At 57.3% G+C, this 56,742-nt stretch carries 59 protein-coding genes (2 of these 59 only partly in view); 33 read left to right on the top strand and 26 right to left on the bottom strand.

The genetic code is table 11. From position 1 onward, the window contains the following. The 5 genes in view from PG871_RS12620 to PG871_RS12600 are tightly spaced (at most 57 nt apart) and all read right to left on the bottom strand, a layout consistent with a single transcriptional unit that may run on beyond the window. Positions 1-549 carry the 5' end (the start) of a glutamine synthetase family protein gene (locus tag PG871_RS12620; RefSeq protein WP_270729788.1) on the bottom strand. It extends 816 nt beyond the left edge of the window, so the window shows 549 of its 1,365 coding nt (coding positions 1-549); the start codon lies at positions 547-549; the stop codon falls past the left edge of the window. A 57-nt stretch (positions 550-606) separates the two neighbouring features. Next, positions 607-1,638 (bottom strand): TRAP transporter substrate-binding protein, encoded by a 1,032-nt coding sequence (locus PG871_RS12615; protein WP_270729786.1) that lies wholly within the window; start codon positions 1,636-1,638, stop codon positions 607-609. Positions 1,639-1,683: 45 nt separating this feature from the next. Further along, positions 1,684-3,012 (bottom strand): TRAP transporter large permease, encoded by a 1,329-nt coding sequence (locus tag PG871_RS12610; RefSeq protein WP_270729784.1) that lies wholly within the window; start codon positions 3,010-3,012, stop codon positions 1,684-1,686. Next, complete coding sequence (locus PG871_RS12605) at positions 3,012-3,581, bottom strand: TRAP transporter small permease subunit (RefSeq protein ID WP_270729783.1); 570 nt, start codon at positions 3,579-3,581, stop codon at positions 3,012-3,014. The genes PG871_RS12610 and PG871_RS12605 overlap by 1 nt, the downstream gene beginning before the upstream one ends. Beyond that, positions 3,569-4,360, bottom strand: a complete 792-nt coding sequence (locus PG871_RS12600) for an N-formylglutamate amidohydrolase (RefSeq protein ID WP_270729782.1) — start codon at positions 4,358-4,360, stop codon at positions 3,569-3,571. Before PG871_RS12600 ends, PG871_RS12605 begins: the two co-directional genes overlap by 13 nt. A gap of 119 nt (positions 4,361-4,479) precedes the next feature. On the opposite strand from PG871_RS12600, the gene PG871_RS12595 reads away from it, so the two are divergent. Next, positions 4,480-5,352, top strand: a complete 873-nt coding sequence (locus PG871_RS12595) for a MurR/RpiR family transcriptional regulator (protein WP_270729779.1) — start codon at positions 4,480-4,482, stop codon at positions 5,350-5,352. A gap of 829 nt (positions 5,353-6,181) precedes the next feature. Here the strand turns inward: PG871_RS12595 and PG871_RS12590 are convergent. Further along, positions 6,182-6,844 (bottom strand): hypothetical protein, encoded by a 663-nt coding sequence (locus tag PG871_RS12590; protein WP_270729778.1) that lies wholly within the window; start codon positions 6,842-6,844, stop codon positions 6,182-6,184. Between the two features lie 200 nt (positions 6,845-7,044). Here PG871_RS12590 and infC point away from each other — a divergent pair, with 200 nt between their 5' ends. The 3 genes from infC (at position 7,045) to PG871_RS12575 (ending at position 8,880) form a co-directional block, all read left to right on the top strand. Continuing rightward, positions 7,045-7,590, top strand: coding sequence for a translation initiation factor IF-3 (infC, locus tag PG871_RS12585; protein WP_443020504.1), 546 nt, complete (start codon positions 7,045-7,047; stop codon positions 7,588-7,590). Positions 7,591-7,657: 67 nt separating this feature from the next. Next, entirely contained in the window at positions 7,658-8,260 is a 603-nt protein-coding gene (locus PG871_RS12580; RefSeq protein WP_270729777.1) for an SAM-dependent methyltransferase, read from the top strand. Next, on the top strand, positions 8,257-8,880 hold the full coding sequence (locus tag PG871_RS12575; protein WP_270729776.1) for a hypothetical protein: 624 nt from the start codon (positions 8,257-8,259) through the stop codon (positions 8,878-8,880). Before PG871_RS12580 ends, PG871_RS12575 begins: the two co-directional genes overlap by 4 nt. Positions 8,881-8,913: 33 nt before the next feature. Here the strand turns inward: PG871_RS12575 and PG871_RS12570 are convergent, their stop codons facing one another. After that, positions 8,914-9,252: a hypothetical protein gene (locus PG871_RS12570; RefSeq protein WP_270729775.1), complete on the bottom strand. Its 339-nt coding sequence runs from the start codon at positions 9,250-9,252 to the stop codon at positions 8,914-8,916. A 198-nt stretch (positions 9,253-9,450) separates the two neighbouring features. Here PG871_RS12570 and PG871_RS12565 point away from each other — a divergent pair, with 198 nt between their 5' ends. After that, entirely contained in the window at positions 9,451-9,981 is a 531-nt protein-coding gene (locus PG871_RS12565; RefSeq protein WP_270729773.1) for a hypothetical protein, read from the top strand. 106 nt (positions 9,982-10,087) lie between these two features. Here PG871_RS12565 and PG871_RS12560 read toward each other — a convergent pair whose 3' ends face one another. From PG871_RS12560 to PG871_RS12530, 7 genes are all read right to left on the bottom strand, one after another. Continuing rightward, complete coding sequence (locus tag PG871_RS12560) at positions 10,088-10,873, bottom strand: FAD binding domain-containing protein (protein WP_270729771.1); 786 nt, start codon at positions 10,871-10,873, stop codon at positions 10,088-10,090. A 13-nt stretch (positions 10,874-10,886) separates the two neighbouring features. Then, on the bottom strand, positions 10,887-13,250 hold the full coding sequence (locus PG871_RS12555; protein ID WP_270729769.1) for a xanthine dehydrogenase family protein molybdopterin-binding subunit: 2,364 nt from the start codon (positions 13,248-13,250) through the stop codon (positions 10,887-10,889). Positions 13,251-13,361: 111 nt separating this feature from the next. Beyond that, on the bottom strand, positions 13,362-13,847 hold the full coding sequence (locus PG871_RS12550; RefSeq protein WP_270729767.1) for a (2Fe-2S)-binding protein: 486 nt from the start codon (positions 13,845-13,847) through the stop codon (positions 13,362-13,364). A 146-nt stretch (positions 13,848-13,993) separates the two neighbouring features. Beyond that, entirely contained in the window at positions 13,994-14,980 is a 987-nt protein-coding gene (locus tag PG871_RS12545; protein ID WP_270729765.1) for a molybdopterin-binding protein, read from the bottom strand. After that, on the bottom strand, positions 14,977-15,945 hold the full coding sequence (locus PG871_RS12540) for an XdhC family protein (protein WP_270729763.1): 969 nt from the start codon (positions 15,943-15,945) through the stop codon (positions 14,977-14,979). Before PG871_RS12540 ends, PG871_RS12545 begins: the two co-directional genes overlap by 4 nt. Before the next feature lie 61 nt (positions 15,946-16,006). After that, positions 16,007-17,266 carry a vWA domain-containing protein gene (locus tag PG871_RS12535; protein WP_270729762.1) on the bottom strand — a complete coding sequence of 420 codons (1,260 nt, stop codon included), beginning with the start codon at positions 17,264-17,266 and terminating at the stop codon, positions 16,007-16,009. Positions 17,267-17,326: 60 nt separating this feature from the next. Further along, positions 17,327-18,235 carry an AAA family ATPase gene (locus tag PG871_RS12530; protein WP_270729760.1) on the bottom strand — a complete coding sequence of 303 codons (909 nt, stop codon included), beginning with the start codon at positions 18,233-18,235 and terminating at the stop codon, positions 17,327-17,329. Between the two features lie 188 nt (positions 18,236-18,423). Here PG871_RS12530 and PG871_RS12525 point away from each other — a divergent pair, with 188 nt between their 5' ends. From PG871_RS12525 to PG871_RS12420, 22 genes are all read left to right on the top strand, one after another. Then, positions 18,424-19,368, top strand: coding sequence for a phosphoadenosine phosphosulfate reductase (locus tag PG871_RS12525; protein ID WP_270729759.1), 945 nt, complete (start codon positions 18,424-18,426; stop codon positions 19,366-19,368). Between the two features lie 70 nt (positions 19,369-19,438). Beyond that, a complete protein-coding gene (gene pyrC, locus PG871_RS12520) occupies positions 19,439-20,482 on the top strand; it encodes a dihydroorotase (protein WP_270729758.1) in 1,044 nt (347 codons plus the stop codon). Positions 20,483-20,514: 32 nt separating this feature from the next. After that, the gene (locus PG871_RS12515; protein WP_270729755.1) at positions 20,515-21,195 is read left to right on the top strand and encodes an orotate phosphoribosyltransferase; all 681 of its coding nucleotides are present in this window, start codon (positions 20,515-20,517) and stop codon (positions 21,193-21,195) included. Between the two features lie 239 nt (positions 21,196-21,434). Next, on the top strand, positions 21,435-22,928 hold the full coding sequence (locus tag PG871_RS12510) for a replicative DNA helicase (protein ID WP_270729753.1): 1,494 nt from the start codon (positions 21,435-21,437) through the stop codon (positions 22,926-22,928). 75 nt (positions 22,929-23,003) lie between these two features. Next, positions 23,004-24,041, top strand: a complete 1,038-nt coding sequence (alr, locus tag PG871_RS12505) for an alanine racemase (protein ID WP_270729752.1) — start codon at positions 23,004-23,006, stop codon at positions 24,039-24,041. Further along, positions 24,038-24,823 carry an MlaE family ABC transporter permease gene (locus PG871_RS12500; RefSeq protein WP_054001715.1) on the top strand — a complete coding sequence of 262 codons (786 nt, stop codon included), beginning with the start codon at positions 24,038-24,040 and terminating at the stop codon, positions 24,821-24,823. Before alr ends, PG871_RS12500 begins: the two co-directional genes overlap by 4 nt. After that, the gene (locus PG871_RS12495) at positions 24,820-25,566 is read left to right on the top strand and encodes an ABC transporter ATP-binding protein (RefSeq protein ID WP_270729749.1); all 747 of its coding nucleotides are present in this window, start codon (positions 24,820-24,822) and stop codon (positions 25,564-25,566) included. The genes PG871_RS12500 and PG871_RS12495 overlap by 4 nt, the downstream gene beginning before the upstream one ends. Beyond that, a complete protein-coding gene (locus PG871_RS12490) occupies positions 25,566-25,961 on the top strand; it encodes a hypothetical protein (RefSeq protein WP_270729748.1) in 396 nt (131 codons plus the stop codon). The genes PG871_RS12495 and PG871_RS12490 overlap by 1 nt, the downstream gene beginning before the upstream one ends. A gap of 122 nt (positions 25,962-26,083) precedes the next feature. Then, positions 26,084-26,449, top strand: coding sequence for an ADP-ribosylation/crystallin J1 (locus tag PG871_RS12485; RefSeq protein ID WP_270729746.1), 366 nt, complete (start codon positions 26,084-26,086; stop codon positions 26,447-26,449). A 25-nt stretch (positions 26,450-26,474) separates the two neighbouring features. After that, positions 26,475-26,864 (top strand): hypothetical protein, encoded by a 390-nt coding sequence (locus PG871_RS12480; RefSeq protein WP_270729743.1) that lies wholly within the window; start codon positions 26,475-26,477, stop codon positions 26,862-26,864. Positions 26,865-27,041: 177 nt separating this feature from the next. Next, positions 27,042-27,476 carry a paraquat-inducible protein A gene (locus PG871_RS12475; protein ID WP_270729742.1) on the top strand — a complete coding sequence of 145 codons (435 nt, stop codon included), beginning with the start codon at positions 27,042-27,044 and terminating at the stop codon, positions 27,474-27,476. A gap of 17 nt (positions 27,477-27,493) precedes the next feature. Beyond that, entirely contained in the window at positions 27,494-28,876 is a 1,383-nt protein-coding gene (gene radA, locus PG871_RS12470) for a DNA repair protein RadA (RefSeq protein ID WP_270729741.1), read from the top strand. A gap of 31 nt (positions 28,877-28,907) precedes the next feature. Continuing rightward, complete coding sequence (locus PG871_RS12465) at positions 28,908-29,462, top strand: CvpA family protein (RefSeq protein ID WP_270729740.1); 555 nt, start codon at positions 28,908-28,910, stop codon at positions 29,460-29,462. A 129-nt stretch (positions 29,463-29,591) separates the two neighbouring features. Next, entirely contained in the window at positions 29,592-30,866 is a 1,275-nt protein-coding gene (locus tag PG871_RS12460) for a TAXI family TRAP transporter solute-binding subunit (protein WP_270729739.1), read from the top strand. Positions 30,867-30,889: 23 nt separating this feature from the next. Further along, the gene (locus PG871_RS12455) at positions 30,890-31,165 is read left to right on the top strand and encodes a GlsB/YeaQ/YmgE family stress response membrane protein (RefSeq protein ID WP_270729738.1); all 276 of its coding nucleotides are present in this window, start codon (positions 30,890-30,892) and stop codon (positions 31,163-31,165) included. 390 nt (positions 31,166-31,555) lie between these two features. Further along, positions 31,556-33,085: an amidophosphoribosyltransferase gene (purF, locus tag PG871_RS12450; RefSeq protein ID WP_270729737.1), complete on the top strand. Its 1,530-nt coding sequence runs from the start codon at positions 31,556-31,558 to the stop codon at positions 33,083-33,085. Between the two features lie 12 nt (positions 33,086-33,097). Continuing rightward, positions 33,098-33,661 carry a DUF2199 domain-containing protein gene (locus PG871_RS12445; RefSeq protein WP_270729736.1) on the top strand — a complete coding sequence of 188 codons (564 nt, stop codon included), beginning with the start codon at positions 33,098-33,100 and terminating at the stop codon, positions 33,659-33,661. Positions 33,662-33,785: 124 nt separating this feature from the next. Beyond that, positions 33,786-34,043 (top strand): pilus assembly protein PilZ, encoded by a 258-nt coding sequence (locus tag PG871_RS12440; RefSeq protein ID WP_270729735.1) that lies wholly within the window; start codon positions 33,786-33,788, stop codon positions 34,041-34,043. Positions 34,044-34,111: 68 nt separating this feature from the next. Beyond that, positions 34,112-34,756: an SDR family NAD(P)-dependent oxidoreductase gene (locus PG871_RS12435; RefSeq protein ID WP_270729734.1), complete on the top strand. Its 645-nt coding sequence runs from the start codon at positions 34,112-34,114 to the stop codon at positions 34,754-34,756. 134 nt (positions 34,757-34,890) lie between these two features. Further along, positions 34,891-35,673 (top strand): 5'/3'-nucleotidase SurE, encoded by a 783-nt coding sequence (gene surE, locus PG871_RS12430; protein WP_270729733.1) that lies wholly within the window; start codon positions 34,891-34,893, stop codon positions 35,671-35,673. Continuing rightward, entirely contained in the window at positions 35,670-36,326 is a 657-nt protein-coding gene (locus PG871_RS12425) for a protein-L-isoaspartate(D-aspartate) O-methyltransferase (RefSeq protein ID WP_270729732.1), read from the top strand. The genes surE and PG871_RS12425 overlap by 4 nt, the downstream gene beginning before the upstream one ends. 136 nt (positions 36,327-36,462) lie before the next feature. Next, positions 36,463-37,641 carry a M23 family metallopeptidase gene (locus tag PG871_RS12420; RefSeq protein ID WP_270729731.1) on the top strand — a complete coding sequence of 393 codons (1,179 nt, stop codon included), beginning with the start codon at positions 36,463-36,465 and terminating at the stop codon, positions 37,639-37,641. A 1-nt stretch (position 37,642) separates the two neighbouring features. Here the strand turns inward: PG871_RS12420 and PG871_RS12415 are convergent, their stop codons facing one another. From PG871_RS12415 to PG871_RS12400, 4 genes are all read right to left on the bottom strand, one after another. Then, on the bottom strand, positions 37,643-38,488 hold the full coding sequence (locus PG871_RS12415) for an ATP-binding protein (RefSeq protein ID WP_270729730.1): 846 nt from the start codon (positions 38,486-38,488) through the stop codon (positions 37,643-37,645). Positions 38,489-38,610: 122 nt separating this feature from the next. Further along, on the bottom strand, positions 38,611-39,552 hold the full coding sequence (gene tatC, locus PG871_RS12410) for a twin-arginine translocase subunit TatC (protein ID WP_270729728.1): 942 nt from the start codon (positions 39,550-39,552) through the stop codon (positions 38,611-38,613). Then, the gene (gene tatB, locus PG871_RS12405) at positions 39,549-40,052 is read right to left on the bottom strand and encodes a Sec-independent protein translocase protein TatB (RefSeq protein WP_270729727.1); all 504 of its coding nucleotides are present in this window, start codon (positions 40,050-40,052) and stop codon (positions 39,549-39,551) included. Before tatB ends, tatC begins: the two co-directional genes overlap by 4 nt. A gap of 16 nt (positions 40,053-40,068) precedes the next feature. After that, entirely contained in the window at positions 40,069-40,287 is a 219-nt protein-coding gene (locus tag PG871_RS12400; protein ID WP_270729725.1) for a twin-arginine translocase TatA/TatE family subunit, read from the bottom strand. Between the two features lie 164 nt (positions 40,288-40,451). Here PG871_RS12400 and PG871_RS12395 point away from each other — a divergent pair, with 164 nt between their 5' ends. Continuing rightward, positions 40,452-41,144, top strand: a complete 693-nt coding sequence (locus PG871_RS12395; RefSeq protein ID WP_333559673.1) for a helix-turn-helix transcriptional regulator — start codon at positions 40,452-40,454, stop codon at positions 41,142-41,144. 2 nt (positions 41,145-41,146) lie between these two features. On the opposite strand, the gene PG871_RS12390 is transcribed toward PG871_RS12395, so the two are convergent. The 4 genes from PG871_RS12390 to PG871_RS12375 all read right to left on the bottom strand — a co-directional run bounded on the left by PG871_RS12390 (position 41,147) and on the right by PG871_RS12375 (position 45,721). After that, positions 41,147-42,226 carry an ABC transporter ATP-binding protein gene (locus PG871_RS12390; protein ID WP_270730889.1) on the bottom strand — a complete coding sequence of 360 codons (1,080 nt, stop codon included), beginning with the start codon at positions 42,224-42,226 and terminating at the stop codon, positions 41,147-41,149. Positions 42,227-42,295: 69 nt separating this feature from the next. Next, entirely contained in the window at positions 42,296-43,681 is a 1,386-nt protein-coding gene (locus PG871_RS12385) for a sodium:proline symporter (RefSeq protein WP_270729723.1), read from the bottom strand. Positions 43,682-43,776: 95 nt separating this feature from the next. Continuing rightward, positions 43,777-44,895: a hypothetical protein gene (locus tag PG871_RS12380; RefSeq protein WP_270729720.1), complete on the bottom strand. Its 1,119-nt coding sequence runs from the start codon at positions 44,893-44,895 to the stop codon at positions 43,777-43,779. Positions 44,896-44,941: 46 nt separating this feature from the next. Further along, positions 44,942-45,721 carry an SDR family oxidoreductase gene (locus PG871_RS12375; RefSeq protein WP_270729719.1) on the bottom strand — a complete coding sequence of 260 codons (780 nt, stop codon included), beginning with the start codon at positions 45,719-45,721 and terminating at the stop codon, positions 44,942-44,944. Between the two features lie 162 nt (positions 45,722-45,883). Here PG871_RS12375 and PG871_RS12370 point away from each other — a divergent pair, with 162 nt between their 5' ends. The 5 genes from PG871_RS12370 (at position 45,884) to PG871_RS12350 (ending at position 51,913) form a co-directional block, all read left to right on the top strand. Next, positions 45,884-46,906, top strand: a complete 1,023-nt coding sequence (locus tag PG871_RS12370) for a Hint domain-containing protein (protein ID WP_270729718.1) — start codon at positions 45,884-45,886, stop codon at positions 46,904-46,906. Positions 46,907-46,954: 48 nt separating this feature from the next. Next, positions 46,955-48,562, top strand: coding sequence for a peptide chain release factor 3 (locus PG871_RS12365; RefSeq protein WP_270729717.1), 1,608 nt, complete (start codon positions 46,955-46,957; stop codon positions 48,560-48,562). Positions 48,563-48,610: 48 nt separating this feature from the next. After that, positions 48,611-49,366, top strand: a complete 756-nt coding sequence (locus tag PG871_RS12360) for a hypothetical protein (RefSeq protein WP_270729715.1) — start codon at positions 48,611-48,613, stop codon at positions 49,364-49,366. Then, positions 49,363-50,316 carry a glycosyltransferase family 2 protein gene (locus PG871_RS12355; protein ID WP_270729714.1) on the top strand — a complete coding sequence of 318 codons (954 nt, stop codon included), beginning with the start codon at positions 49,363-49,365 and terminating at the stop codon, positions 50,314-50,316. Before PG871_RS12360 ends, PG871_RS12355 begins: the two co-directional genes overlap by 4 nt. 172 nt (positions 50,317-50,488) lie before the next feature. Then, entirely contained in the window at positions 50,489-51,913 is a 1,425-nt protein-coding gene (locus tag PG871_RS12350; RefSeq protein ID WP_270729713.1) for a DEAD/DEAH box helicase, read from the top strand. 81 nt (positions 51,914-51,994) lie between these two features. On the opposite strand, the gene PG871_RS12345 is transcribed toward PG871_RS12350, so the two are convergent. From PG871_RS12345 to nuoN, 4 genes are all read right to left on the bottom strand, one after another. Next, a complete protein-coding gene (locus PG871_RS12345) occupies positions 51,995-53,659 on the bottom strand; it encodes a ribonuclease J (RefSeq protein WP_270729712.1) in 1,665 nt (554 codons plus the stop codon). Then, on the bottom strand, positions 53,656-54,432 hold the full coding sequence (locus PG871_RS12340) for a type III pantothenate kinase (protein ID WP_270729710.1): 777 nt from the start codon (positions 54,430-54,432) through the stop codon (positions 53,656-53,658). The genes PG871_RS12345 and PG871_RS12340 overlap by 4 nt, the downstream gene beginning before the upstream one ends. A 24-nt stretch (positions 54,433-54,456) precedes the next feature. After that, a complete protein-coding gene (locus PG871_RS12335; protein WP_270729708.1) occupies positions 54,457-55,209 on the bottom strand; it encodes a biotin--[acetyl-CoA-carboxylase] ligase in 753 nt (250 codons plus the stop codon). Positions 55,210-55,417: 208 nt separating this feature from the next. Then, on the bottom strand, positions 55,418-56,742 hold the 3' portion of the coding sequence (nuoN, locus tag PG871_RS12330) for an NADH-quinone oxidoreductase subunit NuoN (protein WP_270729707.1). The gene runs 115 nt beyond the window's last position; 1,325 of the gene's 1,440 nt are visible here — the last part of the coding sequence; its start codon lies off the right edge, out of view; its stop codon occupies positions 55,418-55,420.

The raw sequence follows: 56,742 nt of genomic DNA, 5'->3' as shown, positions 1-56,742 counted from the left end.
CTCTTCTTTGGTGGTCTGCAGAATGTGGTAATCTTCATTGTAACCGCTGATCGGCTCCAGATCTCGGAAGCCCTCTTTGCGGATCTGGTCAAAGCTCTTCTCAAACAAAAAGAACTCCAACTCGGTCGCCATCATCACGTCCAGCCCCATCGCTTCGGCTCGCGCGATCTGCTTTTTCAACACCGCGCGTGGCGAGTGTGGCACGGGTTCATGCGTGTGATGATCGATCACATCACACAACACCATTGCAGTCCCTTCGAGCCATGGAATCAAACGGATCGTTCCCAGATCCGGCTTCATCACATAGTCGCCATAGCCAGCTTGCCAGCTGGTCGAGGCATAGCCATCCGGCGTGGCCATCTCCAAATCAGTTGCCAGCAGATAATTGCAGCAATGCGTTTCTTTGTAGGAGCTCTCAACGAAATTGACCGCATGGAAACGTTTGCCCATCAAACGCCCCTGCATGTCGATAAGACACACCAGAACCGTATCAATAGTGCCATCCGTGACACGGGATTTCAGATCGTCAAAAGAGAGTGTGCCGGGCATGTCGTATCCACTTGCTGAGAGGTTTGGGGGCGGCGTGACGCCGCCCCCAGAAGGGGTTTAAGAGTAGCGGTACGGACGGCCAGCTTTGACCATGTCCGCGTTGTATTTCTTGATGATGTCCACAACCCGACGCTTGGTGTCGGATTCTGCGGCAATCTCTTCCCAGAATTCGAAAGCTTTGGCTTCGACTGTGGCCCATTCGTCGTCTGGGATCGAGGTCAATTCCATTTTTGGCCCGTTGACGCGCAGGTTGGCTTCTCCGCCCCAATACCACCACTGGCGATAATAGTGCGACTGATCACAGCACACGCGGAACAGCGTTTGCAGATCTTCAGGCAGCTCGTTCCAACGCTCCATGTTGGCAAAGAAAGAGCCAGCCCAAGCGCCGGAAATGTTGTTGGTAAGGAAGTAGTTGGTCACATCCGCCCAGCCAACTGTGTAGTCTTCGGTGATGCCCGACCATGCGATGCCATCCAACTCGCCGGTTTGCATAGCGACTTCGATGTCCTCCCAAGGCAGGTTGACCGGAATGACGCCGAACTGGCTTAGGAAACGGCCTGCGGTCGGGAAGGTAAAGACACGTTTGCCTTTAAGGTCTTCAAGACTGCGGATCGGATCCTTGGTGGCAAAGTGGCATGGATCCCACGCACCGGCGCTGATGTGCTTGACGCCAACAGCGGAATACTCTTCGTCCCAGATCTCGTTCAGGCCGTACTGATTGAACAACACCGGCACATCCAGCGAATAGCGCGACGCAAAAGGGAAGTACCCGCCAAACACCGTGACGTCGGTTGGCGACGCCATCGAGTCGTCGTCAGACTGCACAGCGTCGATGGTGCCACGCTGCATAGCCTGAAACAGCTCACCAGTTGGCACGAGCTGGTCTGCAAAAAACAACTCGATCTGCATGCGATCGCCGGCGATTTTGTTGAACATCTCAACCGCTGGCACCAGAACGTGTTCTGCCAAAGCAGCGCCCGCATAGGTTTGCATGCGCCACTTGATTGTGCTCTGCGCCAAAGCCGGTGTGGCCAGCGCCGCTGGAGCCGCCACTGCGGCCCCCTGAATAAACTTACGTCTTGTCGTCATTGTCATTCTCCTTTGTTGGAAATACGGCCACTTTTTGCGGCTCTTCTAGGGCTTGTTGTAAATGTATTCGGGCAACCAAGTCGCGAGACCTGGAAAGACCATTACGAGGATCAGGGCCAGCACCATGACCAGCACAAACGGCGTGATCGAACTGTAGATATCGCGCAGCGAAATCTCCGGTGGCGCCATGGCCCGCATCAGGAAGAGGTTGTAACCAAACGGCGGCGTCATATAGGCAATCTGCGTCGTGATCGTATAAAGAATGCCATACCAGATGAGGTCAAAACCAAGGGCATCGACCAAAGGCACATACAGTGGCGCCACGATGACAAGCATGGCTGTGTCATCCAAGAACGTCCCCATCAGGATGAAGCTCAGCTGCATCAGGATCAGGATCATCCAAGGGCTTAGGCTTAGCCGGTCGGTAAACAGCGTTTCGATTGCCTTTACCGCGCCAAGCCCATCAAAAACTGCCCCAAATGCCAGCGCCGCCAGAATAATCCACATGAACATGCAGGTGATGCCAAGCGTGTTGCGAACAGAGTTCTCAAAGACCTCTCGCGTCATCCGGCCTTTCAGAACCGCCGCCAAAAAGGCGGTGAGCGCGCCAATTGCAGAGCTCTCCACCAACGACGTCCATCCGTTGACAAAGGGCACCATCATCGTCGCAAAAATCACAACCGGCAGCAAACCAGACCGCAGCAGGCGAAGTTTTTCGGCCCGCGGCATGTCGCGTTCCTCCGACCGCAAAACAGGCCCCAAAGCTGGGTTTATCCGGCACCGCACGACGATGTAGAGGATGAACAATCCGGCCATCATCAGCCCCGGAACCACCCCCGCCAACCACAATTGGCCAACAGGCTGGCGCGCAATCATTGCGTAAAGCACCAACACCACCGAAGGCGGCACCAGAATGCCAAGGCTTGATCCCGCCTGAATGACACCCGTGACCATGCGTTTGTCGTAGCCCCGCTTCAGAAGTTCAGGCAGCGCAATTGTTGAGCCGATGGCCATGCCAGCCACGCTAAGACCGTTCATCGCCGAAATCAGCACCATCAAACCGATTGTGCCGATGGCCAATCCACCGCGCAATCCGCCCATCCAAACATGGAACATCTTGTAAAGATCATCGGCAATTTTGCTCTCCGAGAGCACATACCCCATGAAGATAAACATCGGCAGCGTCAGAAGCGGATACCATTTCATCAGCTTCATCGCCGCCGAAAAGCCAAGGTCAAAGCCGCCCCGATCACCCCAAAGCAGCAGGGCCGCGACGACCGCCACAAACCCAATGGCCCCGAACACCCGCTGCCCCGTAAGAAGCATCAGCATCAGGGTCGAAAACATCAGAGTTGCGATCAATTCATACGACATCAGCAGTCCTCACCCGTCAGACGCAGGACGTCCTTCAAGAATTCCGAAAAACACTGAAGGATCATTAGGATCATGCCAAAAATCATCACGACTTTGATCGGCCAGATATAGGGGCGCCACGCGGTAGGAGACCGTTCTAGCCGCCCTACTTCTTCGGTTCCGAAAACGACACCAGCCAAAAAGGACACTGGCTCGGAGCCCCAATACCCAAGCGAATAGGCCGTGGAACTGACGGCTCCGTAAAGCAGCACACAGAGGTAGAAGATCAACAAAAGCACGGTGGCCAAATCGAACCAGGCCTTCCGACGCAGGTTCCACTCGCCATAGAGCAAGTCCATCCGCACATTTGACCCCATCTGGATCGAATATGGACCACCAAGGATATAGTAGCCGACCATCACAAACTGAGCCATTTCAAGCGTCCAGAGTGACGGTAGAAAAAACGTCTTGCTTATGGACGACCAAAGCAGAATGCCCATTAGGACAAAAATCCCATACATCACGAACCGCCCTATTCGGCGGTTCACCGCATCGACGGTGCTGATGTAGCCGCGCATCACGCCTTGCATTGCACCAACCCCTCGGCTCCAGCGACTGCGCATGCTTCAGCCACCCAAGCAGCCAGCTGTGTAGCGATGTCGGACTGTTGTGATTGGCTCTCGATCAGATCGTTGCGAATTTCCAACATGACATTCAGATGGCCTGCTGGGATCGCATGTTCCTTCAAGGTGTGTGTGACGCCATTTTCGGGACCATAAGGCTGATTTCGTTGGGTGTTCGCCTGCGTGTACTTCGGCGCGAGAGTCAGCATTGCATCTGCCAAACGGCCGTCAGTGTCGTGCAGAATGCCGATCTCAACAGATCTCCGCGCGCCGTTGTAAACCGGTGTAAAGCTGTGGATCGTGACGATGACCGGAGCCTTCACACCAGCAACCGCATGCTGCAGGCTTTCTTTGAACGGCGCATATATCGCTTCCACGCGTCTTTCTCTGTCCGCTGTGCTCAGATCTGCATTCCCTGAAATGTCAAAAACTTCGCTGTGCTCGGGCATCGCGTCAGGCGCGTGTGGCGGCCGATTGCAGTCGTAAATCAACCGAGACACCTTGCCAGCCACAAGCGTGGCATCCAACAAAGTCGCCATACGCTCCGCCACGGCCAAAGCTCCGGGATCCCAGGCCACGTGGCTTTGCCGGGCGGCGTCATCTAGGCCGAGCGTTCCGAATTCAGCAGGGATAAAACGCGAGGCATGTTCGCACACAAGCACCACCGACGAGCCTCCGGGAATGGTCTCGACAGACGAGAAGTCTTTTGAAGGACCTGCTTGGTCCTTTGGCTGCGCTTTGGTCATTTTTCCGTCCCTCACGGCAACAAACTGCTGCTCAGCGGTAGATTCTGTCAATCAAATTCTGTAAAGTTTTTCTCACAACACGTGACTTTGTTATTTTATCGATCAAATTGAGAGCAGAGATGTCGGAACCCACAAGTACAATTTCGGATCGCATCCACGAGAAGCTGGACGATCTGACGAGGGCTGAACGCCAACTTGCTGATTCTATTCTTGAAAATTATCCCGCCTCAGGTCTGGGCCCACTTGCAGCGCTGGCGACAGAAGCAGAGGTTTCGGTGCCAACCGTGGCCCGAATGGTGCAGAAACTGGGATTCAAAGGCTATCCCGAATTCCAGGCAGAGCTGCGAGAAGAGCTAAAAGCTGCCGCACGTGGGCCCGTTGCGAAACATGACGCGTGGGCCGAAGGCGCGCCCTCTGGCCACATGCTCAACCGCTTTACAGACGCGGTCATAGACAACATCCGCAACACACTTGGCCAGATTGACCCTGCCCTGTTTGATGAGGCCTGCGAGATGGTGGCCGCCCCCAAGGGACGCCTTTATATCGTTGGCGGCCGGATCACCCACACGTTGGCGGAATACCTCTTTTTACACATGCAAATGATCCGCCCCGAGGTTGTCCATATTCAATCGACCTCAAACGCGTGGCCGCACTATCTGCTCGACGTAAAGGAAGGCGATGTTTTTGTAATCTTTGACATGCGTAGATACGAAAACAACACGCTAAAGCTCGCTGAAATTGCACACCAAAAGGGGGCCAAACTCATTCTGTTTACAGACCAATGGCGCTCACCTGTGCATCGGTTGGCCAACATCAGCTTCAGCAGTCGTATCGTTGTTCCCTCGGCTTGGGATAGTATCAGCGCCACGCTTCTGCTGACCGAAGCAATGGTTTCAACCGTGCAGAACCTCTGCTGGGGAGACACAAAAGACCGCGCCGAAGAACTGGAAGAGATGTTTGACAACACGCGCTTGTTTCGGAAATTCACGTAACATCGCAATTGAGGTTGTCCGAGCAAAGTTTTTCGAAAACTGGAAGGCTTTATGATGGTATCGGATGTTTTCGCGTGCGGTGCACCCGCCACTTTGATGGCGCGGCGCATTTACCGCGACGCGTTGGAGGACAAACGGAAAAGACAGCAGAGAAGCCCCCCTGTCGTCCTTCGTTTTTAGCTAAGTTTGTTTAAGCGCTGAGTTGAGTATGCGCAGTAAGCAACACCCCAATAATCACTACTTCGACAACAAGAGGTGGACCCACAGCCTTGTCGAAGCCGTCCGTCACAATGCCAACGAACCTATGGTTTCATAGCCCATTTGCCGGGCTATACCTTATGCGTGTTTGTTTCATTACGTTACGCGTCAATGGGTCCAAAACCAAAACAAATCAGCCTGTTCCCTCTCGTGACTTCGCGGTCGATTGGATTGGAGACGTGCCGCACGTCAGAATAACCAGTGTGTTCTTGGTTTTTTCCTGCGCCATCTGTGTTTGCTTCGATTTGGCTCCATTCGGCCCCGTTTTGCAGTCAGTGCTTCGGAATGTAGCACCGGCGTGGCCGAGTAGCACCCTAATGCAGGTGAATTCCAGAGCGTCACGGTGCGGCCTGAGTGGCTTGTGGTGAGCTGCCGTGGTATCAGCCCATTTCGCCCGGTCTCAACCTGTTTTTGAATCAAACCAAAACCACCGCTTTTGGGAGAATCTACACCCCACTTTGCGGAGCGCAGCACCTGAATCCGGAATAGCCGGCGGCCGTAAACTTGCCTTCAAAACAAAAAACGCCCCCAACCTGTCGGTCAGGGGCGTCAAACTCGTCGGCTACAGATCTTACAGACCCAAAGCGCCTTTGATTTGATCCAAAACCTGGGTCAGCAGTTCAGGATTGTCCTTGGCATTTTCCAGAGCGGCCTTCAGTGCTGTTTTCTTCATCACGTCAAGCTCGGAGCCGTCCACCATTTCGGTGACCTTGTCGAAATCAAACCCTTCAGGAGACAACAGGTCCAGCATGCTGCCGGTACCTTCTGTTGCCGCTTCGCCAGCTTCTTCAGCTACAGTCTCGGTTGCGGCCTCAGTTGCCTCGGTGGCAGTTTCCGTCGCGGCCTCGGTGGCGTCGGTCGCCGCATCTGTCACGGCATCCGCAGCATCACTTGCGCCTTCAACCGCACCGCTTACGGCGTCAGTTGCGGCATCAGTGGCGTCTTCTACGGCCTCATCCACCGCGTCTGTCACAGCCTCGGTGGCCCCTTCAACCGCATCAGTTGCCGCGTCCGTCGCACTTTCAACGGCGTCCGACACAGCGTCGGCTGCTTCCTCGGCCAAATCTGTTGCAGTCTCAACCGCTTCTTCGACTTCTTCTGTGACCGCTTCGACAGCTGGCACAGTTTCAGTTTCGGTCATCGGCGCCGCTTCTTCAGCACCTTTTGGAGACAAAACAAAATACGCAACGGCCGCAGCCGCCACCAACACAATCACTGCAATAAGATTCTTCATGAGCAAAAACTCCCTTGTCTCACACCCCGATCACAACCGTCCGGGCCTTCAGTTTCATGAGTTGCCTGCCCTTTCGTCCAGCCTCAAGGGGGAAACTGGCGGTAAATGGCTCAATCTCGCGCAATTCGGCTGTTGTAACGGCGGTAAACCGCGAATACCTTAGCGCCCCATAAGCACTCCGCTATTGAAGGAACAAAACCATAGCCCGCAGACCCCATAACGCACCGCCCCAGCGCGATACCGGCCCTCGTGTAAACGACCGTATCCGCTCTCCGGAAATCCGGCTTATCGGTGCAGAAGGCGAAAACGTCGGCGTCGTCACCCCCGCTCAGGCCATGACCATGGCTGCTGAGGCAGGACTCGACCTCGTAGAGATCTCTCCGAATGCCAACCCGCCCGTGTGCAAAATCATGGACTTCGGCAAGTTCAAATATGAACAGCAGAAACGCGAGTCCGAGGCACGCAAAAAGCAAAAGACGATCGAGGTCAAAGAGGTCAAATTCCGTCCCAACACGGACACCCACGACTACGAAGTCAAAATGCGCAACGTCTACAAGTTCCTGGAAAACGGCGACAAGGTCAAAGTCACCCTACGCTTCCGCGGTCGTGAAATGGCCCACCAGAACTTGGGACGCGAACTTTTGGAACGTGTCGCAGTCGACATCAAGGAATTGGGCAAGGTCGAAAACATGCCCAAGATGGAAGGCCGCCAGATGATCATGATGATCGGCCCGCTTCCTAAATAAGTTATTTCAACCCCCGCCCATATCGGAGCGGGGGTTTTTCTTTGCCTTGAGTGATTTGAGATACCCCATGTGGGAAGAACGTTATTCCGGCTCCGACGATTACGTCTTTGGCACCACCCCCGCCCAATTCCTGCGCGATCACAACCAATACCTGACCGCTGGCCGCACGGCGCTTGCGGTGGCCGACGGCGAAGGCCGCAACTCGGTCTACATGGCGCAAAAGGGCCTTGAAGTCACCGCGCTCGAGTTCGCCCCCACCGCCATCGCCCGCGCCCATGATTTGGCCACAGCCAAAGGCGTGACGCTCGACATCCGCCAAACCGACATCCTGCGCGATACGTGGCCCGCGGAGACCTACGACCTTGTCGCCGGCATCTTCATTCAGTTCGTCGGCCCTGACGGCCGCCGGATCCAGTTTCAGCGTATGAAAGAGGCCACAAAACCCGGCGGTCTCGTGATGCTGCACGGCTACACGCCCAAACAGCTGGAGTTTGGCACCGGCGGCCCGCCGTTTCGCGAAAACATGTACACCGACGTCATCTTGCGCGCCGCCTTTGTCGGCTGGGAGATCCTTGAGTGCCGCGAATATGAACGTGAGGTCCAAGAAGGCCGCGGCCACTCCGGCATGTCAGCGCTGATTGATTTTGTGGCAAGGAAGCCCACCGAATGAAGCCTATTTTCGCCGCATTGGCCGCCGTATTGTTTCAGGCACTGCCGGCAAACGCCACGTCTTGTCCCGGCATCCACTTCTATCCGCCAGAGTGGCCGCAGGAGAAAAAGGATCAGCAAGCGGCCTATTGGTTGTTCTATGCCGACCCTTTGAAAGATCCCAACACACTGCTGGTTTACGGCTCCTTTGCACAAACCAGTTCCGGCCCTAGGCAACACGACGTTGACCTGCGTTCAAAGCGTGATCAAAACAACACGTCGAACACCGCTGAAACATCCGCCGTCTATGCCGAATTCACTTATGTCAACGCGCTCACATTCACTGGTGTTCACCTCACGGAGGGCGAAGCAGTTCCGATCAACATCGCGGAAACCACAATCACCGTTCCAATCGACTACAATTACTACATCGGCCATCTCCCGCGCGTTGGCGAGGAGTTGGTCGGCTTTTTGACCAAAGAACAAGCCATCCAATTGGACGACGACACCCCCTACACCTATCGTGTCACCTCAGCCGCCTGCCCGGCTTATTTCTCCGCCTCGCCGAGCCTGATTGAACTGCTGAAGTCCTGCACCGCGCCCCAGAACACTTGCCGAGAACTTTTGTACGGCGGGAAATAGGCCTTCGCCCTTTACGACCCGCAAGCACGCTGTTCAGATAATCGCGCGGTCCCCTTTGGCCCACTTGACCGCTTCAAGCCCGTCAAACGCCAGCGACGCGACATCCACCACCAGCAACACCAGCAAAAGCGTCGCATAGCACCCGCTCACCCCGTCAAACATCGCAGGCCGCAGGATCAGCACCACAACCAACGGCAGCCAAAACACCAAATGCGGAAAGGCCAGCGCGGCAGAAAATCCGCGTGCCCGCATCAGGATCGGCATGTTGAACGCCAGTCCTGCCACGCTCAGCCAAGCCACCCAAATCGCCGACGGATGTGCCCCCAGAAAGAACATTGGCGAGAAATTGACCGGCGCCAGAATAACCACCATCCAAATCCTCACCCAAAGTGGAAGTCTTTGAAAGCTGCCCCAAATCTCACCGACCATCTGCCACTCCTGTTCCGACGCGATACCCGAGCTGACAATAGACTAATCTCTGCGGCTGCCATACCCTGACGTATAGACCACCAACGTCACAGCCGATCAAAGAGGTCGGGCAACAGGCATTTACGGAGGGACTTCAAACCAATGAATAAATTTAAAGCATTTCATACTCTTATCGCCGGTGCAGCCAGCATTTTGCTGTGCACAGCCTCACTGAGTCACGCGTCAGAAGACGTCTTGCCGACCAAAGGCGACAGCATCGAGACTTTTTGGAAGGCCAAGTACTGGACGATCTTCAAAAATTCCACGCGGCAATCCTGTTTCATTGAATGGCGCAGTGAACACAGCGTTGTTCAGGCCGGTTTGACGCAATCTCGGAATTTCGCCTACCTCGGGGCCTTCGTGACAAATTACGAACCTGCCGAAGGCGAGCATCCCATCGCTATAACCCTGAACGGCAATATTTACGTCGGAAGCTCCACAACCGTTTCGCGGACGTTGTCCGGAGGGCTCAAGGGCGGCTACATCGTTTTTGACGATCCACGCTTCATTGACGACCTTGTCGAAGCGCGTGAGTTTTTTGCCTTTAGCAACACCGCGAGCTCGGTGACGGTGAAGCTCAAAACGCCCCAGAACGCGATCAACAGGGCGCAGGATTGCATGGACACTTTCTAGGTCACCAACACTCCGGCTCCACACTACAAAAATGGGGCGGTGCCAAAAGCGCCGCCCTTTTTCTTTCGCATGGTTGCGACAGCCCCGCAAAGGGCGGTCGCTCCATTCAGCCAGCCGCAGCCACGGCGCGCTTGGTCAGCACGGCCACCAGATGCGCACGATATGCCGCTGTGCCATGCAGGTCGGCAATCATGCCATCCGCACCTGGCGCCGCAGGCACCGCATCCGCGGAGAAATTCGCCGACAGCGCTTCTTCGGCGGCGGTCCAGCGATGCACGCCTTCCTCGGACGCGCCTGTTACTGCAACGCGCACACCGTCCGAGAATTTGGCAACAAACACACCCACCAGCGCAAAGCGCGACGCGGGTTGTTCGAACTTTTGATAGTTCGACGCCTCAGGTACGGGGAAGCGCACCTCGGTGATGATCTCACCTTCGTTGAGCGCCGTGGTGAACATTCCTTGGAAATAGTCATCCGCGGCAATCTCACGCGCATTGGTGACGATGGTCGCGCCACTGCCCAGCGCAGCCGCCGGATAACAGGCCGCGGGATCGTTGTTGGCCAACGAGCCGCCAATGGTGCCACGGGCACGCACAGCCGGATCACCAATGCCACCGGCCAAGGCCGCAAGACCTGGATAGGCCGACGCACCCGCCGCCACAGCAGCGTGATTTGTCGCGCCGCCAATGCACAGCGCGCCGTCATCACCGGTGCAGATGCCCTGCATCTCGGAAATACCCAGCAGGCTCACAACCTTTGTGGGGCTCGCCAAGCGCTGTTTCATTGTGGGCAGCAATGTCTGCCCCCCACCCAGCGCTGTGGCATCCTCATCGCCCAGCGCGGCAACCGCGTCGGCAATGCTCGAGGGTTTCTCAAACTCGAAGTTATACATAGCTAATCCTCCCTCAGCCGTTCATGGCCTGCCAGACGCGCGACGGCGACACTGGCATATCGATATGATGAATGTCGTGACCACCAGAGCGTAGCGCGTTCACGACCGCATTCACAACCGCTGGCGGCGACCCAATCGCTCCGGCCTCGCCGCAGCCTTTCACGCCCAACGGGTTGTGTGTGCATGGCGTCTGACACGAGTGATCAACGCCATAGAATGGCACGTCACTGGCCCGCGGCATCGCATAGTCCATATAGGACGCGCTCAGCAGCTGACCGTTCTCGTCATAAGCGGCATTTTCCAACAGCGCCTGACCAATGCCCTGCCCGATACCACCGTGAACTTGTCCGTCCACAATCATCGGGTTCACAACATTGCCAAAGTCATCTGCAGCATTGAATGCCTCGATGGTGACTTTGCCGGTGTCCGGATCAACTTCGACCTCACAGGCATAGGCGCCTGATGGATAGGTAAAGTTGGCGGGATCATAAAACGCAGTCTCTTCCAGACCGGGTTCAATGTCCTCAAGCGGATAGTTGTGCGGCACATAAGCGGCCAGCGTCACATCACCCCAAGCCACGGACTTATCCGTACCCGCAACCGAGAATGTGCCGTCCTTAAGCTCGATGTCTGCCTCAGCGGCTTCCATCAAGTGCGCAGCGATCTTCTTGGTCTTGGCGATGATCTTCTCGGTCGCGCGCACCATGGCGGAGCCACCAACAGCCAGCGAACGCGAGCCATAGGTGCCCATGCCCATTGGTGCTTTGTCAGTGTCACCATGCTCGATCTCGACCATGCTTTCGTCGATCCCGATCATTTCTGCAATCACCTGTGGAAAGGCTGTCTCATGCCCCTGCCCGTGACTGTGCGAACCGGTCATCACGACAAGACCACCCGTGGCGTTCACGCGCACTGTGGCACTTTCATAAAGACCCGCACGTGCACCCAGCTGCCCTACAAGGTTAGACGGCGCAATACCGCAAGCCTCGATATAGCAGTTGATGCCAAGACCGCGCAGCTTACCGCGGGCTTCGCTTTCCTTGCGGCGCGCTTCAAAGCCGGACAGATCTGCCATCTTCTCAAGCACATCCATCGTGGCGTGATAGTCACCGGTGTCATATTCCACCGCCACAGGCGTGGCATATGGGAATTCGGTGATGAAGTTCTGACGACGCAACGCAATTGGATCAACACCCAACTCCATTGCGGCTTTGTCCACCACGCGCTCCAGCTGATACGTCGCCTCAGGGCGCCCAGCGCCGCGATATGCGTCTACCGGTACCGTGTTGGTAAAGACCGCTTTCACGTTCACATAGATCAGCGGCGTCTTATAGTTACCCGCCATCAATGTGCCATGCAGCCACGTGGGAACGGACGGCGCAAAGGTCGACAGATACGCGCCCATGTTGGCCATCGTGTCTGTGCGCAGCGCGGTAAAGTTGTTGTCCGCATCCAGCGCCAACTGAATGGTTGTCACGTGGTCACGCCCATGCGCGTCCGAGATAAACGCCTCAGAGCGGGTCGAGGTCCACTTGACCGCACGGTTCAGAGCCTTGGCCGCAAAGGTGCAGAAGGCTTCTTCGGCATAGTGGAAAATCTTGGTGCCAAAGCCTCCGCCCACATCAGGTGCCACAACGCGCAGCTTGTGCTCAGGGATCCCCAGAACAAACGCACCCATCAAAAGACGGATCACATGCGGGTTCTGGCTTGTTGTAAACAGGGTTGAGTTGCCGCTGGCACGCTCAAAGTCGCCAATCGCCACGCGTGGCTCCATCGGGTTTGCCACCAGACGGTTGTTGCGCAGCTCAAGCGTGGTCACATGCGCCGCTTCTGCAAACGCGGCTTCTACCGCAGGCTTGTTCTCCTCAACAAAGCCCCAGTCGTAACAAAGGTTGCTTGTCAGATCGTCGTGCACCTTGGTGGAGCCATCCACCAAAGCAGAAGCCATATCAACAACGGCGGGCAGCTCTTCGATGTCAACTTCGATCGCCTCGGCGGCGTCACGCGCTTGCTCGACGCTTTCGGCCACAACAGCTGCGATCTGATCGCCCACATAGCGTACCTTGCCTTGGGCCAGCACGGGGTGCGCGGGCTCTTGCATGGCGTTGCCGTGTTTGTCTGTCACTTCCCATCCACAGGGAATGCCACCCACGCCTTCGAAATCAGCGCCGGTAAAAATCTTGACCACCCCGGGCATCGCGCTTGCAGCATCCAGATTGATCGATTTGATCCGACCATGCGCCACGTCAGAGCGCAGGAAATGCACATAAGCCTGACCGTTGACGTTCATATCGTCGGTATAGTTGCCGGTTCCGCTTAGAAACCGGATGTCTTCGCGCCGCTTAGGACTGGCGCCGATGCCATGATCTTTTGGCATGGTATTCCTCCCTATGGGCCAAAGCGGGCCTCAGTCGTTCTGACTGGCCTCGCGCCATTGGCCGTGATCCATAAAATCCGCACCCACGCCTCCTCTGCGCGGGGACAGGTCTTATTCTGCGGCGATGCCGCTCACGTCTTGACCGCTGGCCGCCATGATCGCCTTAACGATGTTGTGGTAGCCCGTGCAGCGACAGATGTTGCCTTCAAGATGGTGGCGCACTTCTGTTTCCGTCGGCTTGGGGTTGGTCTTAAGCAGATCCGCCGCCGACATGATCATGCCGGGTGTACAGAAACCGCATTGCAGACCGTGGTGGTCTTGAAACGCTTGCTGCAAAGTGTTCAGCGTGCCGTCGTCTGCTGCTTGACCTTCGATGGTCGACACAGCCGCGCCGTCCGCTTCCATCGCAAGCATGGTGCAGGATTTCACGGCCACGCCGTCCACATGCACAACACAAGCGCCACATTGGCTGGTATCGCAGCCGACGTGCGTGCCCGTCATTCCAAGGTTTTCTCGCAGAAATTGGCTCAGCAAGGTACGTCCTTCGGCATCCGCCGACATTTCCTTGCCATTCACAGTCAGGGTGACTTGTGACATTGGCTCCTCCCGATTTTAGCTATTGTCATTGGACGGGAGTAAAGCAGCCCCCTTGCAACTTGAGAACCCGCTTTTTGTGACATTTCAAAGTATCGGTCGTAGACATTGGTCGTAGCTGCGCCCGCAGCACGAAAAACAAGCCTTTGTTAAACACCCTTTTCGCGTGGCATTGGCCGCGTTGGGATTTCCTTGAGCAACCCGCCCACCCCCATGGCCGCGATATCGTCGTGGCTTACGTCCAAGCCACAGATCACCCGCTCAAGCACCCAATCCGCGCCATTCAGCGCAGGCGAGCGCGCACACCCCGGCAAACCAATCACGGCCTTTTCACCTAAGTTGCCGATAAACAACAGGTTTCCCGGGTCCACAGGCATGCCAAATCGCTCGACGTCTCCGCCCGCATCGCGCAACGCCTGTGGGGCCACATCCATCGGGTCCGACGTGGCTGATGCTGTGAGAACAAACACAATGTCACCTGGTGCTTCGGCAATGGCCGCAGCCAATGGGATGACTTCATGCGCGACCACGGCCCGCACGCTCAATGCCATGCCCATCCGCTCCACACGTCCCGCCATAGCACGGCGGCCCTTGTCCGAAGGCGTATCACCTATCGTGGTTTCGATCAGGGTTGCCGTCTCAAACACTGGCGGTACAAAGGACACGCCGCCTTCAGCGACGGAACAGGCCGCCTCCAAAGCATCCTCAGTCACTGCATAAGAAATAATCTTGATCGTCGCGATCATCCCGCCGTCATCGACGCGATGGTAATCCGGCACGGTGGCAATGGTGATCATCGGCTCCACCGCATTGATGCGGTGAATCACGTCGGCGTCCACGCGTATCAACCCACAGCCTTCAGCATATAGGTTCACCCGCCCCGCGCCGGCGCCTGTCGCGCGAATTCCTGTGACCCCAGTCAATACAGCCGCTGCCAATTGCGCCGCCGCCGTGTCTTCATCCACATCGCCCGCCTCAAGCCGCGCAACCGTGACCTCGGCAAATCCAGCCGCCGTCAGACGCGACACGTGGTCTGCGCTTAAAACAGTGCCTTTGGGAATGCGCCGATCCGCCACCAGCGAATGCGCCAATACCGCGCCTTCGGCCGCCGCGACCGGAACAGAACCAAACTTCATGCGCCTTTCCTCAGCACACGCAACATCTCGCCCATGATCGACACCGCAATCTCAGAAGGCGAAGCCGCACCAATATCAAGCCCAATGGGTCCATGAATGCGGCCAATGTCGCGGTCTCCGAAACCGGCCTCGTCAAGCCGCTCCACGCGCTTGCCGTGCGTCCGGGTGCTGCCCAAAGCCCCAATATAAAACGCAGGTGATTTCAGCGCGATATGCAGCGCCGGATCATCCAACTTTGGATCATGGGTCAACAGCACCAACGCGGTGCGCGCATCCAAACCAATCTGCTCCATCGCCTCATCAGGCCAGTCATCCAGAATAACCTCGCCGGGAAACCGCGCTTCCGAGCCAAAGGCGCTGCGTGGATCAACAACTATAGGATCAAACCCCGCTATGCGTGCCATCGGCACCAAGGCTTGCGCGATGTGCACAGCGCCAACAACCACCAGCCGCAAGGGCGGGTTGTGGATTGCGACAAACCGACCGTCATCTTCCACGCCCGAACGGTCCATGCGAAAGCGATCCTCAAAACCTTCTGTGGTCAGACGTCCACCACCGGTCTCCCCATCACAGACATAAGCCACCGCCGTCCTCGCGGCCCGCGCTGCCACCAGATCTGCCAAAACGTCCTCAGACAAGACGGCGCCCACTGGCTCCACCAACACCTTGATCGTGCCGCCACAGGCCAGTCCAACTGCAAACGCGTCGCCATCGCTGACGCCAAACTCCAAAAGAACGCCCTTGCCGGTCTCAAGGCTTTCCATCGCCTCCAGCATCACCGCGCCTTCCACACAGCCGCCCGAAACAGACCCTTCCAACTGACCATCGCCCGACACCACCATCTGCGCCCCCACGCGACGCGGCGCACTGCCCCATGTCTGCACCACCGTGGCCAGCGCCGCACCCCGTCCGGCACGATGCCACGCCAGCGCCAATTCCGGCGCACCTTGTAGGTTGTCAGCCATGATCATTCTCCAATTCCCTCAGCCCAAGATGGGCCGCCCCGTCGCAAATCTCAAGCGCCTCTCAGCCATCCATCGACGCCATCAACCGCGCTTTTTCGCCCAAATCATCAGGCCGCGATATCGCCTCGGCCAGCTCTTCCAATGTGGCAATCGAATGCCCCGCTCGAAAGCTGTCGACATGGGGCAACATCGCCTTGATGCCTTGCGCCTTGGCCGCAAAGCCCTCCCAGCGCAGCAACGGGTTGAGCCAGATCAGCCGCTTGGCCGACAACTGCAAACGCTGCATTTCTTTGGCCAAAGCCTCTGGATCGCCCCGATCCAGCCCATCCGAGATCAACAGCACCACGGCCCCCTGCCCCATGACACGCCGCGACCAGTCGCGGTTGAAATCATGCAGACATTCGCCAATGCGCGTGCCGCCTTCCCAGTCCTGCGCTTCAGCCCCCGCCGCCGCCAGCGCTGTATCCACGTCTCGCGTTGCCAGATGGCGCGAAATATTCGTGAGCCGCGTGCCAAAGGTAAACCCATACACTTTGGCCCACCCCGCGCCTTTGGTGTTGGCCACAGCATGGAGAAAATGCAAAACCATGCGGCTGTATTGGCTCATGGAGCCGGAAATATCGCAAATCACTACAAGGTTGGGCCAACGGATGCGCGGGCTCTTTTTTGCCAGCATCTGCAACTCCCCCCCCTGTCGCATGGAATTGCGCATGGTGGCCCGCCAATCCGGCCGATGCCCCAGCGGGTTGGCTTTGGTGCGCCGCGATTTGATCGGCTGCACGGGCAGTTTCATCCGCGACAACATGCGTTTGGCTTGAGCAATCTCTTCGGTGCTCATCTGCTCGAAATCCAGCGTGCGCAGCTTTTCCTCGGTGGAGATGGTCAGCGAGGCATCGATCTCGATCTCGGTGCCTTCTTCGCTCGCGGTCTGATCCTGCGGCATGTCCCGATTGGCGCCGTCCAGCAAGGCCTCAGCTGCGCGTTTCTCACCAGCCTGCCCCGCGCGCTCTTCTTGCACGCCGCGCACCGCTGGCAACATCATTGCCATCATGTGCTCCAAATAACGCGGATCGCGCCAATAAAGCCGAAAGACCTGCGAGAACACTGTGCGATGTTCGGGACGGGAGACAAAACAGGCGTGCAAGGTCCAAAAGAAATCCTGCTTTGACGTGAACCCCGCCGCCTCAACGGCGCGGATTGCGTCGATCACACGGCCCGGGCCAATTGGCAGCCCCGCCTTGCGCAGCGCGCGGGCGAACCATGTGATGTTTTGCGTCAGTTTGGGGTCGTCTGGAATATCAAGCGGCAGGTATTCAGGCATAAGTTACGACGGGGGACCAGCCCCCCGCACCCCCCGGGATATGTTTGGCAAGAGGAAGCATCAGGCCGGTTCAAGCGTGGCGCGGGCCTCGTCCAGCAGCCGCTTGGCTTCGCTGCCTTGCAGTTTGGCAATGTCATCCTGGTATTTCAGCACAGCCCCCAGCGTATCGGCGATCACCTCGGGGCTAAGTGTCAGGACATCCAATGCCAGAAGGCATTTGGCCCAGTCGATGGTTTCCGCAACGCCGGGCTTTTTGAACAGATCTTCGGTGCGCAAGGCTTGCACAAAACTGACAACTTCGCGGCTGAGGGCTTCTGCGGCTTCCGGCGCGCGGGATTTGAGGATCTCCATCTCGCGCTCGAAGTTGGGGTAGTCCACCCAGTGATAGAGGCAGCGGCGTTTCAGAGCGTCGTGCACTTCGCGTGTGCGGTTGGACGTCACAATCACAATCGGCGGCTCCGGCGCCTTGATCGTGCCGATCTCGGGGATCGTCACCTGAAAATCACTCAGGGCTTCAAGCAAAAACGCTTCAAACGGCTCATCTGTGCGGTCCAACTCGTCAATCAGCAGCACCGGCGCGCCACCCTCATGCGGCCGCATCGCTTTGAGCAGTGGCCGCTCCACCAGATAATCCGGCCCGAACAGCTCTTCTTGCAACATCGAGCGATCCGCGCCGCCGCTGGCCTCAGCTGTGCGGATGGCCACCATTTGGGCGGCAAAGTTCCATTCATAGACCGCGCTCGCCGCGTCCAACCCTTCGTAACACTGCAATCGGATCAGATCGCGCCCCATCGCAGCGGCAATCGCCTTGGCAATTTCGGTTTTGCCAACCCCGGCTTCTCCCTCAAGGAAAATCGGGCGCCCCAGACGCAGCGACAGAAACACCACAGTCGCCAAAGGCCGGCCACACACATAGCCTTGTGCGCCCAGCATCTCCTGGACTTGTTCAATGCTCTCTACCTGCGTCATAAGTGCCTCCCGGTTGCGCTCAGGCTGCGCATGCACACCTTCAAAGGTCAATACGCAGCCCCCGCGACAAAAGTTGTAGATTGTGCCGCTCTCACCAAATTTTTGCCGCAAATGGGGTCTAGCGTGCGGCATATAACAAGTGACCACGCGCGGCCCTCCCCGCGACGTAAGGTGCAAGGATTGAGATCATGCAGGATTCCCCGAATGGCTTTGACGTGCCAATGCTGGGTTTGAAAAAGGCCGACTGGCTGGCCAAACTGGAAGACATCGCCGAAGAACATGGTGACTTTCAGCCGCTCGGCGCGCGCCACTGCGCCACCCTGATCGAAGACAAACCGGTACTGCTGGTGACCTTTGAAACCATTCAGGGCATTCAAAAACGCGGCGACACCGGCCAGCCGCTTGGTTGGGAGTTGGTGCGCGAATTGGGGTGGTCCCACCTGTGTTTGCTATGTGATGGCAACACGTGGTTTCGCGACCCCGAAGTCATCGCCTATTTTGACCGGCTTTCGGATGACGGTTTCTTTGATGATTTTGATCAGGTCATTTTTTACGGCGCCGGTACCTGCGGCTACGCCGCTGCGACCTTTTCTCTGGCAGCTCCCGGCGCAACCGTTATTGCAGTGAAACCACAAGCGACTTTGGCCCCTGATATGGCTGGCTGGGATCACCGGTTTCCCGCGGCGCGCCGACAGTCTTTCGCGGGTCGTTACGGCTTTGCGCCGGACATGTTGGGCGGCGCTGACAAAGCCTATGTCATCTATGACCCGCTGGAACCCTTGGACGCTATGCACGCCGCGCTTTATCGCCGCCGCAATGTGGAATTGCTGCCAACCCCCCGCATGGGCAGCACGATTGAGCCGCAACTGCTTGAGATGCAGATTCTGTTCCGCATCATCGCCAAAGCCGGCGCCGGCAAGATGAGCCGACAGGCATTTTACAAACTCTACCGCGCGCGGCGCACACATCTGCGCTATCTCAACCGCCTTCTGGCCGACATAGAGACGCAAAAACGCCCGTTTATCAAAGCCTTGCTTTGCGCCAACGTGGCCCGACGCCTGCATGAACAACGCTTCATGCGCAAATTGGATCTCTTGGTGCAGGCCGCAGACGAAGGCCGTCTCGCCAGCTAATCTTGACAGATTGACGGGTTTGCCGGTCTCAGGGCTGGATTGCGCGGCCGCTTTTGTGTAAGCGGCCCTCATGACCCAAAGCTTGACGATTGCCCGCCCCGACGATTGGCACCTGCATCTGCGCGATGGCGCAATGCTGGCCGCTGTTCTGCCCGAAACCGCGCGTGATTTTGGTCGCGCGATCATCATGCCCAATCTGGTGCCGCCCGTCGTCACCGGCGCACAGGCCGCCGCCTATCGTGAGCGCATCCTTGCGGCCCTGCCCGAGGGCGCAGATTTCGCGCCTTTGATGACGCTTTATCTGACCGAAGATACCGATCCTGACGATGTCGCCGCGGCGCATGCCTCTGGTTTGGTCAAAGCGGTCAAGCTTTATCCCGCAGGCGCGACAACAAATTCGGCCTCCGGTGTGTCGAACTTTGAAAACGTGCGTGCCGTGTTGGAACGCATGGCCGAAATCGGCCTGCCGCTTTGCACGCATGGCGAAGTCACCGACCACGACATCGACATCTTTGATCGCGAAGCCGTCTTCATCGACCGTGTGCTCGACCCGATCCGCCGCGCCACTCCTGGCTTGCGCGTTGTGATGGAACACATCACCACAGCCAATGCGGCTGACTATGTGCGCAGCCAAGACGCCAACCTTGGCGCCACAATCACCACGCATCACCTGATCATCAACCGCAACCACATCCTCGTGGGCGGGATCAAGCCGCACTATTACTGCTTGCCTGTCGCCAAACGTGAAGAGCACCGCGTTGCCCTGCGTGCCGCAGCCACTTCCGGTGACGCGCGCTTCTTCCTTGGCACGGACTCAGCCCCGCACCTTGACGGCGACAAGCTTGCCCCCTGTGGCTGTGCCGGCTGTTTCACCGCCACCAACACCATGCCGCTACTGGCGCATGTGTTTGAAGAAGACGGCGCGCTGGACAAACTCGAAGGCTTCGCCTCGCTCAATGGCCCAGCGTTTTATCGCCTGCCAGTGAATGCCGCCAAACTAACGCTGCAAAAATCCGAGGCAGCTACGCAATTCCCTGAAAAAATCGACACCGAGAATGGCCCCGTGACCGTCTTTGATCCCGGCTACCCCATCCATTGGTCCGTCGCCCGCTAACGCTGCCCCCTATCTGCCTGCAGGAGCCCAACATGATCCCGACCGCTTTCCCGCCCAAAGAAGAAATCGCCCGCCTGACCGCCCGCATGTTGCTGGAAATTGGCGCTGTGAACTTCAACACCGATGAGCCGTTTACGCTGGCGTCCGGCCTGCCCTCACCCAGCTACATCGACTGCCGCAAGCTGATCTCCTTCCCGCGCATCCGCGCGACGTTGATGGATTTCATGACTGTGACGGTGATGCGGGACGCGGGTTTTGAAGCCTTTGACAACATTGCAGGTGGCGAAACTGCGGGCATTCCTTTTGCGGCACTGGTCGCTGAGCGCATGGCTCTGCCCATGACGTATGTGCGCAAGAAACCCAAAGGCTATGGCAAAAACGCCCGCATCGAAGGCGCCATGAGCGAAGGTGAACGCGTGTTGCTGGTCGAAGATCTGACCACCGATGGCGGCTCTAAATTGTCGTTTGTGGATGCCATCCGCGAGACCGGCGCGACCTGCGGCGACACCGCTGTAATTTTCTACTACGACATTTTCCCCGAGACCGAGAAAACCCTCGGCGACCATGGCGTCGCGCTGCATTACCTCTGCACATGGTGGGATGTTCTGGCCGAGGCCAAACGCCAACGCGTCTTCTCTGCGGACACGCTCGCCGAGGTTGAAACCTTCCTGAACGACCCGCGCGCATGGCAGGATGCCCGCAAAGGGTCGTAAAGGCTTTCGGCAAAAACTTGATCATTTGAGGCGCCATTTTTGGCGCCTCCAACACAAGATGTTGACGTTTCCCAGCCCGCTCTGACAAAATAGCGGCGGGCAAACTTATCCACAGGCGTTCCACACAAACATACAATTTGCCCTCGCCGCAGACGGTAGCGTAGAACGCTCTGCATCACTTTGCAGGCCAAAAACCGATTCAAAACACGGGCGCCCAAACGCCCGGCTCAGGGACAAACATGAACGAAATCGCCCCACTGAACGCCGCCCCTGCCCCCGAGGCAGCCGAAGCGGACCCGATGCCCCATTCCATTGAGGCCGAACAACAGCTTCTGGGCGCGATTCTGACCAACAACGATATTTTTGACCGTGTGGCCTCGGTGATCACCGCTGAGCATTTCTACGATCCGGTGCACGCCCGCATCTACGAAGTTGCCGCCGCCCGCATTGCCAAGAACAACCTTGCCTCGCCGGTAACGCTCAAGGCGTTTTTAGAAGACGACGAGGGTCTCAAGGAACTGGGCGGTCCCGCCTATCTCGCGCGCCTTGCTGGTGCCGCGATCTCGGCCTTTGCCGCACGTGACTATGCGCAGATGATCTATGACATGGCGATCCGCCGCGAACTCATTGGTCTGGGTGACAATATCTCGACTAAGGCGCGCAAGGCCGACGTGAAACTGGAACCCAAAGAACAGATTGTTGAGGCCGAACAGGCGCTTTACAAACTGTCCGAGCAAGGCCAGACGGAACGCGGATTTGTGAGCTTTCTCAAAGCGGTAACCGAAGCTGTTAACACCGCCAACGCTGCCTATCAGCGAGACGGCGGCCTCGCCGGCATCTCCACCGGCCTGATTGATCTGGACAAAAAACTCGGTGGCCTGCACCCGTCGGATTTGCTCATCCTCGCTGGTCGTCCCTCGATGGGGAAAACCTCGCTGGCCACCAACATCGCGTTCAACGTGGCCAAAGCCTACAAAAAAGGCATCAAGCCTGACGGCACCGAAGGCACCGTCGAAGGCGGCGTGGTCGGGTTTTATTCTCTGGAAATGAGCGCCGAACAGCTCGCCGCGCGGATCCTGTCAGAGGCGGCAGAAATCCCGTCCGAGCAGATCCGCAAAGGCGACATGACCGAGACCGAGTTCCGCCGCTTCGTCGAAGCCGCCAAATCGCTCGAAGCCTGCCCGCTCTATATCGACGACACACCCGCGCTGCCAATTGCGCAGCTCGCCGCCCGCGCCCGTCGTCTGAAACGCACCCACGGACTTGACCTGCTGATCATCGACTATCTGCAGCTCTGTCGCGGCACCGCCGAAAACCGTGTTCAGGAGATTGGCGAAATCTCAATGGGTATGAAAGCCATCGCCAAAGAGCTCAACATCCCTGTGATCGGCCTGTCCCAGCTGAGCCGGACCGTGGAAAGCCGTGACGACAAACGCCCGCAGCTCTCCGACTTGCGGGAATCAGGCTCGATTGAACAGGATGCCGACGTGGTGATGTTTGTGTTCCGCGAAGAATACTACGTGGAGCGCGAAAAACCTTCGGACGAAAAGCTCGACGAAATGGCTGGCTGGCAAGAACGCATGGAGCGTCTGCATGGTCGCGCCGAAGTCATCCTCGGCAAACAGCGTCACGGCCCCATCGGCACCGTCGATCTCAGCTTTGAGGGTCGTTTCACCCGCTTTGGCAACCTTGTGCAGCCTTGGCAACAAGACGGAAACGACGGCGACTTCTAGGGGCGCAAACCCTCACGCGCCCCGCCCAAACCGATTTCCCTTGACCCTTTTGCTTTGAGCGACAAAAACCCTGCTATGGCTACTGCAACTTTAACGATTGACCTTGATGCGCTGATCACGAATTGGCGCGCTCTTGATGCCCGGACAGAAGTCCCCACCGCTGCCGTTGTCAAAGCGGATGGCTACGGCCTTGGTGCTGACCGCGCCGCCCGCGCCTTGATGCGCGCTGGCGTGGACACGTTCTTTGTCGCCGTTGCCGAAGAAGGCGCGGCCCTGCGTGAAGCCGTCGGCCCGTCGCCGATCATCAACGTCTTTGGCGGGCACATGTCGGGCGACACCGATATGATGTCTGACATGATGCTCACGCCGATGCTGAACTCGATTGATCAGATCGTGCGCCATTTTGAGGCCCTGCCCGAACATCCTTTCGGCATTCAGCTTGATACCGGCATGAACCGACTTGGCCTTGAAGAGGCCGAATGGGCGGCTGTGGCTGAAACCGTTCTGTCAAGATCGCCCAAATTGGTCATGTCGCATCTCGCCTGCGCAGATGAGCCCGAGCATCCGATGAACCCGCAACAGCTGGCGACGTTCAGACGGCTGACCGACGGCATCAACGTGCCCCGCAGCCTCGCGGCCACCGGCGGCATCCTGATGGGCAGCGACTATCACTTTGACCTCACCCGCCCCGGCGTGGGGCTTTACGGCGGCATGCCGTTTGTCGAAGCCACCCCCGTCACTTCCCTGTCGATTCCGGTGATTCAAATCCGCGATGTCGCCAAAGATGAAACCGTCGGATATTCCAACACTTGGATTGCCGAACGCGACAGCCGCGTCGCCACGATCTCGGCGGGCTATGCTGACGGGCTGATCCGCGCCATGGGCGCAAACGTCGACGTGTTTGCAAACGAAATCCGCTGTCCGGTGATTGGTCGCGTGTCAATGGACCTGATCACCGTGGACGTCACCGACGCCCCCGAAGAGCCGAAAACACTCGAATTGCTGGGCCTGCATCAATCGGTGGACACCGTGGCCGAGGCTGCCGGCACCATCGGCTACGAAATCCTGACCTCGCTTGGCGCGCGCTATTACCGCCGCTACAAAAGCGCATGAACATGTTGCTCTCGCCTTTTGCTCTGATCGGTCGGCAAACGCTGGCGCTGTTGGCGATGATTGGCCGCTTCACGATCTTTGTCGCCCAAACCCTCAGCCACATGGCCCGCCCGCCGTTCTACGGGCGCGAGTTCCTCACGGCGATGGTCAACATCGGTTGGCTGTCCTTGCCCGTAGTTGGCATGACCGCGATCTTCACCGGTGGCGCGCTCGCTTTGCAGATCTACGACGGCTCTTCGCGCTTTTCGGTCGAAAGCGTGGTGCCCCAGATTGTTGCCATCGGCATGGTGCGCGAACTTGGCCCCGTGCTGGTCGGCCTGATGGTCGCCGCCCGCGTGACCAGTTCGATTGCCGCAGAAATTGCCACCATGAAGGTGACCGAACAGATCGACGCGCTGACCACGCTGTCGACCGATCCGCTGAAATACCTTGTCGTGCCGCGCTTCATCGCCGCCATCCTTGTGGTGCCAGCACTTGTGGGCGTCGGCGACATCATCGGCATCTACGGCGGCTTTGCGGTCGCCACCGGACAGCTTGGCTTTAACCCAGCGACCTACATTCGAAACACGGTTGATTTCCTGCAATTCAACGATGTGCTGTCGTCTCTGGTCAAAGGCGCCGCTTTCGGCGGCATCGCGGCGCTCATGGGCTGTTACTTTGGCATGCATTCAGGCCGCGGTGCCCAAGGCGTCGGCCAAGCCACCAAAAGCTCCGTTCAGGCCGCCGCTGTCTTGATCCTCGCCGCAAACTTCCTCCTCACATCACTCTTCTTCAGCACATGATCAGTTTTCAAAACGTCCACAAAAGCTTCGGCCCCAAAAAGGTGCTCCAAGGCGTCAACCTCGAGATCGCCAAAGGCACCTCGATGGTGATCATCGGCGGCTCCGGCACCGGAAAGTCCGTGCTGCTGAAATCCGTCCTTGGCCTCGTGACACCGGAAACCGGCACCATCCTTGTCGACGGCAAAGACGCCACCTCGGGCGACCACGACGCCTTTCTGGCCCGCTTTGGCATGCTGTTTCAGGGCGGCGCGCTGTTTGATTCCATGCCCGTCTGGCAAAACGTCTCGTTCCGCCTGCTGCGCGGCAGCCTCAAGCGTCCGAAACACGAAGCCCGCGAGATCGCCATCGAGAAACTGCGCCGCGTGGGCCTGACGCCTGATGTAGCCGACCTTTTCCCGTCTGAGCTCTCCGGCGGCATGCAAAAACGCGTCGGCCTCGCCCGCGCCATCGCGGCTGAACCCGAGATCATCTTCTTTGACGAGCCGACCACGGGCCTCGACCCGATCATGGCTGGCGTCATCAACGACCTGATCCGCGAAATCGTCACAGAAATGGGCGCCACGGCGATGACGATTACGCATGACATGACCTCCGTGCGCGCCATCGCCGACAACGTCGCGATGCTGCATGATGGCGTCATTCAATGGACCGGCCCCGTGGCCCAGATGGACGACTCAGGTGATCCCTACCTCACGCAATTCATCTCCGGCAGCGCCGAAGGACCGATTGAGGCGGTGCGGTGATGGACGGCCTTGGCAGCAGTGCATTCCATGTATTTCCCCACGCATATTTGACGGCGCTGTTGATTCCGTTGGCGATTTCCTTTTTGAAAGCTGGCTTTACAACCGGAGCTCCGGCAACCGGTTTCTTTGATTGGAAACCCGTCATGATTGCCATCGTGTTGGGCACGTTGGTATGGGGCGTGCTGTCGTTTTTTGTTTTCCTCGCTGATCTGACAGTCGGACCGCTCTCACAAGCGCCCACCTGGCTTTCGAAAGTCACTGCAGGGATTTTTTTGCATCTGTTTTTGATACGCGACGCAAAGAGACGATGGGTTTTCAACCTGTCGATGGCAATCTTGACCTGCGCCTTCACAGCGGCGATGGCGTCGGCGTATTCCAAAGGGGTCATCTTTTAGGAGAGTTGCGTCGACGGAAGCCTTGTTGCTTGCATTGAGCGGTTGCTTCCTGGGGATCAATTCCACAACCCCAGCGCGCATTTTGCATTGACGCCCTCCCGCGATTCCATCACCAATTGCGCATGAAGCTTTATCGCCCCACCGGCCAGAAAGAACTGGCTCTCGTCGCTGAAAGCGGCTGGACAGCATGGCCGCCGCGACTGCCCGACCAGCCGATTTTCTATCCTGTGACGACCTTTGCCTACGCCGAAAAAATCGCGCGGGATTGGAACTCCGTCCTGCCCGCCCCTGACAATCTCGGATTTGTCACCAAGTTCGAAATCTCCGAAGAAACGGCCGCACGCTATCCGGTCGAACTTGCTGGCGGCAAAGACCACGCCGAACTCTGGGTGCCAGCAGAGGAGTTGGACGCCTTCAATGCAGGCATCATCGGCAAGATCGAAGTGGTCGCGCGTTACAAAGACGGCGCTTTGATCGATGAGGCATGATAGCCTCCCCTGAACGGAGGGGTTCATGTTTCTGCTGCTTGCCTTTTTCACGCTCTTTGGTCCGGTCATTGCCGCTGTCGCAACTGTCGCGACGGCCGCCATTCTTCTAAAAGCGCGCCCGGCGCTGGCCGGGCCCATGCTTGTCCTGATCGCTGCCCTTCTCTCATTGCTGTTGTTCGAATTCCAATACGACCTCGGTCTTCAGATGCCCGACTTGTCGTGGATGCCGTCCGGCGCAAGCTCCGAATTTGCGACCCTGAGTGTTGGCTGTCTCTTGCTGGCCTTGCACATCCTCGCGTGGATCCGCTGGCCTTCCGACCTGCGCCGGAAATGGCTGACAATCACGGCCACGTTTCTTTGGGCGCTCGCAGTGGTCGCCTTTTTGGGCCTGTCACAACTCAGCTACTCAATCTGATTTCCCGCAACACCGCCCGCCCCATTAACCCAGCCGCCGCGCCATTCTCACACCGACGCAATACCGACGTGATGCAGCCGCGTTACCGCATGCAAAAAACCCACATTCCCAACGCATTAACCTTCGTGTCGACCACACCCGTTGCGAAGCCGTTCAAAACTTCCTAGCTCTTTGTCCATGATGAACATCCTTCGCCTCGCCAACCTCGCCCTGCTGATCCTTTTTCCCATCGCGTGGTTTGCCCCCCTGATGCGCGCTGGCGTCCTGCCGATTTTCGGCCTTTCTGAAATCTCCGTCATCTCTGGCCTGCAAAGCCTTTGGGGAACCGACGTCGCACTGGCGTTGTTGGTCACCTTCTTCGCGATCTTCGCGCCCTACATGAAGGTCATTGGCATTTCCCTCATCCAGTTTGGTCTTATGCGCCGCAAAGTCCTCCCTGCCATTGAAATTCTTGGGAAATTGGCGATGGCCGACGTTTTTCTGATCGCGCTTTATATCGTGATCGTCAAAGGCGCGGGCTATGTCAAAGTCGAAACCGGCTGGGGTCTATACCTCTTTACCGGCTGTATTCTGGCCTCTATCGCGATTAGCCATTTGACCCGCAAGCGGTAGTGGTCCAAAACGGGAACATGGCAAAGAGCAAAACACAGTTCACCTGTTCCGCCTGCGCGGCGACATACAACAAATGGTCCGGCCGCTGCGAGGCCTGCGGCGAATGGAACACCATCACAGAAGAGGCCCCCTTCAGCGCGGGGCCCGCAGGCTCCTCGCTTGGCACCACCAAAGGCCGCACCATCGAGCTTTCCGACCTCAGCACCGAGGAAACCCCCCCGCCACGTACCGTCTCCGGCGTGGCCGAACTCGACCGCGTCTTGGGCGGCGGTCTGGTGCCCGCCTCAGCCGTTCTGGTGGGCGGCGATCCCGGCATCGGCAAGTCGACTCTCCTGTTGCAAGCCGCTGCAAGATTTGCGCGCATGGGATTGAAAACAATATATGTTTCCGGCGAGGAGGCCTCCGCACAAGTGCGCATGCGCGCCCAACGACTTGGCCTCACAGAAAGCCCGGTCAAACTCGCGGCAGAAACAAACCTGCGCGATATCATGACCACGCTGGAGGCCGAACGCCCCCAGCTTGCAATCATCGATTCCATTCAAACCATGTGGTCCGACACCGTTTCCTCGGCCCCCGGTTCCGTCAGCCAGGTGCGCGCCGCCGCCCATGAGCTGACCGCATTTGCCAAACGCAAAGGCATCGCCATCATCCTTGTGGGTCACGTCACCAAAGAAGGCCAAATCGCCGGCCCCCGCGTGGTTGAGCATATGGTCGACACCGTGCTTTATTTCGAGGGCGAGCGCGGCCATCAGTTCCGCGTGCTGCGCGCCGTGAAAAACCGCTTTGGCCCCGCGGACGAAATCGGCGTTTTTGAAATGACCGGTCGCGGCCTTGCCGAAGTGGCCAACCCGTCAGCACTTTTCCTGTCTGATCGTGGCACCCCGAGCCCCGGCAGCGTTGTCTTTGCCGGCATCGAAGGCACCCGCCCCGTGCTGGTCGAATTTCAGGCCCTTGTGGCCCCCAGCCCCACCCCGCAGGCCCGCCGCACCGTTGTCGGCTGGGACAGCGGCCGCCTCGCAATGATCCTCGCGGTGCTCGAGTCCCGCTGCGATGTGCCTTTCGCAGGTCTGGACGTCTATCTCAACGTCGCGGGCGGCATGAAAGTGTCCGAACCCGCTGCAGACCTCGCGGTGGCCGCAGCCCTTGTGTCGGCCCGGGAAGACTCAGCCCTGCCCGCAGACACTGTGGTTTTTGGTGAAATCAGCCTCTCAGGAGCCCTCAGGTCCGTGTCTCAAACGGAAAATAGGTTGAAAGAAGCCCAAAAACTTGGTTTCACAACGGCACTCGCTCCTAAAGGCGGCAAGGCCCCAACTGTTGACGGCATAACGTCTAACCGCGTAGGGGATTTGGCAAGCTTTGTAAGCGAAGTATTCGGAGCAGGCCATAAGGCCAAGGACTGACCGGGGGCGGTCAAAAAGGAAACGGGGACTAATGGAAGGCTTCACCATCATTGACGCTGTCGTTGCGGGCGTCATCATCATTTCAGCGCTTCTGGCATACAGCCGCGGCGTTGTGCGCGAAACCATGGCCATTGCTGGCTGGGTGGTTGCGGCCGTCTTGGCCTATATGTTTGCCGCGCAAATTCAACCACTTGTCAAAGAGGTGCCGGTTCTTGGTGACTATCTTGGTGACAGTTGCGACTTGTCGATGATTGCCGCCTTCATTGGCGTATTTGCACTTTCGCTGGTGGTTGTATCACTCTTCACGCCGCTGTTTTCCTCGATTGTGCAGCGCTCGGCCCTTGGCGGATTGGATCAGGCGCTCGGCTTCATATTTGGCGCGCTGCGCGGCATCCTGCTCGTCGCAATTGCGTTCTTTGTGTACGAAACCGTGATCACCTCGCAAAGCTTCGCGATGGTGGACGACAGTCGCTCAGCCGAAGTGTTCAGCCGCGTCACCGGAAAAATAGATGATCGCGACCCTGCCGAAGCTCTGGGCTGGGTTACCACAAAATACGAAGACCTGATGAGCACCTGCGAAGGGTGATCCCGCGACATTCTGAAGTATCTAAAGGCTCGCCAATTGGCGGGCCTTTTTGATTGCATGGGTGTTTTTCTTGTCGGGAGGTCCGCATCCCGATAGCCTCACCCTCGGGATTTGAAAAAGGCTGTTGATATGCGCTGGTGGTTGGGAACGACAACTGTCATTTTTTTGCTGACGTTGAGCGTTGTATTGGTTTTGCTATTGCCGCCAAAGTCACTGGTGCTTGCGGCGGGGCCCGAGAACGGCGCTTATGCGCGTGTCGCACTTCAATACAAAGAGATTTTGGCCCGCGACAACATCGCGGTTCAAATCAAACACACCAATGGCTCGGTGGACAACGCAGGCTTGCTTGAAAGCGGAGAGGTCGATGTCGCACTTCTTCAGGGCGGTATTCCGGTTGGGAAACACACAGCCGAAGCCATAGCCGGCCTGTTCTTTGAACCCATGCTTTTTCTGGTCCGCGCCCATTCTGATGTGCCGCGAAATCCAGCCCATTGGAACGGTTTACGCATCACCGCAGGCCAACAAGGCTCCGGAACCGCCGCCGCCTTTCAAGACTTCTTAGAGGCCGTAGAGCTGACTCCTACCGACAACACACAGCTTTCATTGGCCTATTCCGATGCCGTAGAAGCTTTGCGCGAGGGTTTAGTGGATATGGCGGTGTTTGTGACAACCGTCGATGCTCCCTATCTGGAACAAGCCTTTAACGCGCCTGATTTGGCCTTTCTGCCGCTGACATATCTCGACGCGATCTCGAGGCGCTTGGACTACACCACTATCGCGACGGTCCCGACCGGCGCAATCTCGCTTGGGCGCAGCATCCCGCCAACCCCGCAAAAGGTGCTCGCGTTGGAAACCCGCCTCGCCATGGTGCCTGATCTACATCCAGCGCTGATAAACCGCCTCACAATGGCCGCCAAAGAATTGCACGCCTCGCGTGACATCATCACGGGGCGTCACGCATTTCCGACCGTTCAAGGCACCGGGATGGAGATGAACTCGGTCGCGCGCGAGCTTATCCAGAACGGCCCGTCGACGTGGCACGGGCTGCTGCCCTACTGGATGGCCGCACAGGTCAATCGCCTGCTGCTGTTGATCCTCCCTATCCTTTTCATTGTCGTTCCCTTGCTGCGCGTTCTGCCCTCGCTCTATGCCTACTTCATGGGATGGCGCGTATGGCAGCATTACCCGCTGATCCGCCAGATCGAAGACGAACTTGCGACCCATCAAGACGCCGAAGCCCTGGCAGCCATGGATCGAAACCTGATCGAAATGGACGAGCGTATCGCACAGTTGGGATTGCCTGCAGCCTACCGTCAAGCAGCCTACCATGCCCGAATGCACATCGACCTCGTGCGTAAACGTATCCGAGACCGTCAAAACCTTGAGACCAACTCTAAAGAATAATCAGCCCTTGCGAAGGAGTACCAATGGACACCGCAACTGATCCCGCCCTGTTTTCCAGTGTCATATCCGCCATTATTATCGGCGGCCTTGCTGGCTGGCTCGCCGGAAAGCTTATCCGCGGAGGAGGCTTCGGCCTTGTCGGAAACGTCGTTCTTGGCATCGCCGGGGCCATTCTGGCAAGCTTGGTGCTACCACTTTTGGGGATCGGATTTGGGGGAGGATTCTTCGGGTCGGTGCTCTCTGCAATGCTTGGAGCTGCTGTGGTCCTGATCATTGTCCGGATGATTAAACAGGCCTGAGCAACGCAACGCCCGCAACCTTGCTCGGGCCTTAACGCTGCCGTGGCAAAGTTCATTTGAAGCGACGAACAGAGCTGTCGTGTAAATCGCCGCGTATTTTGATCGAAAGATCAGATTATGCGCGATTTTCTGCGGCGTAACTGAACTTCACTGCGTCCTTTGTGATCCTTTCGTGACATACCGTTTCCCAACCCTTATGACGGGCGCAGCACGACTCAGGGATTCGGAGCCAACCACGTGGACAGCGGCCAACAACCTGCCCATTTTGCACCCGCCAACGGCGGCGCAACCACGCACAACCAATCCCGAGCGACCATCGTTTCACAGACTGCCTATCCGCGCCTGCCGAAACGCCACCTTTACTGCTTAGCCTGACGAAGGAGCCTGCGGATGTGCGGAATATTGGGGATCGCCAATCGCAACGAGGATGTATTTGCCGAGATCTATGACGGATTGCTGATGCTTCAGCACCGCGGTCAGGACGCCTCTGGCGTGGTGACCTACACTGGCGATTTCTTCCGCGAGCGCAAAGCCAACGGCCTCGTTAAAGACGTTTTTCAGCCCTCCGACGCCGAAACACTTACCGGCCGCGTCGGCATGGGCCATGTGCGCTACCCCACCGCGGGGTCGCTGTCTGCCGCCGAAGCACAACCGTTTTTTGTGAACGCACCCTACGGCATTTACTTGGTGCACAACGGCAATATCACCAACACAGAAGCGCAGCGCGAAAAAGTTACCGGCAAGTACAGTCGCCATCTGCGCACCACTTCTGATAGTGAAATCCTACTCAACGTACTGGCCGACAAAGTTGCGGATGCGATCAAGGTCAACGGCAATGCCGACCCGATCCGCAACATCTTTGCCGGTGTGAAAATGACCATGGAGCGGGTTCAAGGCGCCTACTCCGCGCTCTGCCTGATCGCCGGCGTTGGCATGCTCGCCTTCCGTGACCCTCACGGCATCCGTCCCCTATCCGTGGCCAAACGGGCCGCTGACGGTGAAGGCGACGACTACGCCTTTGCATCCGAGGACGTGGCCTTTGGCATCAACGGGTTTGAGAAAATTCGCGATCTGCGCCCCGGTGAGGCTCTGTTGGTTGATTTGGAGGGTAACCTGCACGAATACCAAGCTGTGGAAGGCAAGCTCACTCCCTGCATTTTCGAATACGTATACCTCGCACGTCCCGACAGTGTGCTCGACGGTGTCTCGGTATATCAATCCCAGATCCGCATGGGTCAGACGTTGGCCAAACAGATTTCCGCCAGCGGTCTGGACATCGACGCGATCATTCCCGTCCCGGACAGCGCCCGCCCCGTGGCGCTTGAGGTCAGCAATGTAACCGGTATTCGCTACCGCGAGGCCTTGGTGAAAAACCGCTACGTCGGGCGCACCTTCATCATGCCGGGGCAGTCCGAGCGCCAAAAGTCTGTGCGCCGCAAACTCAACGCCATTCCGCGTGAAATGGAAGGCCGCAACATCTTGTTGATCGACGACTCCATCGTGCGCGGCAACACCATCAAAAAAATTGTACAGATGTGCCGCGAAGCTGGCGCCAAGAAGGTTTATATCGCCTCTGCCTCGCCTCCTGTGGCCTATCCGAACGTCTATGGCATTGATATGCCGACGAAACACGAGTTGATCGCCAATGGACGCTCGGTTGACGACATCCGCAAAGAACTTGGTGCAGACGCCTTGTTTTATCAGGAACTGGACGATCTTGTCTGGGCGGCCAAACAAGGCAACCCATCAATAGAACAGTTTGATTGCTCTTGCTTTGACGGCAACTACCTTACCGGCAGCGTGACACCTGAGTACCTGGCGGATCTGGAAAACAGCAACCGCGTGTCTCAGAAAATCGAGGAGGCTCCGACACCTGGCTCAAGCTGGAACGGCGCCCGCCTTGCCGAGCCAACGACCTGATCGGGGGCTGCGATGCTTTTGGCTCTTGATACCCGCTGGCGTCGCTTCAACGATGAGACCTCGGCCTGCCCTTGTTGCGGGCAGTCCTTTTCCGGGGTGTTTGACGTGGGCTACGACCACCCCGACTGCTGGCCACATGGCGGGTTGCGCGACAGCGGGAAAGACCTCCTTCAGGTGGGCGAGGACAAACTCACGTCAGATCTGTGCAGGTGGGACGATCATCGCTTTATTCGATGCATTCTGCTCCTCCCCATAAAAGGCAGCGAAGACGTGTTCAATTTTGGGGTATGGGGCAGCGTCGCGCCCGAAAACTTCTATCGCTATATCGACGATGCGACCGGCGAAACACCAGGTTTCGAAGGCTGCTTTTCCTGGCTGATGAATGATCTTCCCCTTTTTGAAACCGAAGAGAGCATCGGCTGCGATTTGACGCCCGGACCCGAAGGGCATCGCCCCAAACTCACAGCCCAGGACGGCCCGCTCGCGGCGGCCCAATCCGAAGGTATCTCTTTCGACCAGTTGCTGGACATTTACGCCGCCACCGGCACCGACATCCGGCCGCATTTGAACGGCTGAAAGCCGCACTCCGCGGCTAAGATCGGCGTGTTCCTGCCGGGTTCTCCCATACAAAACCCGAAGGGTTTACCCTGCGCTGCAGAGGCGTAGATGGGCGGCATTGTACAAGAGTGACGAGTAAAAAATGTCGGACAAAACCCCAAAACACGTGGCGGATCAGGCCACAACCAAAGGTGCCATGCGTCAACGTAATCGCTTGACGCTTATCGGTGTGATGGGCAGCGAGAAAAATCCGCACGCGCTGTTGATGACCACCAACCGCCGTGTCCTGCGTGTCAAACTGGGCGACAACACACCAGGCGGCAGGGTCGCCGCCATTGGTAAAAACTCCATAGTGCTCAACGGTGGTGGCCGCACGACCACCCTTGAGATCCCCGGCTAGTTCCGCCCTAAACCGGCCACAACCTCTTGTCTCTTGACCTTGCGCGTCATTTTTCGCACATGAAGCGTATGACCGATAAAATAGCCCTGATCACCGGAGCCTCCCGCGGCCTAGGCGCTGCCTTTGCCGAGGCGCTTTGCGACACCCATCACATTGTCTCCGTGGCCCGAACCACCGGCGCTCTCGAAGAATTGGATGACCGCATTCAGGCCAAAGGTGGCGCTGCCACTTTGGCCCCGATGGACATCACCAATGCCGACGCCATGGCGCAGCTTTGCCGCTCGATCCATGACCGTTGGGGCAAAGTCGATCTCTGGGTGCACACGGCAGTGCATGGTGCTCCGCTCACACCCACAGGACACATCGACCAGAAAGACTGGGCCAAATCGGTCGCGATCAATCTCGACTCCGTTGGTCGCCTGATCCCGTTTTTGTCTCCTCTTTTGGGGACAGACGGACACGCTGTGTTCTTTGACGATCCTCGAGGCGGTGAAAAATTCTTTGGTTCCTATGGTGCCACCAAGGCGGCTCAGATCGCGCTCGCCCGAAGTTGGCAAGCGGAAAGCGCCAACACCGGTCCGAAGGTGAGCATTTTGACACCTAACGGAATGCCCACAGGCACCCGCGCGCGCTTCTTCCCCGGTGAGCCACGAGAAACCCTTGTGCATCCCCGTGACGAGGCAAACCGCTTGCTCAAAGAGCTTGACCTGTAGTCGTGCCTCTCTGAGAGCAAATTGTACCTAAAACACCCAATTTTGTGCGCTTTTCTGCGTCGCCTTCAGCCAGCGCTTGCCCCATCTGCCTGCCTCCACTAGACAGAGGCAACGGGGCAAAAGGGCTAACGATCATGCGCATTCTGGTGACCAACGATGACGGCATAAACGCGCCGGGCCTGAAGGTATTGGAAGACATTGCCCACGATGTCGCGGGTGCGGATGGCGAAGTCTGGGTTGTTGCTCCGGCTTTTGAACAGTCCGGCGTTGGCCACTGTATCAGCTACACACACCCAACGATGATCGCGAAAATGGGCGACCGTCGCTATGCGGCAGAAGGCAGCCCCGCTGATTGCGTACTCGCCGGCGTGCATGACGTGATGAAGGACGCGCCGCCAGATTTGATCCTGTCGGGTGTGAACCGCGGCAACAATTCAGCCGAAAATGCCCTGTATTCCGGCACCTTGGGCGCAGCAATAGAGGGCGCTCTGCAAGGCATTCCCTCGATCGCTATCTCACAATTCCTTGGGCCGGCGAACTATACCGCCGAAGATCCGTTTGAGGCCGCCGGCGCCTTTGGCGCAGACGTGGTGCGCAAGATTCTCGGCGCCACCCCTGCAAACGCCGAAGCCTATCACTTGTTTTTCAACGTCAACGTCCCGCCGGTTCTGGCAGATGGTGTTAAAGGCATTCGCGTTGCCACGCAGGGCCTGCGCGAGGGCACCCGTTTCTCGGTAGAGCCACACAATTCTCCGTCGGGCCGCCGGTTTCTTTGGGCAAAAGGCGGTAATCAGCAAGTCGCCACCGCGCCCGGCTCTGACGCGGCACTGAATCTGGATGGATATATCTCTGTGACCCCGATGCGCGCGGATCTGACCGCGCACGACGTACTGGATGCTCTCAAGGTGATCGAATGACCGATCAAGACGCCGTTGCTGAACGCAAGATGCAGTTTCTTTTCGCGCTGCGCTCAAAAGGTGTGACGGATCCGGCTGTTTTGACAGCCATGGAAAAAGTCGACCGCGGCCCTTTTGTGCGCGGCTTGTTTTCTGAACGCGCATACGAGGACACTCCTCTGCCGATCGCCTGCGGACAAACGATTTCCCAACCTTCTGTGGTGGGTCTTATGACCCAGGCGCTTGACGTAACACCACGTGACAGCGTTCTCGAAGTTGGCACCGGCTCTGGGTATCAGGCCGCAATCCTCAGCCAGTTGGCACGCCGCGTTTATACCGTTGAGCGTCACCGCAGATTGGTGCGCGAGGCCAAAGGCGTTTTCGACAGTTTGGGATTGGTGAATGTCACGTCCTTTTTGTCAGATGGCAGCTTTGGTCTTCCCGATCAGGCACCCTTTGACCGCATCATTGTAACTGCTGCCGCAGAGGACCCACCGGGGCCCCTCTTGGCGCAACTCAAGATCGGCGGTATCATGGTGGTACCTGTGGGTCAGTCGGACGCTGTCCAAAGCCTGATCCGCGTGCGCCGGACTGAGTCCGGGTTTGATTATGATGAATTGCGATCCGTGCGATTTGTGCCCTTGGTAGAGGGTGTTGCGCGGGAAACTGAATAAATTTGCGCAGCTTTCCCCTTGGCAATCGGGACGGCTATTGCCATGTGAAGGCAACCCTGCAAATTCGCAGGCAACGACGACCAACGCGGCTACGGCACAAGACCGAGCGAACAGGGCCGCACGTGAGGACATCGAGATGGGCACTTTTCCTTCAGTGACGACACGCATGATTGGCGCGGGCTTTGCGCTGGCCTTGATGGCTGGCTGCGAAGACGGTTTGGACTTTGACCTGCGCAGCGACCTCGGGGGAGGCCTGGACACCACGACAGCGGCGCAGTCTGCGACGGCCAAACGTCCCAAACCAGACGCGCGTGGCGTGATCTCCTACCCCAGCTATCAAGTTGTCGTGGCGCAGCGCGGCGACACATTGCGCGACGTTGCAGGCCGCGTAAACGTACCAGCAGACAAGCTTGCCAGCTATAACGCCATTGCCCCCGAAACGAAACTGCGTCAGGGCGAAGTGCTTGCGCTCCCCTACCGGATTGACGAGACAACCCCAACCGAGGCGGCGTCTGACGGCGTAGACATTGCCTCGCTGGCCGGCGGCGCTATAGACCGCGCTCAACCCGCCGTGGAAACAGAAACGCTCGAAACCGCGCCATCGGCGTCCGCGCCCAAGGTACAAACGGGTGCCGAACCCATCAAACACAAGGTGAAGCGCGGGGAAACTGCCTTTACCATTGCGCGGCTCTACAATGTTTCGGTGCGGGCTTTGGCCGAATGGAATGGTCTTGGCAGCGATTTCACCATCCGCGAAAACCAAATCCTTTTGATCCCGCCGATTGATCCGTCCAACGCGACCAAAGCAACCGCCGCTGCAACCAGCACGGCGACCACGCAACCAGGCCAGGGCTCTCCAACCCCGACGCCGCCAAGCAGCACGAAACCGTTGCCCAAAGACACCTCTGCGGCAACAGCCGCGGCAAAGGTTCCGAGCAATGATCTCGGAGCCACGCAGTCAGCCTCCAAGGCTGATATGGATTTCCCGGTTTCCGGCAAAATCATCCGCCCCTACTCCAAAGGCAAAAACAACGGGATCGACATATCCGGCAAGTCCGGCGACGCGGTCAAAGCGGCGGCCGCGGGCACAGTTGCAGCAATCACCACCGACGGCGACAATGTGCAAATCCTTGTGGTACGCCACCCCGACAATCTGATGACGGTTTATTACAACGTGGCGGATGTGACCGTGGCCAAAGGCGCCAAAGTCAAACGCGGACAGACCATGGCTGCCCTGCCCGCCAAGGACAGCTTTGTGCATTTCGAAGTCCGCAAGGGTTTTGACAGCGTAGATCCGATGCCCTACCTGAATTAATTCAGGTGGGCAGGCTCACACCTTTGCGACCAGCCAGATCGACAAAATACTGCCACGCCACACGGCCCGACCGCGCCCCACGCGTGGCCTGCCATTCGATGGCCTCTGCCCACAATGTGTCGTCGTCAATTTCGACACCATGTGCCCCACAATATCCACGGATCATCTCGAGGTATTCATCCTGAGAACACGGGTGAAAGCCCAGCCACAGGCCAAAGCGATCCGATAGCGAGACCTTTTCTTCCACCGCCTCAGACGGATTGATCGAACTTGAACGCTCGTTCTCGATCATATCGCGCGGCATCAGATGACGGCGGTTGGACGTGGCATAAAACACCACATTGTCTGGCCGCCCTTCAATGCCACCATCCAAAACGGCTTTGAGCGATTTGTAGTGTTGGTCGTCGTGGCTGAAACTCAAGTCGTCACAATAAAGCAAAAACCGCTCATATCGGCCGCGCAGTAGATTCAACAGCCGTGCCACTGATGGCAGGTCTTCGCGCTGCAATTCCACGATCTTGAGCGACAGACCTTCACTGAGCACTTGCGCATGGACCGCCTTTACCAGAGAGGATTTCCCCATCCCGCGGGCGCCCCACAAAAGCGCGTTGTTGGCGGGCAAACCCGACGCAAACTGACGGGTGTTCTGCAAAAGCGTGTCGCGGGAGCGGTCCACGCCCACCAAGAGATCGATATCCACGCGGTTGATATGCGCCACCGGCTCCAGACGGTCGGGCTCCACGTGCCAGACAAACCCATCTGCAGTCCCAAAATCCGGAGATCCCTGCGGAGCCGGAGCCATCCGTTCAAGGGCATCTGCAATACGTGTTAGGGGGATGTCGGTCATAGCTCTCTCCGGTGGTGCGGGCGCAAAAAATCATGTTCCGTGAGCAACGGCAAGAGCGTCTTACACAAAGAAAAGGCGCGCCGATACGGGCGCGCCTCATCCTAAAGCTATTAGGTCAGGGACTATTTCTGTTCGGCTTCATGTTCAGCCAAATCGTCCTCTTCCTCATCGTCGTCAAACCACGTGCCATCTGCCTTCATCTGCGCAATCCGCTTTTTCTCGACGCGACCAACAAGGAAGATCGAAACTTCATACAGACCGTAGACCACGGTGAATAGGATCAGCTGCGTCACCACATCAGGCGGTGTCACCAACGCCGCAAGGATCAGAATGCCAACCATTGCGTATTTGCGCACAGCCCCCAGCCCTTTGGCACTAACGAGGCCGGCTTTGCCCATCAGAGTAAGCAGCACCGGCAATTGGAAACACAGACCAAACGCCATGATGAATTTCAGTGTGATATCAAGGCTTTCATTGACCTTACCAAAGAAGGTGATTTGCACACCTTCCTGCGTTGACGGCACGGTGGCCGCGACATCGCCGGGTACATTCTCCACGGCTGGCGCCATCAAGTTGGCAAACACTGACGCCACATCAGCAAAGCCAAGGAAGAACTGCATCGCCAGTGGTGTCACCACCAACTGAGCAAAGGTCGCGCCCAGCAAGAACATAAACGGCGAGGCGATCATAAACGGCAGGAACGCGCCCTGTTCATTCTTGTAGAGACCCGGTGCCACAAACCGCCACATCTGAAACCCGATCACAGGAAAGGCCAAAGCAAAACCCCCGACCATGGAAATCCGAAACAGCGTGAACAGATACTCTTGGGGCGACGTGAACTGCAATGTCGGTGAAGGATCGCCAAGATCACGCAGCACGCTTACAATGGGCGACACAAGAAAATGCAGCACGTGCTCGGCGATGAACTGCCCGCCAATCGGGATAAAGAAAAAGCTGATCGCCACGACAAACGCGATGCCTGACCGGATCAGGCGCGTGCGCAATTCCGCCAGATGTTCAATCAGCGGTGCGGAGCTGTCTTCTATCTCTTCCGTCTGGCTCATGCCTTGTCCTTCTTTGCCGTCTCAGCTGCGGGCGTCGCTTCGGCGATCGCGTCAGCATCAGCGGCCTTGGCAGCTTCCTCGGCCCGCGCTTTGGCTTCGGCATCCAACTTGGCTTGCCCGACTTCCTCGGTGCGTTTGCGGATTTTCTCCACAGCTTCCGCCCGTTCAGCCGCCAGTTTTCCCGTTTCACTCTCGGGATCAAAGCTCATCGATTTTTTGAAATCGTCAGTCGTGTCTTTGATCGCGTCGGTTGCCGCTTTCATCGGGTTGCTCACTTTGTTCAACCCGTCCGTTGCGCCTTTCAGACCGTCAGCCACATCTTTGACGCCCGCCTGATCCGCGGCCTGATTCATGGCGGAGGAAAACTCCCGTGCCATGCCTTTGGCCTTGCCTACAAACCGGCCCACTGTCCGGAACATAACCGGCAAGTCTTTTGGCCCCACAACAATCAGCGCCACAACACCAATCACCAGAAGCTCTGGCAAACCCAAATCAAACATGATGTCTCAGCCCCGTTCAGGCTTTGTCTTTTTCGTCTTCGGGTGTCACGTCCTTGGCGACGTCAGCAGCTTCTTCTTCAAGCTCTTGCTGGCCTTCGTTGATGCCTTTTTTGAACGAAGTGATGCCCTTGCCGACTTCGCCCATCAGACCGCTGATTTTGCCGCGACCAAACAGTACCAAAACCACAACTGCAATCAGCAGAATGCCTGGCAAACCGATGTTTCCAATACCCATGTCTTTTCTCCCTTAAAAGGTGCTTTGGCACCTGATGTCTTGTTCTGCCTTATTCCTAACTTCTGGTCGGAAGCCATAAAAGCGACAATGGTAGAACGACTGGCCAATTTTCGGGGTTTTCCCCGACAACATTGACAGTATTCTGTCAGGTGCCTGCTTTTTGAATGGAAAACCACCGACTCATGCCTACCTCCCCAGTCTCAAAACGCTCGTCCCGCCTGTATTCCCTTGTGGGGACTTTAAAGGACGGGCGTCTGCACCGAGCCGAGGATTTGGCAAGGGACTTGGGGGTGTCTGTGCGCACCATCTACCGAGACATGGATACGCTGGCGGCAAGCGGTGTCCCAATCGAAGGCGAACGGGGTGTCGGCTACCGCGCCAACGCCGCAATATCATTGCCACCGCTCAACCTGTCAAAAATGGAACTGGAGGCTCTGCACATTGGCCTTGCGGTGGTCGGTAACGGAATGGAGGGCGACCTTCGCGATGCCGCCGAAAGCCTCAGTGCAAAAATCGACGCCGTATTGCCTGAGGACGCCACAGCCATCGAACAAGGCTTTGGCTTTGCAGTTTATCCGTTTGCAAACGCCGCGCAGGGTCTTCGGCATTTGGAACCGCTTCGTGCCGCAGTGAGATCAAGGCAAAAGCTGTCACTGCAGATGAGCGATGGCGACACACGTGATGTCCGCCCTCTCAAACTCGACTATTGGGGGCGTGTATGGTCGCTTTTGGTGTGGGACGAAACCGCTGGCGATTTTGCCCAAATCCGGGTCGATCGCATCGCAGAAGTATCGCTTTTGCCGGGCTTGTTTGTCGAAGAACCCGGAAAACGTCTCGAAGATTACGAAAACCGGTAAGTTTACTCTTTAGCGGGAAACACAAAGCAACGATCCCGCCGGATTGTCAGCCACAATGCAGTTTTCGGTTTCGGCAAAAACACGTTTGGCACTGTGACTTTCAGCTCGGACCCGTCGTGGTCCATGACAAATTCCACAAGACTCTCATTTCCCATAAACCGTGATCGCGTGACCAAGCCGCGCGCAGCGACCCCATCGCTGTCGGTCGGCAATGGCCCGCGCCCATCGCGATCAAAGTCCAGTTTGAAATGCTGCGGCCTGATCACGATCTCTACAGGCGCGCCGTCCGCCCATCCGGGCGTCAGGAACTGGCCAAACGGCGTGTCGGTCAAAGCACCATTGGATTGACTGCGGATCACGTTGATGTCGCTAAAAAATGCCACGGCCTGTTTGTCGACAGGCGCGTTGTAGATATTGTAGGGCGCACCTTGCTGCACGATCTTGCCATCCCGCATCAGCGCGATTTCGTCCGCCATACGCATGGCTTCTTCCGGCTCATGTGTGACCAGCAAAACGGCGGTGTCTTCTTCTTTAAGCACCGCTAAGGTCTCATCGCGAATGCCGTCACGCAATCGGTTGTCCAACCCTGAGAATGGCTCGTCCATCAACATGATCCGCGGCCGCGGCGCCAAGGCACGCGCGAGCGCCACGCGCTGTTGCTCGCCACCAGACAGAACATGCGGATATTTGTCGATTGCCCAGCCAAGGTTGACCTTGGACAAAAGCTCTTCGACACGTGTGCGCTTTTGATCCTTGGAACCTTTCAGGCCAAAGGCGACATTGTCCGCCACGCTCATATGGGGAAACAGCGCAAAGTCCTGAAACATAAGGCCTATTTGGCGCCGCTCTGGCGGAATGCGAAACACAGTGTCGCAAATCAGTTGACCATCAACATAGATTTCACCGCTATCCTGCATGTCGACACCAGCGATCATGCGCAGCGTCGTGGACTTACCGCAGCCAGATGGGCCAAGCAGACAGGTCACGTTCCCGGGCTGTACCGACAGGGACACGTCATCCACGACATGACGTTGGCCATACCGTTTGCGCAAATTGCGGATTTCAAGTCGCGGACTATCGATATTGGGTTGCAACTGCACGCAGGGCCTCTCGCGAACCCCGAGAGAAAGCCTCGGGTTTTGTGAGATGTATCAGCCGCCTACCCGTGCATCAACCCTGCGAGCCCCCAACAACACCGCGGCAAATCCGACCGCGAGCACCACAATACAAATCTGCAACAGCTGCTCGTATTTGTGCCCTTCCACCAAAAAGGGAGCTACGGCTTCGTTTGCGCGAAACATATAGACCAAAGCACCAACCAGAGCCGCTGTGAAACTGATCAGATAGGCCCAAACAGGCACAGATCGCTGTATCAGAAGACCAACAACCAACACCGGTGTCAGGAACATGGAGGCCGTTCCTGATACTGCGACAGCGTCAAACAATGTCTGATTGCCCCAAAATGTGAGCGCAACACCTCCGAGCGCGAAGACCACCATTGCCCCGCGCCCCCCTGCCAGACTGCGCGGGGCCACACGCAATTCGACGACAGCCAGACGTGCTGCTGAGCTCAGCGCTGAGTCCAACGTCGACAAAGCCGAGATCAACAAGGACGCCATCAACGCCACAAACACCCACGACGGAAACATCGTGGCCCAGGTGCCAATGAGCTGAGTGTCATACGCCGCGCCCTCAAGCGCCGCCTGAATGCCAAAGGCGCCAAACGCTACAATACACAAAGTTGATATCCAAAAGGCATGCAGGAAGCTTTTGCGCGTGATGCCACGGTCCGCAATAAACCCTCGGTCCATCATCACCGGATCGTGCGCCGGATAGGAAAACACCTGCAAAAACGCCACCAACAGCAAGATCCAGCCGTTGTAAGCGCCAGCTGTGCCCTGCGCGGTTACGATCGCTGCCAAATCAAATCCTGGGCGCATAATCAACGCAACAAACGCCACGCCAAAAACCAACAGAAAAATCAGCATCTGCATCACGTCTGTGCGCAATGCTGCCGACAGCCCACCCCATGCGGAATAGGCCAAAGCAACAAGACCGACAACAATGATTGCGCCTTCTTTGGCAAATCCGACGTCAGGAAGAACCGCAGAAAAGATCAACCCAACGACGATCAAATTGGCAAATACTTCGGACAAAAGCCGCAAGGCAATCACCAAATTGTAGCATGCAGTCCCGACTGCGCCAAACCGTGCGCTCAGCCAGTCCTGAACTGACATAGCGCCGCTTTCGCGCAGCCGTCCTACAATGAAACCACCGGTTAGAAAGGACCCGTAGTAGGCGGCGTATGCCAATACGCCCGCAAACCCATAGTAAAAGCCGAGGATAGCCGCGTTCATCAACGAGCGCGCGAAGATCCACGTCGTTACTTGGCTGAAAACCAACGTCCACAGACCAGGCTGAATGCCTTGATCGCCTCGACCGTCAAAAAAGCCATCCAGCGTGGCGCGGCGTGGTGCAGCTAAAAAGCTGCCCAGCAAAATCAGCGCGAAGATCGCGACGATGGCGGTGGCTTGCATGTGAGTGTCCCAGTCAGCTGTGCTTTGAAGCGGCCTAACAAACCCACGCGTCGCCCAATAGAGGGTGCACGAAAACGTGATGCCTTGTCAGAGGGTTACGTGGGGTTGATCAAGTCAAATGAGATCTCTCCAAGCGCCTTCCCGTTGACTTGCACCGCGACACTGTGCGGTCCGGGATGCAACTTAAAGGTTGTCGCATTTCCCTTGAGCGGATGGCTTTTGTTCATCACGAGACGACCACCTGCAGGAACCTTGCCCTGTTTGAGTTTAAACACCTTCTGCCCGCCGCGCCCGTTTGGTCGGTGAAAGCGCATCTCGTAGTCGACCAAGACCGGCACATCCGCCTCGCTGTCGGTCGTCAGCTCAATTTCCAGCGCGAGCGCCTCCCCGATGACCACACGCTCTGACGCCAAAGACAGCCGCGCCAGCTGGACTGGCGCATCTGCACGAAACCCAAGCAACGCAAGCGCGTCGACATCGCCGACCTTGACCGCTGTCCGCAACGCATGGCGGGTCATCCAATCCATCTCTTTGGTGGCCTGAAGATCGCCGTTCTGCCATTTTCGCAACCTGCGAGTCACAGCATCTGGCGCAATTTTTGAGATATCATTCAAATGGTTGGCGACCGATCTTGTCACATACCTCGTGGGGTCGGCGTGCAATTTGTCTAACAACGGCAACGGTATAAGCGGATCAATATCAACCTTTTTGGCCCACGGCAGTTTTGGCCGTGTGCCTTCGCTAACAAGGCGACGAACGTGATAGTTTTGATCACCCGCCCAAGTATCCAGTATCGCCAAAGTTTCTTCTGGCCACCGGTTCAGAAATGGCCGGATGTAGAACTCCATCGAAAACCGCCTGGTCGCCGCGTGCAAAAGGTCAAAACACCGGTTTCGATGGTTCTCCAACCCATGTCGAACCACCAGAATTCCTGGAACGGCGTGAATGAAGCGTCCAAAATCATCGTCCGCCAACGACGGATCCAACTCGGAGGGCATCGCCGCCTCCAGCTGATCCGCCATGACGTTGAAGTCCGGCGAAAGGCGTGTTTCGACACAATCGGCAATCCAGTCCAATCGCTCCAGCAACTCGCGCCCTTCTAGACCTGCCACCACTTCGGCATGAAAGGCGTCGGCGTCGAAGCCATCAATTCCGCGGCCGTACTCCTGCGCCAAATCACGCAAAGACTCCGCGTTAAACAACTGGTCCTTCAAGGAAAATCCCTGCGACACGCCAACTCCTCTCGCCAAAGCTGCGTCCTCACATTGTCGCGTTCACGCCACCGCCATCAAGCAGCACGTTTTGGCCAACAATAAAGCCCGCATGTTGGGAGCAAAGAAAGGCACAAGTGGCACCGAATTCTTCGGCCGTGCCATAGCGGCCTGCAGGGATAGATGCGCAACGGTTGGCTTTGGCCTCGTCCATAGAAATGCCTTGCTGCGAGGAAACGGCTGTATCCAAAGACACCGCGCGATCTGTGGCATGAATGCCGGGCAACAAGTTGTTGATGGTGACGCCTGAGCCCGCAACCTGACGCGATGTGCCTGCGACATATCCTGTCAAACCGGCCCGCGCAGAGTTGGAGAGACCAAGAACCGCAATAGGCGCCTTTACGGACTGGCTGGTGATATTCACCACACGTCCCCAGCCCCGATCCATCATGGCTGGCACCAGCGCTTTGATCAGGGTGATGGGTGTCAGCATATTGGCATCCAAGGCCGCAATGAAATCATCGCGATCCCAGTCGGTCCACATACCCGGAGGCGGTCCACCTGCGTTATTGACCAGAATATCAACGCCTTGCGCCGCTTTTATCAACGCCGCTTGCCCTTCCGGGGTGGACACGTCCTGCGCCACAGTTACCACATCCACGCCGAACTCGTCGCGAATGGCGCTTGCTGACGCTTCAAGCGCCTCAGCACCGCGTGCGTTCATGATCAAATCGACACCTTCGGCGGCCAATGCGCGCGCGCAGCCAAGCCCAAGTCCCTTGGAAGACGCGCAAACCAACGCACGTCTGCCCTTTAGTCCCATATCCATTTTTGATTCTCCCCTTTAAATTTCGCACAGCAAATACACATTTTAGACTATATGCCAGTATATTGCCGGAGCGCGGGCGTGCTGATGCCACAATTTTTTGTTAACCAACCTGCAATCTTGTCACGGTAATTTGCGCGCCGACGACCAACCAAGGTAAGACGAATGACCAAACTGCCTCACGACACCGCCCTGCCTTCGCAGCGCTTGCCCGTTTACCGGGCTCAAACGCTCGTCGTGAGTGACGGGGCCAATCTTGGCGACTCTTTGTCGTTCTCCGAAGAACTGGTGCCGGACGACATTTACACGCTCTCCGCCTTGGCAGAGCAAGAAAGCCTGTCGCTGCGCACCAATGTTGATGGTGAGCATTTCATCGCTTCTGACAGCACGCTGGGCACAACGGAGGCGCGCGTCTTTCTGGACTGCGTGGCCACGTTTATGCCACCCAGCGGTGACACTATCGAGGTGCTTGTTTTGGTCGAAGTCGACGAAGACGGGGGGGTCGTGGACATCTATGGTGCCCCGCTCGCTCCACTGACGCCGAAAACAGATTACGCACTTGTTGGGTTTGACCGCGAATCCGCCGCGACACGGTTGGCGCAACTGGCATGTGTCAGTTTCACTTCTGGTACGCGTATCACTTTGGCAACCGGCGAACAGCGCTTGATAGAAGAGGTTCAAGTTGGCGACCGGGTCTTGACCCGCGACGCAGGACCCCAGCCCGTGCGCTGGATTGGGCACTCTGTTCAACGGGCCTCCGGAGAATTCGCTCCAATTGTGATCACCGCTGGCACACTAAACAACACCGATGATTTGCGCGTCAGCCCCGATCACCGCTTGTTCATTTATCAACGCGAAGATCGTCTTGGCGTCGGTCGATCCGAGCTTTTGATCAAAGCACGGCATTTGGTCAACGATTCCACCGTCTATGTGCAAGAAGGTGGCTTCGTCGACTACTACCAGATCATGTTCGACAACCACCAAATCATCTTTGCCGAGGGCATCTCGGCCGAGACCATGCAAATCGACACCCGCACGCAATCTGTTCTGCCACCGGACGTCAAAGATCAGGTCAATGTCAGCGGCGGCGACGGTCGCGGCACGCCTCAATCGCAATTCGAAGTGCATGAAAGCCTCCTCCAACGGCCTGATGCTGCCGCGCTTCTGAAACGCGCCTCTTCAAAGTAGCACCGCTTTTTCTTGCGATCTGGCTGCGCGCGACCTATACGCGCGGGCATGCTGGACACGACCACAAACCGCCCCGAGCTTCCGCCCGAAATTGCCTGCCGCCGGACTTTCGCGATCATCTCGCACCCGGACGCCGGTAAAACGACGCTGACCGAAAAATTCCTCCTGTATGGCGGCGCCATTCAGATGGCTGGACAGGTGCGGGCGAAAGGCGAAGCCCGCCGCACCCGATCGGACTTTATGCAGATGGAAAAAGACCGTGGCATTTCGGTCTCTGCATCGGCGATGTCGTTTGATTTCAACGGCTATCGCTTCAATCTTGTGGACACACCCGGTCACAGTGATTTTTCGGAAGACACGTATCGCACCCTGACCGCAGTGGACGCCGCCGTAATGGTGATTGATGGTGCGAAGGGCGTGGAAAGCCAGACACAGAAGCTTTTCGAAGTCTGCCGCTTGCGCGACCTGCCGATCCTGACATTCTGTAACAAGATGGACCGAGAAAGCCGCGACACGTTCGATATCATCGACGAAATTCAAGAAAATCTCGCCATCGATGTGTCGCCTGCCAGCTGGCCGATCGGTGTAGGGCGCGAGTTCATGGGCTGCTATGACATGCTCAATGATCGCCTTGAGTTGATGGACCGGGCGGACCGCAATGTCGTGGCCGAAAGTGTTCAAATCGACGGGTTGGAAGATTCACGACTAGATGACCTGATCCCCGCGGAGCTTTTGGAGAAGCTGCGCGAAGAGGTTGAGATGGCTCGGGAATTGCTGCCGAAACTTGATCCGCAATCCGTGCTCGAAGGCCACATGACACCAATTTGGTTTGGCTCTGCGATCAATTCGTTTGGCGTCAAAGAGTTGATGGATGGCATCGGTGCTTATGGGCCCGAACCACAAATCCAAACGGCCCAACCCCGCAAGATCGCACCCGAGGAGAAAAAGGTCGCAGGCTTTGTTTTCAAAGTGCAGGCCAACATGGACCCCAAACACCGCGACCGCGTGGCTTTTGTCCGCATGGCTTCCGGTCACTTCAAACGCGGCATGAAACTTACCCATGTGCGTACCAAAAAGCCGATGGCGATCTCCAACCCGGTTTTGTTTCTGGCGTCTGATCGCGAGTTGGCGGAAGAAGCCTGGGCCGGCGACATCATCGGCATCCCGAACCACGGACAATTGCGGATCGGCGACACGTTGACCGAAGGCGAAGCGCTGCGTGTGACCGGCATCCCAAGCTTTGCGCCTGAGCTGTTGCAGGGGATCCGCGCAGGCGATCCGCTCAAGGCCAAACACCTCGAAAAAGCTTTGATGCAATTTGCCGAAGAAGGCGCGGCCAAAGTGTTCAAACCCATGATCGGGTCCGGCTTCATTGTTGGCGTTGTTGGACAATTGCAATTTGAAGTCCTCGCCAGTCGCATCGAAATGGAATACGGCCTGCCGGTGCGGTTTGAACAAAGCCAGTTCACCTCCGCGCGCTGGGTGAACGGCGACCGACAAGCCGTTGAAAAGTTTGCCGATACCAACAAGCAACACATCAGTTATGACCATGACGGCGACGTTGTTTTTCTGACCCGTTTGCAATGGGACATCGACCGCGTCGCGCGCGACTATCTGGATGTGACGTTGACGGCGACCAAGGAAATGATGGTCTAGGCCAATCTGCAATTGCACGGGCCGCAATGCCCGTGCAATCTTGCCGTTATGAATGATCCGCGCCTTACGTACCCCGGTGGGCTGAAAGCCATGATGGAGCGCTATGACGGGCGTCGCGATCCATTTGATTTCGGCCCAGAGGCTCTACCACCCCTCTCTGTTGATTTGGATGCATTGCGCACCAAAACGGTCACACCCGCAGCGACGTCTCGTCAGCCCAGTGAGCCCAACACTTCCTGGTCGCGTAAGCGCTGGCAGATTGCCGAGGAGTTTGTCGGCAATTCACACCTTGCCTTTTTAAACGCACAGCTGATTTCCAATCTGCGCAAACGGTCACAGCCTGATCAAACAGCCGACCTATTTGTGCGCATATGGACAGAGCAAAGCGATCACTTGATCGACGCCCTGAATTTGCGCTGGAAAGTTTCATCCGTTCAAACTTTTGCGGACCACGGAACAACAGCCATTCAGCGCGAAGTGGGTCAGGCGTTGCGGATGCTGTTTGGCGTGATGAAACTGTATGAATTTGAACGCAGTTTCAGTGGGTTGTCACCTGATCAGGCTCATAACCTTGGTAAACGCGACAAATCCCGTTTGCCGCTCGACATGGAACCTATGTCATTGGCCAGCGGTGGATTGGACATCAACTTGCTGGCCCCGGTTTGGGATCTGGCGGTCCAAGACCCCGCAATTGCCCCTCTGGCGACCCACCTGATGGACACCCTCAACGAAGAAGGCACAGGCGTGTTTCGGCGTCTGGACAAAATGCGTCAAAAACGTCTGCGCCGGATGGCGTCAAAATGATCCGTTGGGGTGTGGTGTCCACCATCAAAGCACCTTCAGACGACATCCTCGCGTTTGTTGCACATTACCTGGATATCGGGGCCGCACATCTTTGGATTTATCTGGACGATGACGCGCCCGAAGCCATGACTGCGCTCAAGGCGCACCCGCAAGTCAGCGTCACCCGCACCCGAAAGGCCTTTTGGCAAGAGGGTCTGGGCAAGCGTCCCCCGATGCACCAACACCGCCAGACCTATAACGCAGAACACGCTTATGGCCGTGCGACCGGTGTTGTGGACTGGCTGTTGCACTGCGATGTGGACGAGTTCTTGTGGCCTCAAACCTCGGTCGCGACGCTCTTGGAGGCTGCGCCTGACACCTGTCTCGTTGCCCGCGTTCGCCCGTCAGAGGCGCTGTCATCAGAGGGCGTTTCAGACACGGACCCTACGCTGACATGGTTCAAAGCCTTCATTCCAAGCTGGAAGCAACGTCGGGAAATTGTCGCTGAGATTTATCCGACCTTTGGCGATTTTATCAAAGGCGGGTTTCTCAGCCATGTCGCGGGCAAAATCTTCATTCGCGCCGGCCAACCGGATATGCGCATTCGGATCCACAACGCTGTGCAAAATGACGTAAATAACCCTGGTCAGATCGAACTCGACGGCGCAGAGCTTCTGCATGTTCACACCACCGGCTGGCGTCATTGGTCCGAAGTCTTTGCCTATAGGCACCACAAAGGATCTTATCGCGCTGATTTAGGTGCCGCGCGGCCCAAAGACCAAGGCGGCATGAACCTGCACGAATTGTTTGGTCATTTGGCGCAGGAACCGGACGGTTTGCGCGCCTTCTTTGAGGAAGTCTGCCTCGCAACGCCGGAACTGCGCGCCAGACTGGAATCGCATGGCATGCTGCGCGGCTATCACCTTGATTTGGAAGCCAAACGGCAGAGACATTTCCCGAACAATCGGTGAATTGTCGCCGATTTGGAAACACACGACACGCAACAGCGCCGTTTTGTTGACGCTTGCCGCCTCCTGATATACAAGGCGCCATGGATCGATACGCCAACAGTGCGCGGGGCCGTCCGGGCCTGATCCAAAACAGCCGGTACGGGCCCAAAGTGTCCGTAAATTACGGATACACATGACAAAATTTTCTGACCTCAACCTCAACCCGAAGGTGCTGAAAGCGATCAGTGACGCGGGTTACGAAACGCCAACTCCCATTCAGGCAGGGGCGATTCCCCCAGCTCTTGAAGGTCGTGACGTATTGGGCATTGCTCAAACCGGCACAGGTAAGACGGCGTCCTTTACCCTGCCAATGCTTTCTCTTCTGGCCCGAGGCCGCGCGCGCGCGCGAATGCCACGCAGCCTTGTGCTCTGCCCTACCCGCGAACTTGCGGCTCAGGTTGCCGAGAACTTTGATTCCTATTCCAAATATCTGAAGCTAACCAAGGCGCTGCTAATCGGCGGAGTAAGCTTCAGAGAGCAAGAAGCCATCATCGACAAAGGCGTCGATGTTCTGATTGCCACACCCGGCCGCCTTCTGGACCATTTCGAACGCGGCAAGCTTATTCTGTCCGACGTCAAAGTCATGGTCGTGGACGAAGCCGACCGCATGCTCGACATGGGCTTTATCCCAGATATTGAACGCATCTTTGGCCTCACACCTTTCACCCGTCAGACGCTGTTCTTCTCCGCCACCATGGCGCCTGAGATCGAACGGATCACCAACACCTTCCTGTCCAACCCCGAACGCATCGAAGTGGCCCGTCAGGCGACTGCATCGGAGACAATCGAACAGGGCGTGGTGATGTTCAAAGCCAGCCGTCGTGACCGCGAAGGCAGCGAAAAACGCAAAGTTTTGCGCGCCATTCTGGACAACGAAGGCGAAGCCTGCACCAACGCGATCATCTTCTGTAACCGCAAGACAGAAGTCGATATCACCGCGAAATCACTAAAGAAATACGGCTATGACGCAGCCGCAATCCATGGCGATCTGGACCAGTCCCAGCGCACGCGCACTTTGGATTCGTTCCGCAACGGAAATCTGCGCATACTTGTGGCCTCCGACGTGGCAGCCCGCGGCCTCGACGTTCCAAGCGTCAGCCACGTGTTCAACTTTGATGTCCCCGGCCACGCAGAAGATTATGTGCACCGCATTGGACGCACCGGTCGTGCCGGTCGCGAAGGCAAAGCATTTACCATCTGCACACCGCGAGATGAGAAGGCTTTTGATGCTGTCGAGGCGCTGATCCAAAAACAGATCACTCGCGTTGACAATCCCATCAAATCAGAACCGCGCAAGGCAACCAGATCGAAGCCCAAAGAAGAGGCTCCGGTTGAGGTTCAAGACAACAAGCCGGAAACCCAAGCAAAAGCGGAACGCCCGGCTGCACCTGAGCGGGCAGAAAAACCGGAGCGTACCGAGGAGCCACGCAACAAGTCGTCTAGGTCGCGTGGCGGACGCGGTCGCAATGACCGCCGCGACGACAACAAGGTTGTCGGCATGGGTGATCACATGCCCAGCTTTATTGCGCTGAGCTTTGACGAGCGTCGCGCGGGCTAAAGCTTAAACACAAAATAGAGAAAGGGGATCGCAGCGCGGTCCCCTTTTTTGTTTTCAGATCGAAATTCAGTTCAGCGACTGTTAGCTCAGACGGCTAATAATCACTGTAACTTCCGGCTTTTTGCCAATCTCGTCACGCGATGTATTGCGTGAAATTCGACGCAACTCGCCTTCCAGCTTGTCGTCATTTGCGAGCGTCTTTGCGCCCGCGCGGCCCAGAAATTGTGTCAAATCTTCTTCCAACACATCCACCAGGGGCGCGTCTGACCGGCCCAATTCAGGCAACCCTTTTAAATCGACCCAAGCTTCGCCCAATGGTTCGTCGTCTTCATCAAGAAGAATGTTGACCGTCACATGACCATTCATCGCCATACGCAAACGATCCCGGACAATCCCATCCATCGCGCCTATTTGCACGGCGCCATCCAGATAGACGCGCCCTGTTTCCACATAGCCGGTGATTGACGGTTGTTCGCCGGATAGGTCCAGCATCGTGCCGTTGACAGCCACAATTGATGCGCGGCCAGCCTCATTGGCCAGCTTTGCATGTTCGCGCAAATGCCGGTGTTCGCCGTGGTTCGGGATCACCATCACTGGGTTCACGACCTCATGCAGCCGCAACAAGTCCGGCCGGTTTGCGTGGCCGGACACGTGGTATTTTCCGGTACTGTCGTCCACCACATCGACACCCTGCTCTGAAAGCTGGTTGATAATGCGGATGACACCACGTTCATTGCCTGGAATGGTTTTGGAGCTGAAGAGGAAAAGGTCACCTTCTTTCAGTGTGATGCCGTTGTATTTGCCGCGTGCAAGCTGGGCACTCGCAGCACGATGCTCGCCTTGTGATCCGGTCACCAAGAGCATCAGGTTTTCGCGGGGCATAGAAGCCGCGTCCTCTGGGCTAACCACTTTAGGGAAATCCGTAAGAACGCCCGTCGTGATTGCCGCTTCTACCATGCGGCGCATAGCACGCCCCATCAGGCAGATCGACCGCCCTGCCCGCTGGCCGGCTTCCGCCAACGTTTTTACGCGCGCCACGTTGGAGGCGAAAGTTGTCGCCACCACCATATTGGGCGCCGCCGCGACAAGTGCTTCGATTTCGGGACCGACGCTGGCCTCGGAACGGCCTTCGTGAGGTGAGAAGACATTGGTACTGTCACAGATCAGCGCTCGCACACCGTCTTTGCAAACTTCTTTCCAGAGTTCCGGCTCAAAGGCTTCGCCGACGACCGGCGTTTCATCCAGCTTAAAGTCACCAGAATGGATCACGCGTCCCGCCGGACTGTCGATCACCAGTGCCGCGCTTTCAGGAATTGAGTGACTAATTGGCAAGAAACCAACATTGAACGGCCCTGCCTCTGTCATTTCAGGCCAGGCGGATACCGTGCGCACGACGTCTTCGGGCTGACCACGGTCCGCCATTTTGTGGCGTGCGAGATTGGCTGTGAAGGCACGGGCATACACCGGTACACCCAGCTTTTCCCAGTAATGCCCAATTGCGCCGATGTGGTCTTCGTGGCCGTGGGTGATAAACACCGCCTCCAGCCGATCTTTGTTTTTCTCCAGCCAACGGATGTCAGCGAAGATCAGGTCAACGCCGGGGCTGGATTCCATATCGGAAAACGCCACGCCAATGTCCACAAGGATCAGGCGCTCCTTTTCCTGCGGGCCGTAGCCATAGACGTAGGCATTCATGCCAATTTCGCCGGAGCCGCCCAAAGGCAGATAGATCAAGCGGTCGCTCATGCGCCCTGCTCCTTATTATAATCATGGATCACGGTCAGGCCGTGCATCGTTAAGTCGTCTTCGATGGTGTCAAACAAGTGTTCGCCCTGCTCGAAAAGTGGCGCCAACCCACCGGTACCAACCACCTTCATCGGAGAGCCGAATTCGACTTTGATACGCGATATAATGCCTTCGATCAGGCCGGTGTATCCCCAGAAAACACCGGATTGGATGCAGCCTACAGTATTGGTGCCAATCACTTTTTCGGGTTGACTGATGTCGACGTGCGGCAAGGCTGCAGCACCTGAGTGCAAAGCTTCCAGGCTGAGGTTCACACCGGGTGCGATCACGCCGCCAACATAAGCGCCGTCCTCAGCAACCACGTCAAAGTTGGTTGCTGTTCCAAAGTCTACAACCACCACATTGCCGCCGTGACGGTCAAAAGCGGCGACGGCGTTCGCCAGACGGTCGGGGCCAGGCTGTGTGCCTTTGTCAACGCGGGGCGTAACGGGCAGTTTGCATTCCGGCTTGCCAATCACCAAAGGGCGGCAATTGAAAAACCGATCCGCAAAAACACGCAAGTTAAAGACAACCCGCGGCACCGTTGATGAAATGATCACATCGGTGATGTCGGTCTTGATGCCATAGTGATTGATCAGCGTCGAATACCACGTGAAGTAGGCGTCCGCCGTCCGGGCGTGGTGGGTCGAAGTCCTTAAAGTACATAAGAATTTCTCGCCATCCCAGATCGAGAAGACGGTATTGGTGTTGCCGCAGTCAATGGCCAGAAGCATAGGCGGTGATCCCTCTAAGGGTGCTCAGAAAAAGATGTCGGCTGCGGGAATTGCCACGCGGCCTTTTGCGGTGTTCAACACCAGATTGCCCTGCGAGTCCACCGTCTCAAACGTTCCGGTCGTTTCGTCACGGGTGGTGCGGGCCGTGATCACCTCTCCCAAACGGGCAGCGCGGGCCAACCATGCGGTGCGAATTGGGGCAAATCCATAGGTGGCAAATTGCGTCTCCCAATGGGCATAAGCCTCGGCCAGCAGATCAAGGAAGGTTTCCGGATCCACGTTGGCACCGGTTTCGGACAGCAAAGACACAGGGCGCGTCGCGCCTTGTTCAACGCTTTCCGCGCCGGGTGCATGCTGCAAATTCACGCCTATCCCAATCGCGATGTGGCTGACACTTCCGCCAGAAAAGCCTGCGCTTTCCAACAAGATACCCGCCACCTTGCCGCCATTGAGCAGCACGTCATTGGGCCATTTGAGGGTCAATCCATCAACGCGGCCGGTTGCCTGCACAAAGGTATCAAACAACGCCAGCGAGGCCACGAACGAGCGCAGTGCCACCTGATCGGGCGCCTCGGTTGGGCGCATCACAAGGGTTGCCGCAAAATTGCCGACCGGATCGTTCCACGCTCTGCCGCGGCGACCTCGGCCAGCGGTCTGGCGCAGGCCCAATATCCATTCAGGACCAGCGAGACCGCCTGCAATGCGCGCGGCTTCGGCGTTGGTGCTGTCGACTTCGGCCAGCACGCGGCGGCCGTATCCTTGGGGCCATGTGGTCATGAGGAGAGCCTTATCAGGGTCAGATGCATCATCGCGCGGTTCTAGCCTCCCTTGGCCATATCCGCCAGTATTTGGGTGAAAATTTAGGGTCGGCAATACGTCTGTATCCCGTCGGTATCGCGGCGGTGGCATTTTCAAGGCTCAAAAGCAAAACGGCGCGCCCAACAATGGGCGCGCCGTCGGTAAACTTGACAGGGTCAGAGAAGGTTCACTTCACCAACGCCATGGACGCGGCTTGCGCGGCCCCTTCGACGCCAAAGAGATTCACAATCCCCAGCAGCATCATCGCGGCGGCAACCACAAGGAAGACGTGCAGCACCGGCGCGCGGTTTTTGTCCAAGTCGTCATTCTCTTCGCCAAAGTACATGTAGTAGACGATGCGCAGGTAATAATAGGCGCCGATCACCGACGCAATCACACCCATCACCGCCAGCCATGCCAGACCCGCGTCATAGGCGGCACGCAAAACGTAGAACTTACCGAAGAAGCCCACCAATGGCGGCACCCCTGCCAGCGAGAACATCAGCAACAAAACCGCCAGTGCTTTGACCGGGTCGCGCCTGGAGAACATGTTGAGCGATGCGATGTCGACAACCGGCTGGCCGTCTTTTTCCATCGACAGAATAAAGGCAAAGGTTCCGATGTTCATGGTGACGTAGATCGCCATGTAGACCAGCATCGCCTCGACACCAAAGGCGGTACCTGCGGCGAGACCCATCAACGCGTAGCCCATATGGGCAATCGAAGAATATGCCATCAGACGTTTGATGTTGGTTTGGCCAATCGCGGCCACCGCACCAAGAAACATCGACAGCACCGACAGCAACGCCAAAATCTGTTGCCAGTCGCCAACCACGCCGCCAAAGGCATCGTGCAGCACACGGGCGAACAGGCCCATCGCAGCAATCTTGGGCGCGGTTGCAAAGAAGGCAGTGATTGGCGTTGGTGCGCCTTCGTAAACATCCGGCGTCCACATGTGGAACGGCACGGCGGAGACTTTGAACGCCAGACCGGCAGTTACAAATGTCAGACCAAACAGCAGTCCAAGTGGGGTCTGGCCGTGGCCGGCGGCTTCGATGATACCCGCGAACTTGGTGGTGCCGGCAAAGCCGTAGACCAGCGAGGCGCCATAAAGCAGCAAGCCCGAGCTGAGCGCACCAAGCACGAAGTACTTCATGCCTGCCTCAGTAGATTTGACGCTGTCGCGGCGCATGGACGCCACCACATAAAGCGCGAGCGATTGTAGCTCGAGGCCCATGTAAAGCGCCATCAGATCGCCTGCGGAGACCATCATCATCATACCAACAACGGCAAGCGTCACCAGAATAGGGTATTCAAAGCGCAACATGCCGCGACGTTGCATGTATTCCTGCCCCATCACGAGAACCGCCGCTGCCGACAGCAGGATCGCAACTTTGGCAAACCTCGAGAACGCGTCGTCGGTGAACATGCCGTCAAAGGCGGAGTTTGTCCCCTCGCCGGACATGCCGATCCACACGCCGATGAGCACAAAGGCGGCGGCCGTCAGCCAAG

Source organism: Shimia sp. Alg240-R146 (assembly GCF_947331465.1).
Lineage (GTDB): Bacteria > Pseudomonadota > Alphaproteobacteria > Rhodobacterales > Rhodobacteraceae > Shimia.
Note: the sequence above shows the minus strand (reverse complement) of the source record. Positions and strands in the feature narration are given on the sequence as shown.

Bases quoted from the DNA above. Each gene is read 5' to 3' on its own strand.
- PG871_RS12615 (WP_270729786.1), bottom strand. From the start codon at position 1,638: ATGACGACAAGACGTAAGTTTATTCAGGGGGCCGCAGTGGCGGCTCCA.
- PG871_RS12610 (WP_270729784.1), bottom strand. From the start codon at position 3,012: ATGTCGTATGAATTGATCGCAACTCTGATGTTTTCGACCCTGATGCTG.
- PG871_RS12605 (WP_270729783.1), bottom strand. From the start codon at position 3,581: ATGCAAGGCGTGATGCGCGGCTACATCAGCACCGTCGATGCGGTGAAC.
- PG871_RS12600 (WP_270729782.1), bottom strand. From the start codon at position 4,360: ATGACCAAAGCGCAGCCAAAGGACCAAGCAGGTCCTTCAAAAGACTTC.
- PG871_RS12595 (WP_270729779.1), top strand. From the start codon at position 4,480: ATGTCGGAACCCACAAGTACAATTTCGGATCGCATCCACGAGAAGCTG.
- PG871_RS12590 (WP_270729778.1), bottom strand. From the start codon at position 6,844: ATGAAGAATCTTATTGCAGTGATTGTGTTGGTGGCGGCTGCGGCCGTT.
- PG871_RS12580 (WP_270729777.1), top strand. From the start codon at position 7,658: ATGTGGGAAGAACGTTATTCCGGCTCCGACGATTACGTCTTTGGCACC.
- PG871_RS12575 (WP_270729776.1), top strand. From the start codon at position 8,257: ATGAAGCCTATTTTCGCCGCATTGGCCGCCGTATTGTTTCAGGCACTG.
- PG871_RS12570 (WP_270729775.1), bottom strand. From the start codon at position 9,252: ATGGTGGTTATTCTGGCGCCGGTCAATTTCTCGCCAATGTTCTTTCTG.
- PG871_RS12565 (WP_270729773.1), top strand. From the start codon at position 9,451: ATGAATAAATTTAAAGCATTTCATACTCTTATCGCCGGTGCAGCCAGC.
- PG871_RS12560 (WP_270729771.1), bottom strand. From the start codon at position 10,873: ATGTATAACTTCGAGTTTGAGAAACCCTCGAGCATTGCCGACGCGGTT.
- PG871_RS12555 (WP_270729769.1), bottom strand. From the start codon at position 13,250: ATGCCAAAAGATCATGGCATCGGCGCCAGTCCTAAGCGGCGCGAAGAC.
- PG871_RS12550 (WP_270729767.1), bottom strand. From the start codon at position 13,847: ATGTCACAAGTCACCCTGACTGTGAATGGCAAGGAAATGTCGGCGGAT.
- PG871_RS12545 (WP_270729765.1), bottom strand. From the start codon at position 14,980: ATGAAGTTTGGTTCTGTTCCGGTCGCGGCGGCCGAAGGCGCGGTATTG.
- PG871_RS12540 (WP_270729763.1), bottom strand. From the start codon at position 15,945: ATGGCTGACAACCTACAAGGTGCGCCGGAATTGGCGCTGGCGTGGCAT.
- PG871_RS12535 (WP_270729762.1), bottom strand. From the start codon at position 17,266: ATGCCTGAATACCTGCCGCTTGATATTCCAGACGACCCCAAACTGACG.
- PG871_RS12530 (WP_270729760.1), bottom strand. From the start codon at position 18,235: ATGACGCAGGTAGAGAGCATTGAACAAGTCCAGGAGATGCTGGGCGCA.
- PG871_RS12525 (WP_270729759.1), top strand. From the start codon at position 18,424: ATGCAGGATTCCCCGAATGGCTTTGACGTGCCAATGCTGGGTTTGAAA.
- pyrC (WP_270729758.1), top strand. From the start codon at position 19,439: ATGACCCAAAGCTTGACGATTGCCCGCCCCGACGATTGGCACCTGCAT.
- PG871_RS12515 (WP_270729755.1), top strand. From the start codon at position 20,515: ATGATCCCGACCGCTTTCCCGCCCAAAGAAGAAATCGCCCGCCTGACC.
- PG871_RS12510 (WP_270729753.1), top strand. From the start codon at position 21,435: ATGAACGAAATCGCCCCACTGAACGCCGCCCCTGCCCCCGAGGCAGCC.
- alr (WP_270729752.1), top strand. From the start codon at position 23,004: ATGGCTACTGCAACTTTAACGATTGACCTTGATGCGCTGATCACGAAT.
- PG871_RS12500 (WP_054001715.1), top strand. From the start codon at position 24,038: ATGAACATGTTGCTCTCGCCTTTTGCTCTGATCGGTCGGCAAACGCTG.
- PG871_RS12495 (WP_270729749.1), top strand. From the start codon at position 24,820: ATGATCAGTTTTCAAAACGTCCACAAAAGCTTCGGCCCCAAAAAGGTG.
- PG871_RS12490 (WP_270729748.1), top strand. From the start codon at position 25,566: ATGGACGGCCTTGGCAGCAGTGCATTCCATGTATTTCCCCACGCATAT.
- PG871_RS12485 (WP_270729746.1), top strand. From the start codon at position 26,084: ATGAAGCTTTATCGCCCCACCGGCCAGAAAGAACTGGCTCTCGTCGCT.
- PG871_RS12480 (WP_270729743.1), top strand. From the start codon at position 26,475: ATGTTTCTGCTGCTTGCCTTTTTCACGCTCTTTGGTCCGGTCATTGCC.
- PG871_RS12475 (WP_270729742.1), top strand. From the start codon at position 27,042: ATGATGAACATCCTTCGCCTCGCCAACCTCGCCCTGCTGATCCTTTTT.
- radA (WP_270729741.1), top strand. From the start codon at position 27,494: ATGGCAAAGAGCAAAACACAGTTCACCTGTTCCGCCTGCGCGGCGACA.
- PG871_RS12465 (WP_270729740.1), top strand. From the start codon at position 28,908: ATGGAAGGCTTCACCATCATTGACGCTGTCGTTGCGGGCGTCATCATC.
- PG871_RS12460 (WP_270729739.1), top strand. From the start codon at position 29,592: ATGCGCTGGTGGTTGGGAACGACAACTGTCATTTTTTTGCTGACGTTG.
- PG871_RS12455 (WP_270729738.1), top strand. From the start codon at position 30,890: ATGGACACCGCAACTGATCCCGCCCTGTTTTCCAGTGTCATATCCGCC.
- purF (WP_270729737.1), top strand. From the start codon at position 31,556: ATGTGCGGAATATTGGGGATCGCCAATCGCAACGAGGATGTATTTGCC.
- PG871_RS12445 (WP_270729736.1), top strand. From the start codon at position 33,098: ATGCTTTTGGCTCTTGATACCCGCTGGCGTCGCTTCAACGATGAGACC.
- PG871_RS12440 (WP_270729735.1), top strand. From the start codon at position 33,786: ATGTCGGACAAAACCCCAAAACACGTGGCGGATCAGGCCACAACCAAA.
- PG871_RS12435 (WP_270729734.1), top strand. From the start codon at position 34,112: ATGACCGATAAAATAGCCCTGATCACCGGAGCCTCCCGCGGCCTAGGC.
- surE (WP_270729733.1), top strand. From the start codon at position 34,891: ATGCGCATTCTGGTGACCAACGATGACGGCATAAACGCGCCGGGCCTG.
- PG871_RS12425 (WP_270729732.1), top strand. From the start codon at position 35,670: ATGACCGATCAAGACGCCGTTGCTGAACGCAAGATGCAGTTTCTTTTC.
- PG871_RS12420 (WP_270729731.1), top strand. From the start codon at position 36,463: ATGGGCACTTTTCCTTCAGTGACGACACGCATGATTGGCGCGGGCTTT.
- PG871_RS12415 (WP_270729730.1), bottom strand. From the start codon at position 38,488: ATGACCGACATCCCCCTAACACGTATTGCAGATGCCCTTGAACGGATG.
- tatC (WP_270729728.1), bottom strand. From the start codon at position 39,552: ATGAGCCAGACGGAAGAGATAGAAGACAGCTCCGCACCGCTGATTGAA.
- tatB (WP_270729727.1), bottom strand. From the start codon at position 40,052: ATGTTTGATTTGGGTTTGCCAGAGCTTCTGGTGATTGGTGTTGTGGCG.
- PG871_RS12400 (WP_270729725.1), bottom strand. From the start codon at position 40,287: ATGGGTATTGGAAACATCGGTTTGCCAGGCATTCTGCTGATTGCAGTT.
- PG871_RS12395 (WP_333559673.1), top strand. From the start codon at position 40,452: ATGGAAAACCACCGACTCATGCCTACCTCCCCAGTCTCAAAACGCTCG.
- PG871_RS12385 (WP_270729723.1), bottom strand. From the start codon at position 43,681: ATGCAAGCCACCGCCATCGTCGCGATCTTCGCGCTGATTTTGCTGGGC.
- PG871_RS12375 (WP_270729719.1), bottom strand. From the start codon at position 45,721: ATGGATATGGGACTAAAGGGCAGACGTGCGTTGGTTTGCGCGTCTTCC.
- PG871_RS12370 (WP_270729718.1), top strand. From the start codon at position 45,884: ATGACCAAACTGCCTCACGACACCGCCCTGCCTTCGCAGCGCTTGCCC.
- PG871_RS12365 (WP_270729717.1), top strand. From the start codon at position 46,955: ATGCTGGACACGACCACAAACCGCCCCGAGCTTCCGCCCGAAATTGCC.
- PG871_RS12360 (WP_270729715.1), top strand. From the start codon at position 48,611: ATGAATGATCCGCGCCTTACGTACCCCGGTGGGCTGAAAGCCATGATG.
- PG871_RS12355 (WP_270729714.1), top strand. From the start codon at position 49,363: ATGATCCGTTGGGGTGTGGTGTCCACCATCAAAGCACCTTCAGACGAC.
- PG871_RS12350 (WP_270729713.1), top strand. From the start codon at position 50,489: ATGACAAAATTTTCTGACCTCAACCTCAACCCGAAGGTGCTGAAAGCG.
- PG871_RS12345 (WP_270729712.1), bottom strand. From the start codon at position 53,659: ATGAGCGACCGCTTGATCTATCTGCCTTTGGGCGGCTCCGGCGAAATT.
- PG871_RS12340 (WP_270729710.1), bottom strand. From the start codon at position 54,432: ATGCTTCTGGCCATTGACTGCGGCAACACCAATACCGTCTTCTCGATC.
- PG871_RS12335 (WP_270729708.1), bottom strand. From the start codon at position 55,209: ATGACCACATGGCCCCAAGGATACGGCCGCCGCGTGCTGGCCGAAGTC.